Source organism: Kribbella sp. NPDC049584 (assembly GCF_040675555.1).
In the GTDB taxonomy this organism is placed as follows: Bacteria; Actinomycetota; Actinomycetes; order Propionibacteriales; family Kribbellaceae; genus Kribbella.
Genome location: NZ_JBFAPF010000016.1, coordinates 169,449 through 214,634 on the forward strand (window position 1 = coordinate 169,449; position 45,186 = coordinate 214,634).

Consider the following 45,186-nt stretch of genomic DNA (forward strand, 5'->3'; position numbering starts at 1 on the left):
ACCGGACGTCCATCTGCATCTTCACGACACCGTCGACGACGTACCGCAGCTTGCGGGTGGACTTGTCGATGCACAGCGCCACACCGGTCGCGCAGCGCGCGTCGAGCTTCTTGCCGTTCACCACGGGCGCCGGCGGATACAGCTCGGCCTGCGTCGGCACATGCGTGACCTTGGCCAGCTGGTCCAGCGTGTTCTGGTCGACGTACCCGAGCTCGGGGATCCCCTTGGATTTCTGGAACTTCTTCACCGCGGACCGGGTCATCGTGCCGAAGTCGTTGTCGAGGTACTTCTTCTCGAGCAGCTTCAGCTGCACGAGGCGCGCCTCGACCTTGCGGACGTTCGTCCCGCTGGAGCCGTTCTTCCACAGCGCCTTCGGGTAGATCGGCAGCTCGCCACTGACCTCGAACGGCACCGTCTTCACATCGGAGCCGCTAGCCGTCGCGGTCGTTCCGGAACTCAGGAGTGTCGCAACGACTCCGCCCACGATCAACGTGCTCAGTGCCTTGCGAATGATCAGCCCACGCATCGGGCACCCTCCGTCTCGACCTCGTCCCTACACTTGTAGGACGTCCTCACCGGCCATTCGGTTGGCTCAGCGTACCGGAGGAAGCCCAGTTGGTGACCGTGCTCAACTCCGTGGACGTCGGTATCCGGATGGCCTATCGCGAGGCCGGCACCGGACCGCCGGTGGTGTTCCTGCACGGCAATCCCACGTCGTCGTACCTGTGGCGCGACGTCCTGGGCCCGGTGTCCGCGATCGCTCATTGCGTCGCCCCGGACCTGGCCGGGATGGGCAGTTCCGATCCATCGGCGTCCGCTGAGGCCGAGCGGTACCGGTTCATTGACCATCGTCGGTACGTCGACCTGTTCTTCGAGGCGCTCGGGCTGACCAGCGACGTGATCATCGTCGGCCACGACTGGGGCGGCGTGCTCGGAACCGACTGGGCGCGTCGGCATCCGGATGCTGTCCGCGGGATCGCGTACCTCGAGACACTGGTCGCGCCGGTCACCTGGGACAGCCCGAACGCGCCTGCACCGGAGTTGTTCCGCCGGCTGCGCAGTCCGGAGGGTGAAGAGCTGGTCCTGGAACAGAACGTGTTCGTCGAGACGGTCCTCCCCAGCGGCGTCCTGCGCGAGCTCACCGACGACGAGCTCGCGACGTACCGAAAGCCGTTCGCCGTGGCCGGGGAGCGCCGCCGTCCGACCCTGACCTGGGCGCGCGAGATCCCGATCGACGGATCGCCTGCGGACGTGCACGACATCGTGGCGGCCAATGCGGCGTGGATGGCGGAATCGCGGGTACCGAAGTTGTTCATCAACGGCGATCCGGGAGCGCTGCTCACCGGACCGCTGCGCGAGCTGTGCCGCCGCTGGCCGAACCAGCGTGAGGTCACCGTCGCCGGCCTGCACTTCCTGCCGGAGGACTCGGCCTCCGCGATCGCGGAGGCGCTTATCGACTGGATCTCGACCTGCTGAAGGAGACCGCCATCATGGAGATCGTTCTGAGTACTGCGGACATCACCACGGTGCCTGCGGACGCGATCGTGAACGCCGCCCATCACGCCCTGCGCGGCGGTGGTGGCGTCGACGGGGCGATCCACCGGGCGGGTGGGCCGGAGATCCTCGCGGAGCTGATCGAGCGGTATCCGAACGGCACACCCCCGGGTACGGCGGTGTGGACGACGGCCGGTGCGCTACCGGCGTCGTACGTGATTCACGTGGTCGGGCCGAACTACGTGGCCGGGCAACGCGATCCGGCGCTGCTCGAGTCCTGCTACCGCAATGCGTTGCGGATCGCGGACGAGCTCGGTGTGACGACGATGACGCTGCCCGCGGTCTCGGCCGGGATCTACGGGTGGCCGGCCCAGTCCGCGGCGGACATCGCCGTCGGGACGTTGCGTCGTACGCCAACGAATGTTGCCCAGGGCACCTTTTGCCTGGTGGAGCCGCGGCTGTACAAGGCGTTCCGGAACGCGACAGCGGCCGGGGAGTAGCTCCCCGGCCGCTGTCCTGAACGCTCAGCTCACTTGCTGTAGACGACAACCTTGTCGCCGACGTGCACCCGGGCGAACATCCAGGCGATCTTCTTCTTGTCGCGGACGTTGACGCAGCCGTGCGAAGCGCCGTTGTAGCCGCGGGCCTTGAAGTCCGACGAGTAGTGCACGGCCTGACCGCCGCTGAAGAACATCGCGTACGGCATCTTCGAGTGGTACAGCGAAGAGACGTGGTTCTTCGACTTGCGGTAGACCTTGAAGACGCCGCTGCGGGTCGGCGTCTTCATCGCGCCGAACCGGACGTCCATGATCTGGATCGGCTTGCCGTTCACCAGGTACACCAGCTTGCGGGTCTTCTTGTTGATGCAGAGGACCCGGCCCTTGGTCAGGCACCGCCGGTCGATCTTGTACTTGGCGATGAGCTTGCTGGTGGACGAGGCGGCGGCGGCCTTCGTCACCGCCTTCGGCGGCAGACCCGCCGGCGCCGGCGCCGTGGCCGACTTCTGCGCCGACCCCGCAACCTGGGGCGCGGCCTCAGCCGAAGTGGTCGCCGACAGTGCACCGACGCCCACGAACGCAACGGCCGTCAGAGTTGCGCAGACCTTACGCAGAATGCCCATGTTCCCCTTGTCCTTCCCCCAAAAGAGTGCTTCCACAAGACAGACGTCGCCGCATGGCGTCTGGTTGGTAACGAATCAGAACTTCTTCCCCCACCGGCGACCGAGAAATTATGTATCACACCGATGTAGTTGCGGTCGCGCGCTGTGAGCCACCGTGTCCAGTTCGTGCCCTACACGTTTCCCGGCAGCCACTTACGCCACAGGAGTTACTTGCCGATCAGCGCTTGCAGCCGGCGCAGTACCTCCGGAGCTCCGAGCGCGTGGGCCGTCGCGTGCAGGTCGGGACTCCGCGTCGCGCCGGTGATCGCAACGCGCACGAGCTGCGAGGCCTCGCGGATCGAACCGGCGTACGCGTCCGGATCTTTCTTGTACTCCTTGGCGTTCGGCGCGAATCCGTGCTTGGCGGCGAGCGAACGGATCTGGTCGAACCACTCCTGCGGGTCGTCGCGGTGCTCGTACCCGGCGACCAGATCGGCCGCGAACGCCGTCGTGACGTCCGGTGCGACGCCGAGCGGTGCCAGGCGTTCGTCGGTCGGACCGTCGACCGGAACGAACAGCTCGGTGAAGAAGAAGCCGTACGCCGAGCGGAAGTCCGACCACTTGCGCAGGTCCTTGCGTGGGTTCTCGACGCCGTCGCGCTCGACCGCCAGCGCCCGCAGCGCGAGCTCCTTCTCGTTGTCGAGCACGGGCACGAGGTCAGGGTCGTACTCCGTCGCCCACACCCGCACCGCGTCGAGGATCTGCTGACCGCTGAGGGTCGCGATGTAGTCGGCGCTGATGTCTTCGAGCTTCACCAGATCGACCAGCGGACCGGCAACGCCGCACTGAGCCAGATCGATCGGCGTCGTCAGCGCTTCCGCCAACGGCATCTCCGCGAGCCGGCCGTTGGCCAAGCCACGCAGGTAGTACAGGACTGCGTCGGCGGGGTACCCGGCGCCGATGTAGAAGTCGACGCCGGCCTCGAGATCCTTCCGCTTCGACAGCTTCCGCTTCCCGCCCGGGATCTGCTTCATCAGCGGCGCGACGTGCGCGTAGGTGATCGGCTCGAACTCGAGCGCCGCGAACAGCTGCTGGTGCAGCGGAACCGACGAGATCCACTCGTCGCCGCGGATCACCAGGTTCACCCGCATCAGGTGGTCGTCGACCGCGTGCGCAAAGTGGTACGTCGGAAGGCGCGGCGACTGGTCCGACGACTTCAGGATCACCGCGTCGTTGCGATTCGCCTCATGCTCGAGCCGGCCGCGGATCGCGTCGACGAAACTCGTCCGCTGCCCGTCGGCGTCGTCAGGCGCCCGGAAGCGCACGACGTACGGCGCACCCTCGTCGAGCTTCGCCTGCACGTCGGCCGGATCGGCGTTGCGCCACAGGGCGTACTTCCCGTAGTACCCCGTGGGGACCTTTGCGGCCTGCTGGCGGGCGGTGATGTCGGCGAGCTCTTCCTTGGTCGCAAAGCACAGGTATGCCTTGCCCTGCCGGAGCAGGTGCCGCACGAAGGTCAGGTAGATCTGCTCACGCTGCGACTGCACGTACGGCCCGTACGAACCCTGGCGCCGGTCCTCGTCGGAGCTGATGCGGAAGTAGCCGAAGGCGCGGTCGAACTGCTCGAGCGCGCCTTCGACCTCACGAGCCTGGTCGGTGTCTTCGACCCGGACCAGGTACACACCCTTGGAGTCGGTCGCGACGTCCCGATCGATCATCGCCGTGTAGATCCCGCCGATGTGCACGAACCCGGTCGGCGAGGGCCCGAACCGCGTTACCTTCGCCCCATCCGGAAGCTCGCGCGCCGGATACTGCTCCTCCCAGTGCGCGGGCTCCGGAAGGTCGCTCGGGAACAGCCCATCAACAACCGCACGATCCACCATGACTCGGTGTCTTCTCACTTCCGACTAAGCACGATTTGCAGAACCGGTCGAGCGTAACAACCACACCCGCCATCGCGGGTGGCTAGCTCTTGCTCTTGCGGCCCAGCTTCGAGCGCTCGATCTGGGTCAGCGCCACCTTGCGCATCCGGATCGCGTCAGGCGTGACCTCGACGCACTCGTCCTCGCGGCAGAACTCCAGCGACTGCTCCAGCGACAGCTTGCGCGCCGGCACGAGCTTCTCGAACTCGTCGGCGGTGGACGACCGGACGTTGGTCATCTTCTTTTCCTTGGTGATGTTCACGTCCATGTCGTCGGAGCGCGAGTTCTCGCCGACGATCATCCCCTCGTACACCTCGGTCGTCGGCTCGACGAACATCGTGCCGCGCTCCTGCAGGTTGATCATCGCGTACGACGTCGCAGCGCCGGCCCGGTCCGCGACCAGCGAACCGCTCGGGCGGGTCCGCAGCTCGCCGAACCACGGCTCGTACCCCTCGAACACGTGGTGCGCGATGCCGGTCCCGCGGGTGTCGGTGAGGAACTCGGTGCGGAACCCGATCAGGCCACGCGCCGGCACCAGGAACTCCATCCGGACCCAGCCGGTGCCGTGGTTGGTCATCTGCTCCATCCGGCCTTTGCGGACCGCGAGCAGCTGGGTGACGGTGCCGAGGTACTCCTCGGGGCAGTCGATCGTCAGCCGCTCGACCGGCTCGTGCCGCTTGCCGTCGATCTCGCGGGTGACCACCTGCGGCTTGCCGACGGTCAGCTCGTAGCCCTCGCGACGCATCTGCTCGACCAGGATGGCCAGCGCCAGCTCACCACGGCCCTGCACCTCCCAGGCGTCCGGGCGCTCGGTCGGGAGCACCTTGATCGACACGTTGCCGACAAGCTCCTTGTCGAGGCGGTCCTTGACCAGGCGGGCGGTGACCTTGGTGCCCTTCTGGCGGCCGGCCAGCGGGGACGTGTTGGTGCCGATCGTCATCGAGATGGCCGGCTCGTCGACGGTGATCAGCGGCAGCGGCTTCGGGTTCTCCGGGTCGGCGAGGGTGTCGCCGATCATGATCTCCGGGATACCGGCGATCGCGACGATGTCGCCGGGGCCGGCCGAGTCGCCCGGGACCCGCTCGAGGGCCTCGGTGACCAGCAGTTCGGTGATCTTGACGCGCTCGATCGACCCGTCGTGCTTGCACCAGGCGACCTGCGCGCCCTTCTTCAGGGTGCCCTCGTGCACCCGGACCAGCGCGAGCCGGCCGAGGAACGGCGAGGCGTCGAGGTTGGTGACGTGGGCCTGCAGCGGCGCGTCCTCGGTGTACTCCGGCGCGGGCACGTTGTTCAGGATCGTCTCGAACAGCGGCTCGAGGTCCTCGGAGTCCGGCATCCCGCCGTCGGCCGGCTGGGTCAGCGACGCACGGCCGGCCCGCGCGGACGCGTACACGACCGGGAAGTCCAGCGCGCTCTGGTCGGCGTCGTGGTCGAGCAGGTCGAGGAACAGCTCGTAGGTCTCGTCGACGACCTCGGAGATCCGGGCGTCGGGACGGTCGACCTTGTTCACCACCAGGATCACCGGCATCTTCCGCGCGAGCGCCTTGCGCAGCACGAACCGGGTCTGCGGCAGCGGGCCCTCGGAGGCGTCCACCAGCAGCACGATCGCGTCCACCATCGACAACCCGCGCTCGACCTCGCCGCCGAAGTCGGCGTGGCCGGGGGTGTCGATGATGTTGATCGTCATCTGCTCGCCGTTGGCCATCTTGTGCCGCACGGCGGTGTTCTTGGCGAGGATCGTGATGCCCTTCTCACGCTCCAGGTCGCCGGAGTCCATCGCCCGCTCGTCGACGTGCTGGTGGGCACCGAACGCGCCGGACTGCCACAGCATCGCGTCGACGAGGGTCGTCTTCCCGTGGTCGACGTGGGCCACGATCGCGACATTGCGCAGGTCGTTACGGACAGGCATGAGGAAGCGCTCCAAGCAGTCAGGTGGGTTCAGGCGGCGGCTACGGCTGGTTGCTGTCAAAAACCACTTCGGGCCACTCGACACACGGCGCAGCGTCTCCATCCTACCGGTTACCGCGCGTGTCCCACGAACCGGGCAATCCTTTGACATTTGTTGACTGGACGTCCAGTCTATAGTTGGCGCCTGGGGAGGGGCCGTAATCACGGGGGGTCGCCCCGAGGCGTCGGGCACGAGGATGGGGGTTGCCCGGCGCTTCAGGGTTCCGACCAGGAGAGGGATCAGTGCCGCGATCGGCCACCGTCAACCGGGAGATGCGCGAACGCTCCCGCGAACGCATCCTGGCGGCGGCGCTGGAGGTCTTCGCCGCCAACGGCTACGAGGCCGCCTCGATCTCCGACATCACCGCCGCGGCTGGCGTCTCCCGCGGCCTGGTCTCGTACTACTTCGCCACCAAGGAACAGCTCGCCGCCGAGCTGCTGGACCGCTGGCTGGACGGCATCGCCGGCATCCTGACGATCCGGGGAACACCGGATGAACGTCTGGCCGGCATGATCGACGGCGCCCTGATGGCGGCCGCGACCACGCTGCACATCCAGCGGCTCGCGATCAGCCTGATGATGCTGCCGACCACGCACGACGTGTTCGCCCGCGTCGAGCAGGCCAAGTCGGACCGGCTGTCGCTGGTCGAGGACGCGATCCGCGACGTCTTCGCGGCCCGCGGCGCCGCCGATCCCGCCGTCGAGGAAATGTTGCTCAGAGCAACGTTGGAGGGGGTGACGGTCAAGCTCGCGATCTACCGCGAGACCTTCCCGCTCGAGGCGATCCGGCGCCGCCTGTACGCGGGGTACGACCTGCCGGCCCCGGTCGCGCCACTCCCGATCGCGTCGCCCGCGGTCGACCGACTACGCGCCAAGTGACCGCGGGCGGCCCGTCGGTCAGCTGAACGTCGGGGCGTGCGGGCGGACTGCGCCGACGACGTTGTCGCCGCCGGTGAGGTCGAAGTGGAGGTGGTTCTCGATCGTCTCGTTGGTGATGCCGAGGCGCTGGAGAGTTGCGGCCATGACGACCTTGCGGGCGCGCGGCGTACCGTCCTCGAGCTTCAGCGCGATCCCGGTGCCGTCCGCGAGACCGACGGCGTACACACCCTCGGCACCCGCCTTGCAGAACAGGCCTTCAGTGGCTCGCATGAGCTCGGCCTCGTCGCGCGTACTCCCGCTGGCGTACTCCGGGTGCGCGCGGAACGCGTCGGCGATCCGGCCCTCCTGGGTCTCCGGGGCCGCGCCGGCGAACAGCCCGAACGAGCGGGCCAGGCCGGACAGCGTCAACGCGAAGATCGGCGCGCCGCAGCCGTCGACAGCGACGTACGAGACCTTCTCGCCGGCGGTGTCCTCGATCGCGGTCCGGATCTCCTTCTGCAGCGGGTGATCCGGCGACCGGTACGTCTTGAGGTCCCAGTCGTTGAGCTTGCTGGTGAGCAGCATCGCGGCGTGCTTGCCGGAGCAGTTCATCACGACCCGCTCCTTGCCGTGACCAGCCTTGACCCACGCGTCCCGGGTGTCATCGTCCAGCGGGTACGCAACCGGTGTGAGCAGCGCGCTCTCATCGAGGCCGGCCGTCGCGAGGATCTTCCGTACGCCGTCCACGTGGAACTGCTCACCGGAGTGCGACGCGCCTGCCAGGGCGAGGAATTCGTCGGTAAGCGGCAGCCCGTTGCGGAGCATGCCGAGCGCCTGCATGGGCTTGTTGGACGAGCGCGGGAACATCGGCTCGTCCACGACGCCGACGGACCAGTCCACACTGCCGTCGGGACGCGTCACCACGACGGAGCCGCGGTGGTGGCCCTCGACGAAATCGCTACGGACGACGTCGGCCAGGATCACAGGTTCGGTCACGGCTGAACTGTACAGGTGCAAAACGGCGTGTTGCGAATGATTCCCCTCACAACCGTGAGCGCACGTGCAGCCCGACCTCGGGGTCGACGAGAACCTCCTGGCTCGCCTTCACGGTCGGCTGGTCCTCTGCCACCACGTCCAGCACGACATCCGGGTCGACGTTGCGTTTCACGACAGCCAGTGCGATCGGGCCCAGCTCGTGATGCCGAGCCGCCGACCCGATGACCCCGACCTGCTTCTCCCCTGCCAGTACGGCGTCGCCGTGCTGCGGCAGGCGGTCCACCGAACCGTCCAGGTGCAGCCGCACCAACCGGCGCGGCGGCCGACCGAGGTTGTGCACCCGCGCGACCGTCTCCTGCCCGCGGTAGCAGCCCTTGTTCAGGTGTACGCCGACCCCGAGCCAACCGAGCTCGTTCGGAATCGCGCGCTCGTCGGTGTCCAGCCCGAACCGCGGCGCCCCCGCCTCGATCCGCAGCGCCTCGTACGCCCAGACACCCGCGGCCGCACCCTCCAGGCCGGCCAGCTCGGCGCGCGGCAGGAAGACCTCATGTCCGCCCAACGAGTCCTCACCGGCGCGGGTCAGGTGCTCGCCTTCCGCAGTACCTGGCCGCCAGATGATCGCGTACTCGTCACTCACGTCCGTGATCTCCACGCGAGACATGAACACCATCTTCTGCAACCAGTCGACCAGCGCCTGAGCCGCACCAGGCTCGGTGTGCAACCAGAACGTCTGACCGTCGTCGACGCCGTACATCACGTGCTCCACGTGACCAGTCGGCGAGAGCAGCAGCGCGGTCGTCGACGTACCAGGCTTGAGACCTTCGAAGAACTGCGTGGTCAGCGCATGCAGCCACGTCAGCCGGTCGGGACCGGTGATCGTCACCACGTCGCGGTGCGACAGGTCGACGAACGCCTCACCGGCGACGAGGGCCCGCTGTTCGCGGAGATCCGAGCCGTAGTGCGCGGCGACACCGGCGTCGAGTCCGTCGGCCTCGACCGCGCCGGGTCGGTCCAGCAGGGGGCTGCGCTTGCGTGACATGTCACCAGAGTACGTCGCGCGGCGTACGGCGAACGCCTCCCGTCGTGGGATGTGGACAGAGGTTTGGTGCAGCGAGGCTGGAGTCATCAAACGACGGAGGGACAGGGTGATGAGCGACAGGCGATTCCGGTTCGGCGTGGCGGGGAGCCCGACGACCGGTGAGGAGTGGGTGAAGACGGTCCGGCAGGCGGCGGATCTCGGCTACTCGACCGTGCTGATGCCGGACGGCCTCCAGCTCCCCGCGCCGTTCGCTTCGCTGGCGATGGCGGCCGCGGTCGCGGACATCCGCGTCGGCACCTTCGTCGCGGCGGCACCGCTGCGTACGCCGCGGCAGGCTGCCTGGGAGGCGCACACGTTGACTGTGCTCACCGACGGGCGGTTCGAGTTCGGTATCGGGACCGGTCGGCCGGTCGCGGAGCAGCAGACGGCGGAGATCGGGTTGCCGTGGGGAACGGCGCGGGAGCGGCGGGAGCAGGTCATCGCGACCCTCGACCTGCTGCGTGAGCTCGACGGCGAGCGTCGTACGCCGATCATGCTGGCGGCCGGCGGACCGAAGGCGCTCGCCCTAGCGGCCGAGCGGGCAGACATCGTGTCGATCGCCAAAGACGCCACGACACCTCGCTCGGAGGTTGCGGCCGTCGCTCGTGAGTTGCGTGAGCTGGCCGGCTCCCGTGCCGACGACATCGAGCTCGCGATGAACCTGCTCGCCGCCGGCACCCGCCCGCTGCCGCCCTGGACGAAGCGCGCCTCCGGAGTGGATCCCGACGAGCTCGAGGCGATGGACTCACTGATGCTGCTCCGCGGTACTCCGCAGGAGATGGCCGACGAACTCCTGCGCCGCCGCGAACAGATCGGCGCGAGCTACATCAGCGTCAACTCGGGCTACCTCGAGGACTTCGCTCCCGTCATCGAGCTGCTCGACGGGAAGTAGAGCACCCGCGAGTTCGTGCCGCGCGCCGCGGTGCGGATCCCCAGGCCATCACAATCCGCCGCTGACGCGGTCGCGCCGCTCAGGACGCCGCTGGGACGGCGATTGTGATGGCCCGGGGATCCGCAGGCACAGCGCTGCCCGCCGGTCTGTGGCCCGGCGGGCAGCGCGTGGAGGGGTGGAAGTTGGTCTAGTGGTCGGTCTGGCGGGTGTCGCCCGGGCGGCTCTCGGCCTGGCCGGCACCGACGCCGGCCGGGGTCTCGCCGGCTGGGATGTCGCCGGCGTGGGTGTCGCCGGCGGCGAAGGCGACCTCGTCGAAGGGGTCGTTACCCGCGAACACCTGTTGCGCCTGCTCCTTGTCGAACTCGCCGACCCAGTGCCCGACCAGGAGCGTCGCGACCGCGTTGCCGGCGAAGTTCGTCAACGCGCGGGCCTCGGACATGAACCGGTCGATGCCCACGATCAGGCCGACGCCGTCGAGCAGCTCCGGCCGGTGCGACTGCAGACCGCCCGCGAGCGTGGCGAGGCCGGCACCGGTGACACCGGCGGCGCCCTTCGAGGCGACGATCATGAACAGCAGCAGCGAGATCTGCTGACCGATCGAGAACGGCTGGTCCATCGCCTCGGCAATGTACAGCGACGCCATCGTCAGGTAGATCGCCGTACCGTCCAGGTTGAAGGAATAGCCGGTCGGGACGGTGATACCGACCACCGACTTGTCGACGCCGAGGTGTTCCATCTTTCCGATCAGTCGGGGCAGGGCGGTCTCCGACGACGAGCTGGACACGATCAGCAGGAACTCACGACCGAGGTAGCGCAACAGCGAGAAGATCGACAGTCCGGTGACCAGTCGCAGAATGGTGCCTAGGACAACGATCACGAACAGCAGGCAGGTGATGTAGAAGGCCAGCATGATCTTGCCGAGGCTGACGAGCGCATCCCAGCCGGTCGCACCGACGACCGCCGCGATCGCGCCGAACGCACCGACCGGCGCCGTCCACATGATCATCGACAGGATCTTGAAGACCAGCCGCTGGATGTGACCGATACCGGTCAGCACCGGCTGGCCCTTCGCGCCCATCGCCTGCAGCGCGAACCCGACGAGCAGCGCGACCAGTACGGTCTGCAGCACCTGGCCCTCGGTCAGCGAGGACAGCAAGGTCTTCGGGATGATGCCGAGGATGAAGTCCGTCGTACCCTCGTGCGCCCCGGCGGCCTGGGCCTGGCCGGTCTTGCGCAGCTTGTCGGTCAGGTCGAGCCCGGCGCCCGGCTGCACCAGGTTGCCGACCACGAGACCGATGACCAGGGCGACCGTCGACATCACCAGGAAGTAGACGAGCGCGAGGCCGCCGACCTTGCCGACGCTGGCGGCCTGCCGGACCGAGCCGATGCCGAGCACCAGCGTGCAGAAGATGATCGGGCTGATCAGCATCTTGATCAGGTTCACGAACCCGGTGCCGAGCGGTTTCAGCTCGACCGCGAAGTCCGGGAACAGGAACCCGACACCGATGCCGAGCAGGACGGCGACGATGACGGCGATGTAGAGGAAATGGGTCCGGTCGTTACGTACCGGAGTCGGTCTGGGTTCGGTCGGGCTCGACATGGTGGGACTCCCTGTATCGGCCTGGCGGAGGGGTATTTTGCGGCCTGGTGAGTAACTGTGACGTGACGCACAGGAGAAGTGCTCATTTCGTTCATATCGTTCGCAGTGTGGATCAGGGGCAGACTGTCCGCATGCGACACCGTCCGTGGGAGCTGCGCCGCCAGGTTCTCTGGCTGCAGACCGTCACGGTCACCGTCCTGATCGCGATGGTCTGGATCGTGATGGTCAGCCGGTCCCGGGCCCAGGCCCTGCGGGACGCGGCGGCCACCGGCCTGGCCGCGCCGAGCTGGTGGGAGCTGGCCCGGCTCGACCTGCGCTCGATGCTCGGCATCGCGAGCCTCATGCTCGGGGTCGCGATCGCCGGCAACGCGCTCGTCACCTGGCGGGTACGCCGCGCGACCCGCGGCATGGGCACGCAGTCCCTGGCGCGGATGCTCGACTTCTACGAAGGCGTGCTGCACGCGGCGCGTGAAGGCTTGATCCTGCTGGACCTCGACGGGCGGGTCCAGCTCGCGAACGACGAGGCGCTGCAGCTGCTGGGATTACGCTCCGTTGCTCCGGGCACGCCACTGGAGGAGCTGCATCTCGGCGCCCCCCTGGCCGACCTGCTCGCGACCGGGCGTACGGCGTACGACGAGCTCCACCTCGGTGCGCAAGGAGTTGTCGTCGTGAACCAGCAGCCGTCGGGCCGCGGGCGGATCGTCACGCTGCGGGATCACACCGAGTTGCAGCGGCTGCTCGGCGAGCTGGACGCCGTACGGAGTCTGGCGGAATCGCTGCAGGCGCAGAACCATGAGGCGTCGAACCGGCTGCACACCGTCGTCAGCCTGATCGAGATCGGGAAGCCGGAGCGGGCCCGGGAGTTCGCGGTGTCGGAGCTGCAGTTCGCGCAGGCGATGACCGATCGTGTCGTCGGCACAGTCGGGGATCCGGTGCTGGCCTCGTTGCTGTTGGCAAAGTTGGCGCAGGCGCAAGAACGCGGTGTGGTCCTTTCGCTCGACCTTGGGCAGGAGCAGCTGAACACGCGACTGCCGGCGCAGGACGTGGTGACAGTGGTCGGAAACCTGCTGGACAACGCGATCGAGGCCGCGCGCGGCGGGCCGGCGCCGCGAAAGGTGGAGTTCCGGGCCGCCGCATTGCCGGGCGCGATCGATCTGATCGTGACGAATACCGGCGCAGAGCTGGGATCAGTGGAGTTGGCGCACATGTTCGAGCGCGGGTGGTCGACCAAGGCGGAGCCCGGGCACGGGTTGGGGCTCGTGCTGGTGCGGAGCACGGTCGAGCGGTGGCAGGGTTCTCTGATGGTCGATCCGGATTCCGAGCTGGACGAAGTACCCGCGCTGACCGTGCGGGTGCGGTTGCCGCGGGCGGTGGACGCAAGTGCCTGACCCACTCCGCGTCCTCGTCGTCGAGGACGATCCTGTGGCCGCGGAAGCCCATCGCACGTACGTCGATCGGCTGCCGGGCTTCGCCTGCGTGGGAGTCGCCGGTACGGCGGGACGCGCACTCCAGGTGCTCGCGCGCGGCGACGTCGACCTCGTCCTGCTCGACATGCACCTGCCCGACGGCCACGGTCTCGATGTGGTCCGGCGAATGCGGGCCCTAGGCAACCAAACGGATGTCGTCGCGGTCACCTCCGCTCGCGAGGTCGCTGCCGTCCAGGCTGCCGCGCGGATCGGCGTGGTCCAGTACGTGCTGAAGCCGTTCGCCTTCGAGACGTTGCGGGACCGGTTGTCGGCGTACGCACGGCAACGCCGAGCCGCTGAGGCGGGGCAGGTCGTCGCGGATCAGGACGAGGTCGACCGTTTGTTGCATCCAGCAACGGTCTCGTCGGTGCCGAAGGGTTTGGCCGGCTCGGTCCTGGACCGCGTCGTCCAACTACTCGCCGACCGCGAAGGCTGGACGGCCGAGGAGATCGCCACGTCGCTGGGCACGTCCCGCATCACCGCCCGCCGCTACCTCGAACACCTGGCAGACCAGGGCCAGGCCCTACGAACCCAACGCTACGACGGCCGCAGCGGCCGCCCCAAAGTCGAATACTCCTGGGTCGCCGAAAGCTAAGCCACTCGCCGGGGCAGCTTGCTCGGGCAGCTTGCTCGGGCTGGTTGCTCGGGCTGGTTGCTCGAGCTGGTTGCTCGAGCTGGTTCGTGGCGGGACTTGCTGGGGTGCTTGCGCCGACTGGATGGGGGCTGCTTGCTCGGGCTGGTTTGCCGGGGCTACTGGCTGGCGTGCTTGCTCGGGCCTGTGGGGCTGCTTGCTCGAGCTGGTTCGTGGCGCGACTTGCTGGGGTACTTGCGCCGACTGGATGCCAGGGCTGCATGCTCGGGCTGGTTGCCGGGCTACTAGCTGGCGTGCTTCCTCGACTGGTTGCCGGGGCTGCTTGCTCGGGTCAGGCGCGGACGAGGGTGGCCCAGAGGTGGGGTTGGAGTGCCTGGCCCTCGGCGGCCATGTCGTACGCCCAGAGCAGTTCGCCGTTGACCAGGCCGTACAGGCGGTGGCCGGCGGTGACCTCTTTCGCGGTGACGGTGCGCGCCACGACGTCCGTCTGCAGTTCGATCTTGGCGCCGTCGATGTCGCCGTACCAGATCTCGGCGATACCCGTCGGGTGCGCCAGGATCACCTCGACCTTGTTGTCCGGCTGCGGCCGCCAGAACCCGGTCTCCACCGCGAGTGGGCGCTCCTTGGTGCCGTCCTCGCCGACGACGAACGTCTGGCTGACGTAGTGCAGGTACGGCTTGCCGTTGTGGCTGAAGTCGATCTGCTGCCCGAACTCGAACTTCTCGATCGTCGGGTAGTCGCCGTGCCCGCGCCCCTCCCACCGACCGAGCAGCCACGCGAGCGGCATCAGGTCCGGGTGCAGGTCCTGCGGAATCTCGAACGCCATCGAATCACTCAGCCCGCGTTGCGGCCGCGATACAGCCGGTAGACGACAAACGCCGAGAACCAGCCCATGAACACACAGACCAGCACCAGCAACGAGGTGAAAACGACATGCAGCACGGATCCCACTCTAGAGGATCCCTCCCACGCGCCCGGCCTCCCACGACGTGACCTCCCGCACCCGCGCTCCGTTTGGCTTCGGTTAGCGTGGCGGGATGTCCCGCACGCTGGTGATCAAACTGACTGCAGGCGCCGAGGAACCCGAACGCGCCAACCAGGCCTTCACCGTCGCCGCCTCAGCCGTCGCGGCCGGCGCCACGGTCTCACTCTGGCTGACCGGCGAGGCAGTCTGGTTCGCCGTACCGGGCCGCGCCGAAGCCTTCAAACTCCCCCACGCCGCCCCCCTCGCGGACCTGCTCACCGCAGTACTAGAAGGCGGTCAACTCACCGTCTGCACCCAATGCGCCAAACGCCGCAACCTCACCCAACCCGACCTCCGCCCCGGCACCCGCCTAGCCGGCGCCCCCACCTTCACCGAAGAAATCCTCACCGAATCCACCCAAGCAATCGTCTACTAAACCGCCACCCGCCCCGCGCCCGTTGGGCTCTGCGGGGCAGCAACGGCGGGGTCAACTACCGCTCAGAAACCAACAGCCAACGTCAACCGCCGCCCGCAGACCGACCGGTGGTGTGAACTGCCGGTTGGAGGCCGACCGCTGGGATCGATCGCGGCTCGGAGAGCAGCCCCGGGGCGACTACCGCTCGGACACCGACCGCGCGAGTCAACCACCGACCGGAGACCAACAACCGGCGTCGAGGCCAGCCTCAGACCGATCGGTGGTGTCAACGGCTGGTTGGAGGCCGACGGCTGGGAGCGGGCGTGGCTCGGAGACCAGCCCTGGGGCGACTGCCGCTCGGACACCCGCTGCCCGCGCTAACTACCGGGCGGAGACCAACAGCCGCATCAACTGCCGCTCGGACGCCCACTGGCCCGCGTGAACTGCCGGTTGGAGGTGGTGGGCTGCGGTGCTGGCTGCGGGAGGTTGTCGAGGGAATGGAGCGGTCCTCCGCCGGGTGGTGGTTGGCGGGGGACCGTGGTGGTGGTTGGGGGTTAGCGTTCGCGGCCGCCGTCGTCTCGGCCTCGGTCGCCTCGGTTGCGGTCCTGGCCGCGTTGCTGGGCCGGGGTGCCAGGGCGTTCGCTGGTTGCTACGCCGCCACCTTCGCGACTGGTTGCACCGGCGGCCGGGGCGTGGCCCTGCTGGGTGGTGCGCGTCAGCGTGTCACGTTCGCCCGCTGGGATCGCGCTCCCCGGCTGGGCTGGCGGGCTCTTCGCCCGTTGTTCGTCGAGCACCGGCTCCTCGGCGGGCGGTCGCCATTGGCTCTCAGCTTGGCTTGCTTGACCACCCTGGCTCTGGCCTTGCTCATCGGAACCGAGCGCCGCGCTCTGGTCGACGCCCGACTGGGCAGCGTTGCCGACCTGCTGTGCATTCAGCTGCTGCCCGGCCTGGCCGGCGTTCTGCTCGCCCATCCCTTGCTCGGACGTCTGCACCTGCTGCCCTTGCGTGGGTCCCTGAACCTGCTGCGGCTCCGGCGCCGCAACCTCCGGGTCCTGCCCCGACAGCTGCTCGTCCGCACCGGCCGTCTGCTGCGTCAGATCGTCCTGCTGCTGACCCTCGGCACCGATCGTCTGATTCCGTACGGCGCCGTCCTGGTCGACAAACTCGCCGCCCTGCTCCAGACCCGCATCCCGCTGGCTCTCAGCACCAATCGTCTGATCCCGCAGTGCACCATCCCGGTCGACAAACTCGCCGCCCTGCTCCAGACCTGCATCCCGCTGGCTCTCAGCACCAATCGTCTGACTCCGTACGGCGCCATCCTGGTCGACGAACTCGCCGCCCTGCTCCAGACCCGCGTCCTGCTGGCTCTCAGCACCGATCGTCTGGTTCCGTACGGCGCCATCCTGGTCGACAAACTCGCCGGTTTGGTCGAGGTCCGGGGACTGCTGCTGGCCCTCGGAACCGATTGTTGAGTCGCGGAGTGCGCCGTCCTCGTCGAGGAGTTGGGCATTCTCCTGCTGGACGCGGGTGTCGTCTACGTCGAGGCCGGTCTGGTCGGCTGCGGCCGGGTTGAGCTGGTCCTGGTCGGCGACGGCGGGGTCGGCCTGCTGGAGGTTTTCGGATTGGGGTGCCGGGTCCTGCAGGTCGCCGTCGGCTGCGAGGTCCTGTTGCGGGAGGGCGTCGGTGCGCTCGTCGTTCAGCTCGTCATCGAGTGCGTTGGCGGCCTCGGCGGCGCCGACGGCTGCGGGCACGGCATCGGCAGCATCGAGGCCGTCCTCGCGCTGTTGGTCGCGGCGGCGGTCCTCCTCCTGTTTGCGCCTTGCCTCGTCGTCGCGCGCCTGTTGCGCCTGGCGATCCTCGACGGCGTCGTCCACGCCGTCGCCGTCGCGGTCGTTGGCGGCCTCGTTCTGCTGGTCGATCTCGTCACGACGCTCGGTCGCGTCGTCACGGCGATCCCGGTCGAGGTCGGTCCGGTTCTGGTAGTCGTCGGGGATGCCGTCCCGGTCGCGGTCGTTGTTCAGCTGGGCGTCCTGCTGATCGAGCCGTTGCTGGGCGTCGTCCACCTCGGCCTGCAGCGCCTGCCGTTGCTGCTCCAGGCCGCGGTTGTCCGCCGCCAACTCCTCGGCCGCCCGGACCTCGGCGGCAGTGCGCTCGTAGTCCCGGGTGCGGTCACGCGGGTCCTGATCCCGCGTCGCGTCGTACTGATCCCGGTCCCAGCCGCGCCGTCTGAGTGCCTCCTCGACCACGGCGCGCGTTCCTTGCCGACGGCCCCAGTTGTCCCTGATGGCGCCGGTCATCCGCCTCCACTGGGCCCAGATTTCACGGCCCTTGGCGAAGAGGATCTGGAGGTAGTGTTCCGCGCTTTCTTCCTCGGCCATCAGGCCACCTCGCTGGCATAGACGGAGTACCCGAATCCGGCGGCAGTGTCGTCCGGGCCAGGCTGGGACGCGTACAGGTGGATCTCGGCTCCCGGGCGCAGCCAGACGGCCAGGTGCCGGCGGCGGCCGCGCCACTCCGGCGGAACACGCAGATCACTCCCCGGCCCGACAAAGACCGGCGGTCCCCAGTAGCGGCGGGCGAGCTCGAGCTGACCCGGCCAGTGGTCGTCCAGACCTTCCTCGGCCAGTGGGAGCTCCCCGGAAGCGATGTCGTACGCCGACCAGCCGCTCCGCGGGCTCTCCGGCAGCACAGCGTCCGGCAGCACGAGCATCACCGTCTCGCGCTGGGTCACCAGGCCCCAGGTGTACCGATCGGGGTCGATATTGCCCGGAGCCCACGGACGCCAGCCGGTGGCGGCGGTAACGCGGTTCACCAGGGCACGGATCGCGTCCATGCCGGTGTCCGGCGGGCCCCAGACCGTTCGCCAGTCCGCGACCTCGGCCAGATCCGCCATCGCGCGCTCGTCATCCTCGGACGACCGCTCCTGCGTCTTCACTCCGCCTCACTCCTTTCGCCCCGTCCGCCAAGAGGGATCGGTCCGCCCAGAAATCACTCCAGCCAGCGATCAGTTCGCACAGAGTATGCCCCGATCGGTATCACCATCCGCCGTACAGACGCAGACCTGTGGATAACTCCTCCCCGCCGATCTCGTTCGCGACCAGTAATACGCCGTTCGCGAGCAGTAACCGGTGTACGCCGTACAGACGTCCCCGGCGGGGTTGTAGTGGAAACATGAAGCTGCCGACGCTGCCGACCGAGAAGTCGTTCCAGTCGTCCCTGCACCACCCGAGGGTTGCGACCGTCATCGGGCGCTGGCTCGGCACCGCGGTCGTGATCTGCTTCCTGACCGGGCTGTACAGCCATTTCCAGCAGGACACCCCGAGCTGGCTGCCCATCCCGAGCCGTCCCGCCACGCTGTACCGCGTGACGCAGGGCGTGCACGTAGTGAGCGGGACCATCGCGGTCCCGTTGCTGCTGGCAAAGTTGTGGACGGTCTACCCGAAACTGTTCGCGAAGCTTCCGTGGCCGCCGAGTCGCAAGGCACTCGAGACGATGCTCGAGCGGGCATCGATCCTGGTGCTGGTGTCGGCAATGGCTCTCGAGCTGTTCATCGGGTTCCTCAACACACTGCAGTGGTATCCGTGGCCGTTCCCGTTCCGCCAGACGCACTACGCGCTCGCCTGGATCATCGTCGGCGCACTCCTCGTGCATATAGCTGTCAAACTCCCGCTGATCCGCGCGAACTGGCGTCGCATCGCCGAGATCGTGCCGAACTCGTTGCCTCCGGCAATCTCTGGGCTCACCCGCCGCGGCCTGTTCAAGACAGTCACCGGCGCCGCGGCCTTGGTCGGCCTCACCTCGATCGGCCAGTCCGTGCCGGCGCTCGGCCCGATCGCCGTGCTCGCGCCACGCAAGCCGAACGTCGGACCGCAAGGACTCCCCGTCAACCGTACGGCGGACGCGGCCGGAGTGACCGGCATCGACGACAACTGGCGGTTCACGGTCAAAGGACCACAAGAGCTCTCGTACACCCTCGAGGAGTTGCAGCGGCTACCGCAGAGTCGCTCGGCGCTGCCGATCGCGTGTGTCGAGGGGTGGAGCCAAGGCGGCCGGTGGGAGGGCGTGCGGATCCGGGATCTGCTCGAGCTGTGTGGAGCGCCGTCGCACTCACGGGTGCGGGTGGTGTCGATGGAGAAGGGCGGGTTCTATGCGACGAGCGAGCTGCCGGAGCAGTTCGCAGCTGACCCGCTGACACTGCTGGCGCTTCGCCTCAATGGCACGGAGCTGGCGCTGGACCACGGATTTCCGGCGAGGATCATTGCGCCCAACCGGCCCGGCGTACTTCAAACCAAGTGGGTTCATCGGCTGGAGGTCGTCGCATGAAGACCCGAATGGGATTGGCAGGCACCGGCGTCCTGCTTGGCCTCTGGGGCGTTTGGAAGCTGGCCACCACCGTCGACCTGCACGGTTTGGTCCGGTTGCCGCTTTGGCTGGGTGGTGCGGTGCTGGCGGACGACTTTTTCTTGGTGCCGTTGACCGTCACCGCCGGATGGCTGGTGACGCGGTGGGCGAGCAGGCCGGACGGGCATCGGACCGTGGGCGCGATCCGGACGACGTTGCTGTACGTCGGCATCACCAGCCTGATCGCGGTGCCGCTGTTGCTGCGACAGGGCAAGGGCGTGAACCCGACGATCCTGCCCCGCGACTACCTCCGGGACTGGTTATTGCTGGAGGCAACGATTGTCGCGGCTGGGATCGTCGGCTACGTCATCGCTTCACGTTCAGCAGGGAACGCGCTTCGTCCGGCGACATCGGCGGTCGTTGCGCGAGCGTGGCGAGGGCTGCGGCGCGTTCGACGAGCTCCGCGTTGTGAGTGACTGGCTGGCCCTTCGCCAGCGTGAGCGTGTCCTCCATACCGACACGGAGGTTGCCGCCCTTCGACAGAGCAGCCAAGGCGACCGTGATCGCCGTACGGCCGATGCCCGTGGCGGACCAGGACGTGGCCGCGTCCGGCAAGGCGTTGACGGCCGCGACGAGGGCGTCCGCCGTACCAGGCATGCCGCCGGGAACGCCCATGACCAGGTCGCAGTGCACGCGTTCGCCGTACGGCAGGCCGTACTTGCCGAGGAGGCGGTGCAGCGCGGCGACATGGCCTAGGTCGAAAAGCTCGAACTCGGGCACGATCTCCCGCTCCTGGGTGAGCTGGTACAGCTGGGTGACGAACGGCCACGGGTTCATGAACACGTCGTCGCCGAAGTTGACCGTCCCCATGGTCAGCGAGCAGGAGTCGGGCGCGGCGTCGAGCACGCGCAGGCGGTGATCGTACGGATCGGTGACCGCGCCGCCGGTGGAGAGCTGCACGATCAGCGCGGTGTTCTCCCGGACCGCGGCGACGGTCTCGGTCAGCCGGCCGAGGTCGAGGGTCGGCTTGTGCTCCCCGTCGCGGATGTGGATGTGGATCATCGCCGCTCCCGCGGCCTCGCACCGCTTCGCGGTCTCGACCAGCTCGTCGAGCGTGGTCGGCAACGCCGGGCAGTCCGCCTTCGCGGTCTCGGCACCGGTGGGAGCAACAGTGATCAGAGTCGACGCCATGGACGAATCCTGCCAGATCGGTCAGGAAAGCGGATATTCGCCGGTCCCGAGGTCCGATCACCGGACGATCTCCGGCGCGAGAGGATGGCCTCATGAGAGCCGTAGTACAAAGAGTCAGCCGGGCATCGGTCGAGGTGGACGGCGAAGTGGTCGGGGCCATCGACGAGCCCGGACTGCTCGTCCTGCTGGGCGTGACCCACGACGACACCACCGAGAAGGCGGCCGCGCTGGCCGCGAAGATCTGGACCCTCCGCATCCTCCACGGCGAACGCTCCGCCGCCGACGAGCACGCCCCGATCCTCGCCATCAGCCAGTTCACCCTGTACGCCGATACCCGCAAGGGCCGCCGCCCGTCCTGGAACAACGCCGCCCCGGGCCCGGTGTCGGAACCGCTCTACAACACGTTCTGCGAGTCCATGGAAGCCCTCGGCGCCAAGGTGGAACGCGGCCGCTTCGGCGCCCACATGGACGTCTCCCTCACCAACGACGGCCCGGTAACGCTCATCCTCGACGCATAACAGAACCGGCCCCCGGATCCGTGCGGGATCCGGGGGCCGGGGTGTTCTGGGTCGGTGAGGTTCGACTCAGACAGCGTCTGCTGGGGTCAGCTGACGACGCCGGCGGCCGAGTGGCCGACGATGACCTTGGTGTTCAGGCTGTAGACGTTGATCACCAGCGCGTCCACCTCGATGTAGCGCTTCTGCCGCAGGACCTTGTTGAAGGTCAGGCTCGCGATACCCGGGATGTTCAGCGTCTTGTTCTCACCGGTCGGGACGGCGTAGGTCTTGCCGCCGACCTTGATCGAGGCGATCGTCGAGGACGAGCTCACGCCGCCCTTGCCGTCCTTGGTCTTCCACGCGGAGGCGGAGGACTCGATCGCACCGATGGACAGGCTGCCGACCTTCACGCCCGCGACGTGCGAGGTGAAGTTGATGTACGACTTGTTGGTGCCGATGGCGCCGTTCTTGGTGGTGTAGACGCCACCCACGTAGGCAACCTTCGGGATGTTCAGCTCGCCGACCGCGACCCGGACCGTCTTGCCCTCAGTGCCCTGGCAGGTGGTCTGAAGGGACGTGGCGTCGGAGACGACCAGCTTGTCGGCCGTGGCCTTGGTGCCGTACGCCGAGCCGATCACCAGCGCCGTCGCCGGCTTGGAGATCTCCGCGCGGGTCTTGAGCACCGCGACGTCGACGCCCTGCGGGATGTACTGGTTCTTCACCGTCGCGTGCAGCACGACCGCCTGCGCGTACGAGTAGATGCCGGAAGCGGTCTTCACGCCGCCGACCCGGTTCAGCACGATGTAACCGAGACCCGGAACCGCGATCTTGGTGTTCCACTTCGGCTTGAGCAGCGACGGCACCGAGATCGCGCCGATCTTCACGCCCGCGAACGTGGTGTCGCCCGTGTACGACAGCTGGCCCTTGTAGTACTTCGCCGTCGTCGTGGTCTTCACGCCGGTCAGCGTGAGCAGGTTGCCGACGCGGATGTCGGCGGCCGTCGCGGTGCTGGTGACGCCCGTCCCGCTCTTGTTGTTGAACGCGTGCGTGTCGGTCTTCACCGAGCGTGCGATCGCCTGGTTGTTCACGTTCGCCGTGGACAGGTCGTTCTTGTCGTGCTTGGTGGCGTCAGTGGTGCAACCAAACTTGCTGATGACCTGCGGACCGCTGTTCGCCAGGCCGGATTCGACGTCGGTGCCGTACGAGTAACCGCTGTATCCGAAAACCGGCGAGGCGGACGCCGAACCCGAGGTCAGCGCGATCGTAGAAGCCACGCCGACGACCGCCGCAACTCCGACGGCAGCGAGCTTCTTGTATCCGATGCGGGGTCGCATTGACCCCTCCTCCCTGAGTGATGACGTGACCCGAAGCGCGGGTCAGGACACAGACACAACTCAGCCGATTGCGGTAGGTGACGAGCCGACCGCGCTCTGAGACCTAACCGTTACATTGCCGCTCGCCCCGCGAGATTCCCCCGCCGACCCGTAACTCGGCAGCGATGACCCGAAATCCCTGCCCCGTAAGCAATCCCGGGCATGCCGAAGGGCCCGGACGCGCAAGGTCCGGGCCCTTCGTGCTTACTTCAGGGTGGGCCACCGATGGGTGGTGGTGGCACCTTGTGTAACGACCGACTGCTCAGACGGTGACGGCCACTTCCGCGACCTCGCCGTACTGCGCGACCACCTGGCGGTCGACCGGGTCGGCCTTCGGGGCCAGCGTCCGCAGCGTCCAGCTGCCGGGCGCCGCGAAGAACCGGAAGTGCCCGGTGGCCGACGTCGGCACCTCGGCGGTGAACTCACCGGTCGAGTCCAGCAGCCGCACGTACGCGCCGCCGACCGGCTCCTCGCCGCGCAGCACCTGGCCCTGGATCACGGCTTCCTTGTCGACGTCGACACCCTTGAGGTCGAGGCCGCCCTTCGTTGCTCCGCACATGTGTCAGGCCTTTCCGGGTTCGTCGCCGAGGGCAACGGGTACGCCGACCAGCGAGCCCCACTCGGTCCAGGAACCGTCGTAGTTCTTCACGTTCTCCTGGCCGAGGATCTCGTGCAGCACGAACCAGGTGTGCGCCGAGCGCTCGCCGATCCGGCAGTACGCGATCGTGTCCTTGCCGAAGTCCACGCCGGCGTCGGCGTACAGCTGCTTCAGCTCGTCGTCGGCGCGGAACGTGCCGTCGTCGTTGGCCGCCTTGCTCCACGGGATGTTCGCCGCGGTCGGGATGTGACCCGCGCGCTGCGCCTGCTCCTGAGGCAGGTGGGCCGGGGCGAGCAGCCGGCCGGCGTACTCGTCGGGGCTGCGGACGTCGACCAGGTTCTTCACGCCGATGGCCTCGTTGACCTCGTCGCGGAACGCGCGGATGTCCAGGTTCGGGGCCTTCGCGGCGTACTCGGTCGCGTCGCGCTTGACGACCTCGTCGGTCAGCTCGCGGCTGTCGAGCTCCCAGCGCTTGCGGCCGCCGTCGAGCAGGCGGACGTCCTCGTGGCCGTAGAGCTTGAAGTACCAGTACGCGTACGCGGCGAACCAGTTGTTGTTGCCGCCGTACAGCACGACCGTGTCGTCGTTCTTGACGCCGCGCTCGGACAGCAGCGCGCTGAACTGCTCCTGGTTGACGAAGTCCCGGCGGACCGCGTCCTGCAGATCGTCCTTCCAGTCCAGCTTGATGGCTCCGGCGATGTGGCCGGCGTCGTACGCCGAGACGTCTTCGTCGACCTCGATCAGGACGACACCGGCGTCGTTCTTGTGCTCCTCGACCCAGTCGGCCGAGACGAGCGCGGATTCCCTGCTCATGTGTGCTGCCTCTCAGTTGGTAGCGGTGGTTGGCGTACGAATGCGGTGGATCAGCAGATAGGCCTCGCAGCCGAGGCAGAGCCCGACGGCCGCGTTCACGAACGCGGCGACCAGGGCGAATCCGGTGGCGACCACGCCCAGCACGGTGACGCCGGTCAGGTACCCGATCAGACCGGCGACCGCGAAGACGAGGCCGACCAGCTGGGCGAACCGCGGCGGCGCCGCGTCCTCCAGTTCCTGCGGCGGGCCGATCCGGGGCCGGACCAGCCGCTTGAACAGCTGCCCGTACGGCGAGGCCTGCACGCCGAACGCGACCGAGATCGCGAACACCACGGCCTGCACGGCCAGCGGCCACGGGGTGTTCAGTACGAGCGTCAACGCCAGGACGACCGTGGTCACCCCGGCCGCGAACCGCAGTCCGCGGGGATCAACCTTCTGTGCCGCCGATGATTCGGACATGACGACTCCTGCGAGGAGGAGGGCTGTCGAGCCGGACCCGCCCGGGTGTGCGGGGAGGCGACGTACGCGGAACCGTGCTCAGCGACCGGTTCCGCAGCGCTCGGGACGCCGCCTGGTCAGCGGCGTCGACACAGCGATGAGCGCACCCGGCAGTTGTCCACTGCCCTGCGCTTCGTCAGCCATGTCGTGTAAACCACGGATCGAGCGTACGGAACCCGGGCGGACCTGCCGACCGTGGTCCCATTACTTGAGACAACTGATCACATGGTGATATCAGACGCGGACGACGTTGGTGCCCGCTACCTTGTCGTGCAGCGCCTGCTTCTTGTCGTCCCAGAGCGGCCAGAGGTAGTTGATCAGCGCGATGAAGCCGGCCAGCGTGCCGACCAGCGGGACCAGGCCGACCGCGCTGAGCGCGATCTCGAAGCCGTACCGCTTGGCGACCGCCGCGCCGGGCGGATTGCCGGGGACGTCCCGCAGACGGACCGCGATCCCGAGCAGCATTTTGCCCGGGGTGGCGCCCTTCTTGGTCAGGAACAGGTACTCGTAGGCGAACGACACCACGAGACCGATCAGGACCGCCGGGATCATCCACTTGTAGACCTCGGGCGGCAGCGAGGTCGTGGTCGTCGGGGTGCCGGCCTCGGCCGCGTCCATGGTGGTCTTGAGGTAGTCCCACAGGACCTGTGAGTACTTGTAGTAGAAGTAGCCGGTCAGCGGCAGTCCGATGATGCCGACGATGATCGAGTCGATGATCCGCGCGAACACCCGCCGCCACCAGCCCGAGAGCAGCTGACCATCCGGGGTGGTGTTCGGACGCTTGCCCGGGTAGCCGTAACCCTGCTGCTGCGGGTGCCCGTACTGCGGCTGCCCGTACTGCGGCTGCCCGTACTGCGGCTGCCCGTACTGCTGCGGTCCGGCGTACTGGCCGTACTGCGGCTGCTGAGGCTGCTGCGGCGGGGCGTACTGGCCGTACTGCGGTTGAGCCGGACGGGTCGGCTCGCTCGGAGCCGCGCCACCGCCGTACACCTGACCGTGCTGAGCGGCCTGGCCGTACTGCGATGCGGCGCCGAACTGCCCTTGGTACGGCGATGGGCCCTGTTGCGCGCGGCGCTGGTCCGTCCAGGTGTTGCCGTCCCAGTACCGCTGCTGGGTCGGGTCCGCGGGGTCGTCGTACCAACCGGCTGGAGAGCTCACCTGGAGAGTCTTGCTTACACGCAGGGGCATGCGCCATTCGGTGGCACGTACCGGACGGTCGTCAGCTCGCCTGGCGGTCGATCGCGGTCGCCAGCGCGGCGATCACGTCGGGCTTGCGCGGTGCTCCGCTGGCGCGCTTGACCACGGCTCCGGTGCTGTCGAGCACCAGCGTGGTCGGCGTACGCAGGATGTCGAGGCGGCGTACCAGCTCCAGGTGGGACTCCGCGTCCAGCTCGACGTGCCGCACTCCGTCGACCATGCCCTCGACCTCGGCCAGCGTCCGCCGGGTCGCTCGGCACGGCGCACAGAACGCCGACGAGAACTGCAGCAGGGTCGCCCGCTCGCCGAGCTCCCCACCGACCTCCGAGGCCGTCACCCGCTCCACGTCGTCCTCGCTCTTCCCACGGAACCGCCCGTCAACCCAGGCCTTGAGCGCACTGAGCAGCACGCCGACGGCCACGGCCGCGACGAGCACCCACACACCAAGACTCACAGTTATCCACGGTACGACCCCTCATCCACCTTTCAACCACCCGTTTCACCCACTGAGAACAGCACGCGGGTCAACGGTCAACTGGTGGCTGGAGTGCCCGGTCGGCCAGGGCAAGGTGTCGTCCCCGTCGCCCGGGTACCGCGGCACCACGTGAACGTGCAGGTGGTCGAGGCTCCGGCCGGAGCCCGGCCCACTCGCATTCAACAGGCAGACACCGGTCGCACCCAGCCCCGCCATCATCCGCTGAGCTATGCGCTGCGCCAGGTTCATAACCTGCGCCAGATCGGCGGGCCGGGCGTCCAGCACGCCTGCAGCGGTGTGACGGCGCGGGACAACCAGGGTGTGGCCCGGTGCGATTTCCTCGCCCGGAAGAGGGAAGAACGCGACGGCGGCGTCCTCTTTCACGAGCAGGTCGGGTGAGTCGGTGGAGATGAGGTCGCAGAACACGCAGGCGTTCATCCGGTGATTCTGTCTTAATTGGCGTGTGGAGACTGGGTTGGTCGTGCGGTCCGGGGTGGTGATTCCTGAGGGCGAGCTGGCGTGGCGGTTCTCGCGGTCGAGTGGACCGGGTGGGCAGTCGGTGAACACCACCGACAGCCGGGTCGAGCTGAGCTTCGACGTGGCGGGCACGTCGGCGTTGAGCGACGTACTGAAAGCGCGGGCGCTCGAGCGGCTCCAGTCGCGGCTGGTGGACGGGGTCGTGACGATCGCGGCCTCGGAGTACAAGTCGCAGTGGCGTAACCGGGAGGCTGCCCGGGAGCGGCTGGTCACGCTGATGCGTGAAGCGATCGCGCCGCCGCCCCGGAAGAGGCGGCCCACCAAACCGAGCAAAGCGTCGGTGCGCCGGCGCCTGGACGACAAGAAGCGCCGGGGTCAGACCAAGCGCCTGCGAGGTCGGCCGGACGACTAGGGCCTGTCTGGTGATCCAGCGCCGTAGCGAGGAGGTGCTCGGTGCGGTGCATCGGCGCGCGGGGGCGAAGGGGTCGATGCGGAGCATCGTTCCGTTTGCACCCGTGCGGCGAGGTGCCGTGCCGAGTGCCCCGCAGTAGGCGCTGGATCACCAGACAGGCCCTAAGGCGGCCCTCTGGCTGGTTACGCTTCCGACGTGCAGGAAACGGGGAGCGGGGGGTCGGAACAAGAGGAGCCGGAAGACCTCCCGGAGTTCCAGGACCTGAAGGTGCACTGCCAGACCACGCGCTGAGTAGCGTCCCCGGCTCCATCGCCACGCGGCGAATCTACCTCTCGGGGAGCTCTCCCCGGCCGGGTCGGTCAGCCGCCCGCGAAGGGTGGCAGCGCGTCGACCAGAGCGCCCTGGCGCAGCGGCGTGGCCGGGTCGGCGCGCTCGCCGTCCAGCAGGAAGGTGCAGATCGACAGCACCCGCGCCAGCTCCGGCCGGTCGGTCGAGACGGCGGTGACCAGGTCGCGGATGGACCCTGCCTCGGCGGTCGCCGAGGACGCTCCCGCGGCTGAACGCGCGGCAGCGAAGTACCTGATGGTGACTTCCGGCATCTGGTCGGCGCCTCACTAATCGGTTAAGTCTTCGGCTATTATGTCAGCTTGCTGTTATGCCCAGTGTGTCTCAGGCCCCCGGCAACGACGCCGTCGGGGCCTGACGTGCACGAGGACCGGATCGCATCCTCGGGATCCGATGATCAGCACAAGGAGACGGCGTGAGCACGTTGCTTCTGCTGACGAACGCGCTGCAGGCCTCCACCGAGGTCCTGCCCTCGCTCGCTCTGCTCCCGCACCAGATCCGCATCCTGCCGCCCGAGGTCGCCGCGCTGGTCGACGCGCCTGACGCGGACGCCGTGCTGCTGGACGCCCGCCGCGACCTGGTCGCCGTTCGGAGCGCCTCCCGGCTGATCCGCACCACCGGCATCGACGTACCGCTCATCCTGGTCGTGACCGAGGGCGGTCTGACCGCCGTCAACGCCGACTGGGGCGCGGACGACGTACTGCTCGACACCGCGGGTCCGGCCGAGATCGAAGCCCGGTTGCGCCTCGTCATCGGCCGGCTTGCCGCGACCCGGAACGACGAGCCCGAGTCCACGCTGATCCGCAGCGGCGACGTCGTGATCGACGAGGCGTCGTACACGGCGAAGCTCAACGGGCGGGCGCTCGACCTGACCTACAAGGAATTCGAGCTGTTCAAGTTCCTGGCGCAGCACCCGGGCCGCGTGTTCACCCGTGAGCAGCTGCTGCAGGAGGTCTGGGGCTACGACTACTTCGGCGGCACGCGGACCGTCGACGTACACGTACGCCGCCTGCGCGCGAAGCTCGGCCCCGAGCACGAGTCGCTCATCGGGACCGTGCGGAACGTCGGCTACCGCTTCGTCGTACCGCCGACCACCCGTGAGCCCGCCGACGCGAAGGTCTGAGCCCGGCTCAGAAGAAGAACTTCAGCAGCGTAAAAGCGAGCCCGGCCGCCGCGCACAGCGCCGCCTTCCAGGACCCGAGGCCCTGCCGGAACCCCGCCACGAACGTCCCGACTGTGACCGGCACCAGCATCACCAGCAACGTGACGCCGGCCGCGTGAACGCCGACGTGCGATTGCAGCGTCAGCAACCAGCCGACGACGAACGCGAAAGCCAATCCGAGCCAGCTACCGGTCCGGACCGATCCATCACCTGCATCGCTGCGGTGCCCACGATGCGACGCGCGAGGGGCCCGTCGATGTGAGGTCGGAGCAACGTGCGCCATTCACTCACCTTCCGTAAGTGCCTGAGCACGCAAGGTACCAGGAAGGTTGGTGAGGACGAAAAACCGGTACGTCGCAGCGGGCGCGCGACGTACCGGCTTTCGCTCAGCCTTCGACCAGGCTCAGGAGCCGATCGAGATCCGGTCGGTGGCGACCGGGGTGTACGGGTCGTGCGCGGTCAGGTAGTTGGCGAACGCGTCGATGTCGAGCCCGCCGAACACCTTGTTCGTCGCGGTGGTGAAGGCCGGGAAGCCGTCGCCGCCGTCGGAGAGGAAGTTGTTCGTGACGATGCGGTACGACGTACCGTCCACCAGCGGCTGCCCGCCGATCTTGATCGAGCCGGCCACGAGCTTCGAGCCCGCCGCGGCCGCCGGGTTCCAGGTGTAGGTGATGCCCGCGACCTGGAGGACCTTGTACTTCGACGCGTCCGGACCGTTCAGCCCGGAGAACTGCTGCTCGAGCAGCGTCTTGATCTGCGCCCCGGTCATGTCCATCGAGACCAGGAAGTTGTTGAACGGTTGCACAGTGAACGCCTGCCCGAAGGTGACCTCACCGTTGTTCGACGCGAGGTCCGCGCGGATGCCGCCCGGGTTCATGAACGCGGCGACCGGGGTCTTCCCGCCGGACACGACGGACGGGTCGGCCAGCTGTGCGTCGGCGATCAGGTTGCCCAGCGGCGATTCGAGCGAGTCGTCGGGCGTCCGCACCACCGATGGGGTGGTGATGTGGCCGATCACCTTGGTCTCGATCGGCGCGACCAGCTTCTTGTACTTCGCGATAAGGTCAGCCGTCTTGCGGTCCTGCACGACGTCCTGGGTGACGATCTGGTTGTTCGCCAGCGTGTTCACCCGGTCCACGTCGCCGGTTGCGTTGTCGATGCTCAGCCGGACGTCGGTGACGAGCCGGCCGAACGACGAGGCGCTGGTGACGAGCCGCGGCTTACCGGCCTTGTCCGGCAGGGAGCAGTTGTACGCCTGATGGGTGTGGCCGGAGAGGATCGCGTCGATCTCCGGGTCCAGGCCGGCGTTGATGTCGACGATCGGGCCGGAGATGCCCGGGCAGCTGTTGTACGCCTTCGAATCGGCCGGGAAGCCGCCCTCGTGCAGCAGCACGACGATCGACTTCACACCCTTCTTCTTCAGCACCGGGACCAGCGCGTTCGCGGTCTCGACCTCGTCCTTGAAGGTCAAGCCGTCGACACCGGACTTGGTGACGATGTTCGGCGTGTTCTCCAGCGTCATGCCGATGAAGCCGACCTTCTGGCCGTCCGCGAACGTCTTGATCGTGTACGGCGCGAACAGGGTCTTCTGGGTGTTGGTGAAGAACACGTTCGCCGAGAGGTACTTGAACTTGGCGCCGGTGAACGGGTGCGCCGGGTCCGGGCAGGAGTTCTGGTTGTTCTGCCCGTCACCGTCGGGCAGGCAGCCGCCGGTCTGCATCCGGAGCAGCTCATGCCAGCCCTCGTCGAACTCGTGGTTGCCCACCGACGCAGCCTCGAGTCCCATCCCGTTCAGCGCTTCGATCGTCGGCTCGTCGTGGAACGCGGCCGACAGCAGCGGCGAGGCGCCGATCAGATCCCCGGCGGCGACCGTGACCGAGTCCTGGCCCTTCGCCTTGGCGGCGGCCCGCAGATCCTTCAGATACGTCGCGAGGTACGCCGCGCCGCCTGCCGGGACGCCGTTGATGTTGCCGCCCGAACCCGTCGCCGGCTCCAGGTTGCCGTGGAAGTCGTTGATCGCGAGCAGCTGGATCTGGGTGTGCGTCGGCTTCGGCTTCTTCGCCTGTACGGCGGTCTGCGACTCCTTGGCCGTCTGCGTCGCGGCCGCCTGGCTCACGGATCCCCCCGCGGCCAAGGCGAGCACAGCGGCCGTTCCGGCGGCGAGCACTCCGACCGCCCGTCGTCCCCCCGGCCGCGCTTTGTCTCGTCCTGTCAGAGCCATGTCTACTCCGTTGTCTTGGTTGTGAATTCGCTGAAGTTACCTGAGCAGCAAACCCTGTTGCCAGAACCTGAGAAGGAACTCAGCTGAAACCTTTTACTGTGTTCTGGTGACTCTCGAAGCCGTTCCCTCACCGTTGCCCTCGGCCACCGCCGTCGCCGTCACGGAACTCGCCCGCGCGGCAGCACACAGCGACGGCGTGAACCCATTGTCCGAACGCACCCTCCTGCACCTCGACGGCGAGCATCCGAACGACCTCCACGTCCTCGCGTACGAAGGCGACCCGGGCACCATCGAGGTCACCGGCCTGCAGAGCGCCCGCAACCTCGTCGGGTACGCCGCTCTGGCCCCCGACGGCTCGGCCGAACTGGTCGTTGCCCCGCACTTCCGGCGACAGGGCTTCGGTACGGCGCTTCTGCGCATGCTGCTCGACCACGGCGGTTCCCGCACTCGCGTCTGGGCCCACGGACGCCTACCTGGCTCGGACGAGCTGGCCCAGCGGCTCGGTCTCAAGGTGACCCGCGAGCTCTACTTCCTCCGCCGTACCAGGGCTCCACTGCCGGACCCGGTGTGGCCGGACGGGATCGCAGTACGCACGTTCGTGCCCGGACAGGACGACGCCGCTTGGCTGTCGGTCAATGCGGCCGCCTTCGCCGACCACCCGGAGCAGGGCAGTTGGACCGCCGACGACCTGGCCGAACGCATCCGGCAGCCGTGGTTCGACCCCAACGGCTTCTTCCTGGCCGTCGACTCAACCACCGACGCCCTGGCCGGCTTCCACTGGACAAAGGTCGAGGACGGCATCGGCGAGGTCTACGTAGTAGGCGTCTCCCCCACGCACCAGGGTTCCGGCCTAGGGAAAGCCCTAACCCTCCAAGGCCTCCACCACCTACAAGAGGACCGGCACCTCGACTCGATAGTCCTCTACGTAGACGGCACCAACACCCCAGCCCGATCCCTCTACACCTCCCTAAACTTCACCACCGCCGCCCTAGACGTCCAATACGCCCCCGCCTGAGTCTCCTGTGAACGACCTCACACCGAAGTCAGCCGCTCACTTCGCGTCATAACCCCCGCCTCCACCCGTCCCACCACCAACCAGGAGCCGTCCGAGCCTCTAACCCCCCAGCCGGGCGGCTCCTGGCCCCCACGGGTTATCCACAACTGCACCTTTTGACATCGAACCCCGAGCCCAACCCCCGTTACGATCATTTCGACTACGGAGGGCAGACACTCGTGACACACCGCAACACCCCCACCCAAACACTCCTGGCCTGCCTCACCGCCGCCACACTCCTAACCGCCTGCAGCCAAGGCAGCCCGGAGGCCGGCCGCCCCAACACGGCCCCTCCCTCGGCGAGCAGTTCGACGACGACAGCGACGACAGCGATACCGACAACGACGCCGTCCTCTCCCAACGGACTTCCGACCGAGGTTCCGACCCGCCCGGCCGCCGCCTCAGGTCTCCAGCTCGCGGCCGCGGAGGCATTCCTCGGTCATTACGTCGACCTGCTCAACTACGCCTACTCCACTGGTGACACAGCGCCCATGTTGGCTGCGAGTGACAAGGGCTGCGTCGGCTGCGGCGGAACTGCGAAGTACCTCAAGGTGACCAACGGCCGCAACGGTGGCCTCGCCGGAGATTACGCGGACCATCTCGTTGCCGTCACGGATCTGTTCCGCGGTACCGGCGGACATGTTGGCGGGACCGTATCGATTCGCTCCGGAAATTACACCGAGCGCACGAGTCCATCTGCGGCTCCTGCGCAGAAGAAGGCACACACCGAGAGCTGGCAGTTCACCCTCGCACCGGCGAACGGAAACTGGGTGATGTACGAATTGCAGGTCGCGGAATGACGGTCCGCCGCCGGTCGATCGCGATCTCTGTTCTCGTCGCCGTGCAGAGCGCAACCGGTGCGGCGGTGGTAGTCGGTGTTCCTCTCCCGGCCGCAGCAACCGGTGTCGAGTCGACTCGCATAACGAATTCGGCCTACACGGACTCGGGGAAACCTGACAAATCGAAGAAGAAGGCGAAGCTGAAACTGGTCAAGTCAGGGGGCGAAGTCACCCTGACCACCGAACAATCGGGCCGGCAGGCGACCAAATCAACGACACCGTCGAAGAAGGCGACGAAACTGTCGGTGCCGAAGCCCACTTCGAAGATCCACACGCCAGCTGACAAGCGGGATGTCATGCCACTGCGCCTGAACGTTGGAATCTGCGGTCGTGTGCAATCGGACGGGAGTGTCCCGGGGCCGGTTCGGTGCCAGCTTGTGATCACGGATGATCAGAAGCCTTCGCGACGGCGCGTGCCGAGGGTCGTCACTCCGCGGCCGCAGGACGTCAGATGGGAGCAAGTTCTCTCAGAGACCAAGAATGTGTTGTTCCCCGGGCTTGTAGTGAAGGTCAATCCCAAAGACCGGACGTTGGTGAATCTGGACACCATCGTCTACACCGACGACAGCAAGGTCTCGACGACGACCGTGACGCTGCTCGGCTTCCCCGTCGTCGTTGAGGCAACGCCCATCAACTACACCTGGCGCTTCGGCGACGGTTCGCCCCCACTCACCACGAGCACTCCCGGCAAGCCATACCCGTCCAAGGAGATTACGCATAAATACATGAAGCGCGGCGATGTCAGCCTCACGCTCACAACGACCTACGCGGCCCGGTTCAACGTAGCCGGCACAGGGTGGCAGTACGTCGACGGCACTGTGCCCATCACCGGTCCAGCCACGCCGCTTCTGGTTCGGGAAGCTGTTCCTGTGCTCGTTGACCCTGGTCGCTGAGTTGTTCAAATGCCGGTTCGAGTCGTGAGCTGGGCCCGGGCAAGCGTGGCAGTGTGTGCGGGCGTCGTCACAGTGTTGGGCGGGTGTTCAGCACGCGGTGGTCAGGCTAGGGGGCCGGAGGGTGTGCCGGACTCAAGTGTCACCAGCTCGTCTGCGAGTCCGGAGGTGAGCGCGTCTCAGGTCCCGGAGGTCGGCGCTGCGCCGCTGCGGCCGGTGAAGGCAGTTGGGTTGAGTCTGGCGACCGGGTCGGCGTTCGTCGGGTATTACATCGAGTTGCTGAACTATTCGTACGCGACTGGCGATACCGTCCCGCTCCTGGCCGAGAGTGACAAGGGTTGTGTGGGCTGCAAGGGCATTGCGGAGTACACGCGGAAGATCAACGTGAAGAACGGCGGCCTGGAGGGCGACTATGCCGACCACCTGGTCGCCGTCACAAAGATCTATCGAGGCCAGAGTGGACGGTTGGGCGGGTCGGCCGCGATGAAATCCGGCACATATGTCGAGCGCAGTTCGCCTGGGGCATCGCCCGTTCCGCAGGAAAGCTCTACCGGGATGATGCAATTCACGTTGTCTCCGAGCGGCGGCGACTGGGTGATGTACGAGATGGAGATCAAGGAAGACGAGGCGGGCTAATACAGCGCGTTTCTGAGGTGGTTGGTTAGGTGGGTGTGGGCTTCTTGGATTTTGCCGGGGACGGTTAGGAGGTTGGCGTAGCCGTGGCAGAGGGTGGGGTGGGGGACGTGGGTGATCTGGTTGCCGGCGGCTTGGAGGGCTGCGGCGTATTCGAGGCCTTCGTCTCGGAGGGGGTCGAAGCCGGCTGTGGTGAGGTAGGTGGGTGGGAGGCCGGTCAGGTCGTCTGCGCGGATGGGGGAGACGATCGGGTCGGGGCGGATGGTGGGGTCGGGGGTGTAGTGGTCGCGGTACCAGATGATGTCGTTCTCGCTGAGGATGAAGCCTTCGGAGAAGAGGTCCCGGCTGGGGCGGCGGGCTACCAGGTCGACTGACGGGTAGAGCAGGACCTGGAGGGCGGGGTGCGGGAGGCCTCGGCGTACGGTCTGCTGGGCTACTACGGCGGCCAGGTTGCCTCCTGCGCTGTCGCCGCCGATGGCGACCAGGTCCGGATCGACGCCCAGGTCCTGGGCGTGCTCGACGGCCCAGGTGAAGGCGGCGATCGCGTCCTCCGCGGCTGACGGTGCGGGGGCTTCGGGGGCGAGGCGGTAGTCGACGGACAGTACGCGGATCCCGGCGTCGGCGGCGATCGCGCGGCACAGGCCGTCGTGGGTGTTGAGGTCGCCCACAACCCACCCGCCCCCATGCAAGAACACCAACAACCCCCGCCCCACCTCACCAGAACCGAAACCAGAACCGAAACCAGAGCCCGAGCCGGATCCAGGGCCGGAGCCGGAGCCGGTGCGCGAGCTAGAGCTGGTCGTGGGGCCTGGTTTTGGGATGTAGAGGCGGGCTTCTAGTTGGCCGGCGGAGCCGCGGATGGTTAGGTCGGTTACTCGTTGTAGTTCGGCGGGGGTGCCGGGGATCAGTTTGCAGAGGTTGCGGAAGTGGGCGCGGGCGGTGGCCGCGTCGGTTTTTGTTGTGTGAGGCAACAGGTTGTCGAGGCGGAGGAGCAGCTGGAGGTCGGGGTCGAGGACGTTGCCGTCGATCTGGATCGGTGCGCCGGCGAGGCGGCGCCGGACCGCCGCGGGGAGGGCGTACAGCGGGGTCAGCGCATTGGCTTGTACGGCGTTCACCGTGTCTCGCAGTACCGAATCCAGTCGTGAGTTCACAAGGAGTGACGCTAGCAACCGCAGCCCTCGGAAGCGGTCCAGAGGCAAGGAAAACGTCACAGCTGCCAAAACGCGGACGGCTACCCCTCGTTAACCAAAGGATGCGATGCTGGACGGCGTGGCTGGAGACTTGCTGGCATCCCACAACCGGGAGTACGACGTCGAGCCGCCGTACGACATCAGTGCGGCCGGCGATCTTCCAGTTGACCGGTTCTCCGATCGGGAGCTGAGCTGGCTCGCGTTCAACCAGCGTGTCCTGGAGCTGGCCGAGAACGACCGTATCCCGCTGCTCGAGCGGGCCAAGTTCCTCGCGATCTTCGCCAGCAACCTGGACGAGTTCTACATGGTCCGGATCGCCGGCCTGAAGCGCCGTATCGCGGCCGGCGTCGCGGTGCGGGCGGCCAGTGGCCTGCTCCCCCGCGAGGTCCTCGACCGCAGCCTGGCCAGGAGCCGCGAGCTGATGGACCGCCAGGCCGAGACCTGGCGCAAGTCGGTGCAGCCGGCTCTGGTCGATCAGGGCATCGAGATTCTCCGCTGGGACGAGCTGCAGCACAGCGAACGCGAAGAGATGACCCGCTTCTTCCGGGAGCGCGTGTTCCCGGTGCTGACGCCGCTGGCGGTCGACCCGTCGCACCCCTTCCCGTACATCTCCGGCCTGAGCCTCAACCTGGCGGTCGTGGTCCGCAACCCTGACACCGGCGGCGAGCACTTCGCCCGGGTCAAGGTGCCGCCGCTGCTGCCGCGGTTCGTGAAGGTCGACGAGGGCCGCTTCGTCCCGCTCGAAGACGTCATCGCGACCCACCTGGGCCAGCTCTTCCCGGGCATGGAGGTCACCCAGCACCACACCTTCCGGGTGACTCGCAACGAGGACCTCGAGGTCGAAGAGGACGACGCGGAGAACCTGCTGGCCGCGCTCGAGAAGGAGCTGCTGCGTCGCCGGTTCGGTCCGCCGGTCCGACTCGAGGTCGAGGAGTCGATCGACCCGCAGGTGCGTGCGCTGCTGCTGTCCGAGCTGGGCGTCACCGAGTCCGAGGTGTTCGAGCTTCCCGGCCCGCTGGACCTGCGCGGTCTGTTCACGATCGCCAGTCTGGACCGGGCCGAGCTGAAGTACCCCGGGTTCGTGCCGTCGACGCATCCACACCTGGCCGAGGTCGAGACCTCCAACCCGGCCGACATGTTCCACGCCCTCAAGCAGCGCGACGTGCTGGTCCACCACCCGTACGACTCGTTCTCCACAAGCGTCCAGCGCTTCATCGAGCAAGCGGCCGCCGATCCGCACGTGCTGGCGATCAAGCAGACCCTGTACCGGACCAGTGGTGACTCGCCGATCGTCGACGCCCTGATCGACGCGGCCGAGGCCGGCAAGCAGGTCCTGGTGCTGGTGGAGATCCAGGCGCGCTTCGACGAGCAGGCGAACATCAAGTGGGCCCGTCAGCTGGAGCACGCCGGCTGTCACGTCGTGTACGGCGTGATCGGCCTGAAGACGCACTGCAAGCTGTCGATGGTCGTCCGCGACGAGCCCGACGGCCTGCGCCGCTACGCGCACATCGGGACCGGCAACTACCACCCGAAGACCGCCCGGCTCTACGAGGACCTCGGCCTGCTCACCAGCGACAAGGTGGTCACCGAGGATGTCGCACTGCTCTTCAACCACCTGTCCGGCTTCGGCCGCAGCGCCGGGTACCGGCGGATCCTGGTCGCGCCCCAGTCGGTACGCCGGGGGCTTGTCGAGCGGATCGACCGCGAGGTGCAGCATCACCTGGCCGGCCGCCCCGCACGGATCCGCATCAAGGTGAACAGCCTGGTCGACGAGGCGCTGTGCGACGCGCTGTACCGGGCGTCACAGGCCGGCGTACCGGTCGACCTGTGGATCCGCGGCATCTGCACGCTGCGTCCCGGCATACCGGGTCTCTCGGAGAACATCCGCGTCCGCAGCATCCTGGGCCGGTTCCTCGAGCACAGCCGCGTGTTCCTGTTCGAGAACGGCGGTGAGCCGGAGGTGTGGATCGGCTCGGCCGACCTGATGCACCGCAACCTGGACCGCCGCGTCGAGGTGCTCGTCCAGCTGAAGGAGCCCGACCACGTCATCGAGCTGGGCGAGATGTTCGACCTGGCGATGGACGACACCACCGGCTCCTGGTGGTTGCAGCCGGACGACAGCTGGGAGCCACGGCTGATCGGATCGGACGGGCAGCCGCTGCGTGACCTGCAGGAGCGCCTGATCGCGACACGCGGGCGCCGCCGTGCGATCGACCCCATCAGCTAGCTGGCGGAGCACATTTCCTAAGGTGAAGGCATGAGCAACCCGGCGACCGTTATCGCCGCGGGTGGTGTCGTCTGGCGGGAGCGCCGCGGCACCCGTGAGGTGCTGTTGGTGCACCGTCCCAGGTACGACGACTGGTCCCTGCCGAAGGGCAAGCTGACCACGCATGAGCACGTGTTGCTCGCAGCGCGCAGGGAGATCGAGGAAGAGACCGGAGTCCGGGTCGTGCTCGGTCCTCCCCTCGGCCTGCAGCGGTACGCCGTCCGCAAGAACGGCGGGACCGCCGAGAAGCTGGTCCATTACTGGGCCGCCGTACCGGTGAACGACGGCGACTTCGAGCCGAACGACGAAGTCGACGAGATCAGCTGGCTCCCGGTCGACAAGGCCCGCAACAAGCTCAGCTACCCGCGTGACGTGGACATCCTCGACGCACTGGAGCATGCTGTGCCCGTGGTGGCCACGGTGGTGGTCGTGCGGCACGCGGAGGCGGTGAAGCGGAAGGACTGGGACGGCAAGGACACGGTCCGCCCGCTCACCAGCAACGGTGAGGCGGTTGCGGAGCGGCTGGTCGACGTACTGGCTGCTCTGGGCGCCAACCGGATCATCAGCAGCGACGCGGATCGCTGTGCCGCCACAGTGACGCCGTACGCCGCTTCCATCGGCCGGCACATCCACCTCTGGCCGGAGATCTCGGAGCGCGGGTACGACGCCGATCCGGACGGACTGCGCGGCCTGGCGGAGCGGGTGTGGCGGTCGGGCAAGGTGACCGTCGTCTGCTCGCACCGGCCGGTGCTCCCGGCGCTGGCCCGCGAGCTGGGCCTCAAGGTGGGCAAGTTCTCCACAGGGTCGTTCCTGGTCGCGCACCGGCTCGCTGACGGCCGCCTGGTTCACGAACGCTTCGGTGCGCCGTAGCTGCGCGACACGGCTCGGTGACGATCCAGGCACAGCCGACGGGGCGGCCGGGTGACACTGGAGGTGACGGGTATGTTCCTACCCGAGGAACCGGCGTCCCACCGGGTGCCGGTCTGAGGAGAGGTTCGGGGCGCACCATGACGATGATGCGAGAACTGACACTGATCGGGATCCGGATGGAATCGCCCAACCGGGCCCCGGTAATGATGCTGCGCGAGACCGAGGGCTACCGCTACCTGCCGATCTCGATCGGCTCGGTCGAAGCAACCGCGATCGCGTACGAGGAGCAGGGCCTGCGTCCGTCGCGACCGCTCACGCACGACCTGATGCGCGACCTGATCGAGGCGTTCGGCGTCCATATCGAGGCAGTCGAGATCGTCGAGCTGCGCGACGCCGTCTTCTACGCCGAACTCGTGCTCGCCAACGGCGTCCGCGTCTCCGCCAGACCGAGCGACTCGGTCGCGCTCGCCGTCCGCCTCGGTACGCCGATCCGCTGCACCGAACAGGTGCTCCGCGAGGCCGGCATCGCCACCCCCGAAGAGGAACAGGCCGAACTCGAACGCTTCCGTCAGTTCCTCGACAGCGTCGCCCCGGAGGACTTCTCCAGCTGACCCTCCACCGTGCGCTACGATCCGAGCGCGCACTGGTGGCAGGGGTGACCTCCGGGCGCTTTCACCTGGGGGACTCAGCCATGCGCAGAACCGTCGCCACCGCGACCGTCGCCGTACTTCTCGCCGCGCTCCAGACCACCACCGCACAGGCCGCGCCACCGCCGCCAACCGATGTGCAGGTCAGCTGGTCGGACGCGGCGACCAGCCTGATGCGGGTGGGGTGGACGGATGCCGGTGCCTCCAACAAGGTGCGCATCGAGTACCAGGACGGATCAGTTCCGACGGACTGGCTCCCTACCCCGGGCAACGACTTCAACCATCGCTGGGCGGTGCAGTGGGGGAAGATCGCGCGGGTCGCCGTGGTAACGACCGACGCGACCGGCGACAGTGCGGCGGCCTACTCACCCTGGTTCGACACGACCATCCCCGGAGCTCCCACCGTGACCGCCGCGGTTCCGCAGGCGGACGGGTCACTCCGGCTCACGTGGAGCAACCCTCCGGCTCCGAAAGACACCACGCCGGGCGATCCGCTGGACCTGCCGGTCGGGCAGGTCGGCGAGGTCGGAGTGAAGATCTGGACCCAGCCCGCCGACAAGCAGGAGTGGTTCCCGCACCCGCTCGGCACTACGACCGCGGTCGTGCCGCCGCGCCCGCGTCCCCAGTCGACCCGCGTCATAGCGACGAACGAGTGGGGTGGGTCGTCCCCCGACGACGTCTACTACACGGACATGAAGTTCGCCTTGAAGGCCGGACCGGCGTACGGCGTCTTCGGCAAGCAGATGACGATCTCCGGTATCGCGGGCGCGCTGCTGTGCGACAACCCGGGCAACTGCGGCGCCGGCCGGCTGTTCGGTGGCGCGGGGATTCCGGTCACGATGCAGACCAGGGCGAACGCGTCCAAGCCATGGGAGTACGCCGGGCGCTACACCTCGATCGACCTGTACGGGTTCGAGGCACAACCGGTCGCGGCCGGCGGTCGCGAGTACCGCTTCTACGCCCCGGCCTGGAAGGGCTACTCGATGGTGACGGCGATGTCGATCTCGGGCTCGAAGTACATCCCGACGCTGGCGAACTTCGCCGTTGCCGGGTTCAACGTGACGACCGCACAGGTCGGGCAGATGGTCAAGCTGACCGTGGACGTGAAGCCGGGCGGGACCGTGAAGGGCGCGCTGCAGCGCTGGGACGGCAAGTACTGGCGCAGCGTGCTGACCGTGCCGGTTGCTAAAGGTAAGGCAACGATGTACGTCCGGGCTGCCGGACGCGGCACGACGACGTACTACCGTGTTGCCGTCCCGGGGATGACGTATTACGGGCTGCCGATCCAGACGACGGGCAGTCGATCGTTCACGCTGAGGGTGCGCTGAGCGTTACCGGAACGAGAGCAAACAGCCGTTTACATCGACAGAGTGTGACGGCTCTTAACTCAGTTCACCTAATAGCCGCCTGTCGGCATGCCAGGCGTCGCACAGGCTACCGGAACCGTTCACCGCTCGTTCACCAGTGACGGGCCGGTCGGTCACCTGCTCTCCCTACCGTCTGTGGAAGTTCAAGAAGTCTGATTCCCGCAGAAGGGCAACATTCTCGTGTCCGTCAATCGCCTGCTCCGCGTCGGCTCCGTCGCCGTGGCATCCCTCGGCGTCCTCGCTCTGAGCGCCTGTGGCAGTGACCCCGAGCCGGCCGGCTCCTCGAGCCCCGGTTCCTCGACGTCGTCCGCCGGTGCAGACTGCCCGCAGGGCACCCTGAACGCTGAGGGCTCCTCGGCGCAGAAGAACGCCATCGACGAGGTCATCAGCAAGTACAACGAGAAGTGCGCCGACGTCACGGTGAACTACAACCCGACCGGTTCCGGTGCGGGTATCAAGCAGTTCAACGCGAACCAGGTCGACTTCGCCGGCTCCGACTCGGCGCTGAAGCCCGACGAGATGACCGCGGCCACGAAGCGCTGCGGCGGCAACCCGGCCATCGACCTGCCGATGGTGATCGGCCCGATCGCGATCGCGATCAACGTCGACGGCGTCGACAAGTTCGTCCTCGACGGCCCGACCGCCGCGAAGATCTTCCAGGGCGCGATCAAGACCTGGAACGACCCGGCCATCGCCAAGCTGAACCCGGGCGTGACCTTCCCGTCGGCTCCGATCTCGGTCTTCTTCCGCTCCGACGAGTCCGGCACCACCGAGAACTTCACCAAGTACCTGAAGGCCGCGGGCGGTGGCGCGTGGACCGGTGAGCCGGCCAAGAAGTGGACCGGCACGGGCGCCGGCAAGGAGAAGTCCGCCGGTGTCGCCGAGGGCGTCAAGAGCACCAAGAACTCGATCACCTACGTCGAGTGGTCGTACGCCGTCGACAACAAGCTGACCATCGCCCAGGTCGACACCGGCTCGGGCACCCCGGTCGAGCTGTCCGCCGAGTCCGCCGGTAAGGCCCTGGCCGCCGCGAAGCCGGCCGGCACCGGGTCCGACCTGGCGCTGAAGCTGGACTACGCGACCAAGGCCCCGGGTGCGTACCCGATCATCCTGGCCACCTACGAGATCGCCTGCACCAAGGGTCTCCCGGCCGAGAAGACCGCGCTGGTGAAGAGCTTCCTGAGCTACTTCGCGAGCAAGGACGGCCAGGCTTCGCTGACCGACCTGAACTACGCGCCGCTCCCGGCCGAGATCCAGACCAAGGTCGACGCCGCCATCCAGGCGATCAGCTGATCTCGAAGCAGCACTGATGCGAGCCCCGGCCGGTCCGATGATCCATCGGAGGACGGCCGGGGCTCGCCTCGTCAGACCCAGACGTGACAGATCACGACCCAGGCGCTTGGAGCACGATCGATGAGTAGTCCAGACGGCACGGCACCGCCCGACCGGCCGGACGGCAAGGCCGCCGGACAGGAAGAACCCAGGATCGAGGACCTGGTCCACGAGGACGCGGGGCCGGCCCCGCGGTTCGAGGACCTGGCCGAGGAGCACGCCGAGCACGAGGCGGAGCTCCCGGCCGAAGTGATGACCGAGTCCGGCCCCGAGACCGCGGTCACCGGCGCCGCCACCGGCACAGCCGTCGCGACCGAGCCCGGCAAGAAGATGGAGCTCGGCCCGGTCGGTCATCTCGGTGACCGCCTGTTCAGCACCTTCGCCCGCGGCTCCGGCGCCCTGGTGGTGCTGATCGTCGCGTTCGTCGGGATCTTCCTGCTGGCGCTGGCGATCCCGGCGCTGGCCGACGACAAGAGCAGCTTCCTGTTCTCCCGGATCTGGGAGCCCGGCGGCGACCAGCCCCGGTTCGGTATCGCGGCGATGTTCTACACCACCGTGGTCAGCTCGATCATCGCGATGCTGATCGCGGTTCCGATCGCGATCGGCGTCGCGCTCTTCATCACCTACTACTCCCCCAAGCGACTGGCCCAGCCGGTCGCGTACGCCGTCGACCTGCTGGCCGCGGTGCCGTCGATCATCTACGGCCTGTGGGGCATCATGTTCTTCGCCCCGATCCTGCTGCCGGTGATCAACGGCCTGTCCGACGCACTCGGCTGGATGCCGCTGTTCGCGAAACCGGCCGGCGACAACGTCGGCGTGGTCTTCACGGCCTCCGTCGTACTGGCGATCATGATCCTGCCGGTGGTGACCGCGATCAGCCGGGAGATCTTCGCGCAGACCCCGATCGCGCATCGTGAGGGCGCGCTGGCACTCGGCGCGACCAAGTGGGAGATGATCCGGATGTCGGTCCTGCCGTACGGGCGTTCCGGCGTGGTGAGCGCGTCGATGCTCGGCCTCGGCCGGGCGCTCGGCGAGACCGTCGCCGTACTGATCATCCTGTCGGTGCCCAACGGCAACGACCCGTGGAACTCGTCGATCTTCGCCGGTGGCGAGACGTTCGCGTCGAAGATCGCCAACAACGCCGCCGAGTTCGACTCGCCGGAGAAGACCGGCGCCTACATCGCGGCCGGCCTGGTCCTGTTCGTCGTCACGTTCCTGGTCAACTCCGCGGCCCGGATCATCGTCGACCGCAGCGCCCCCGGCGGTAGGCGCCCCCGGCGCAACCGCAGCGCCGGTGCAGCCCAAGGAGCTTCGTCATGACCGCCATCACCGAGAACAAGCCGGCGTACGACGGTCAGGCGCTGGATCTGACCGGGAAGTCCGGGGCCCGTGCCTTCAAGAACACGCTGGCCACCGTACTGATCGTGCTGGCCTTCGTGATCGCGATGATCCCGCTGCTGTGGATCCTCGGGACCGTCATCAGCAAGGGCTACCACCTGCTGCTGAACGCGGACTGGTGGAGCCAGTCCCAGCGCGGTATCACCGTCCGGCGCGAAGGCGGCGGCGCGTACCACGCGATCATGGGCACGCTGATCATGTCGCTGATCACCGCCGTGATCGCGGTGCCGATCGCCGTCCTCGGCGCGGTCTACCTGGTCGAGTACGGCAAGGGCACCAAGGCCGCGCGGGTCGTGAGCTTCATGATCGACATCCTCACCGGTGTCCCGTCGATCGTCGCCGCACTGTTCATCTACGCGGTCTGGATCACGATCTTCGGCTTCAACCGGGTCGGCTTCGCGGTGTCGCTGTCGCTGGTGCTGCTGATGCTCCCGGTCGTCCTGCGGTCCACCGAGGAGATGCTCAAGCTGGTCCCGGACGAGCTGCGAGAAGCGTCGTACGCGCTCGGGGTGCCGAAGTGGAAGACGATCATGAAGGTGGTCGTGCCGACCGCGTTCGGCGGCATCGTCACCGGCGTCATGCTCGGTCTGGCCCGCGTGATGGGCGAGACCGCGCCGCTGCTGATCCTGGTCGGCTACTCGAAGAACATCAACCTGAACCCGTTCAACGGATTCATGGGCGCGCTGCCGACGATGATCAACCAGGACCGGACCGAGCTGGCGCTGCAGCCGGCCGCGGACCGGGTCTGGGCGGCCGCGCTGACGCTGATCCTGCTGGTCCTTGTCCTCAACGTGCTGGCCCGGCTCGTCGCCCGGTTCAGCGCCATCAAGTCGAAATAGTCACGAGAGGTTCTGAGTCGATATGGCTAAGCGCATCGAGGTCAGCGGCCTCAACGTCTACTACGGCGATTTCAAGGCCGTCGAGGACGTGTCGATGACGGTCGAGCCCCGCTCGGTCACCGCGTTCATCGGTCCGTCCGGCTGCGGCAAGTCCACCTTCCTGCGGACCCTGAACCGCATGCACGAGGTGATCCCCGGCGCCCGGGTCGAGGGCAAGGTGCTGCTGGACCAGCAGGACCTGTACGGCTCCGGGGTCGACCCGGTCGCCGTCCGCCGCGTGGTCGGCATGGTGTTCCAGCGGCCGAACCCGTTCCCGACGATGTCGATCTTCGACAACGTCGCGTCCGGCCTGAAGCTGAACGGCGTCAAGGACCGCAAGAAGCTGACCGAGGTGGTCGAGCGGTCCCTGCACGGCGCGAACCTGTGGAACGAGGTCAAGGACCGCCTCGACAAGCCGGGTGCCGGCCTGTCCGGCGGTCAGCAGCAGCGGCTGTGCATCGCCCGCGCGATCGCGGTCGAGCCCGAGGTGATCCTGATGGACGAGCCGTGCTCGGCCCTGGACCCGATCTCGACGCTCGCGATCGAGGACCTGATCGAGAAGCTGAAGGACCAGTTCACGGTCGTCATCGTCACGCACAACATGCAGCAGGCGGCCCGGGTCTCCGACCAGACCGCGTTCTTCAACCTGGCCGCGACCGGTAAGCCGGGCCGGCTGATCGAGATGGCCCCGACCAAGCAGATCTTCTCCAACCCGTCGGAGAAGGCCACCGAGGACTACATCACCGGTCGCTTCGGCTGATCCGCCGTACGACGGTTTCCTGCCGGGGGCCCCGCCGGGGGTGGGGGGGGGGGGCCCCCCGGGGGGGGGGGGGTCCGCCCCCCACTGGGGGTTAAGGAAAGAGAAACACAGAAAAACAAAAACAAAAAAAAAAAAAGAC

Annotated in this window: 46 protein-coding genes (1 of these 46 cut by a window edge); 24 read left to right on the forward strand and 22 right to left on the reverse strand. The window is 67.7% G+C overall.

Going from position 1 to position 45,186, the window contains the following annotated elements; genetic code table 11:
• Positions 1-526: the 5' portion of a L,D-transpeptidase family protein gene (locus tag AB0J62_RS38815; protein ID WP_363882289.1), read on the reverse strand. 266 nt of this gene lie to the left of the window's left edge; 526 of the gene's 792 nt are visible here — the first part of the coding sequence; it begins with the start codon at positions 524-526; its stop codon lies beyond the left edge, outside the window.
• Positions 527-618: 92 nt separating this feature from the next.
• On the opposite strand from AB0J62_RS38815, the gene AB0J62_RS38820 reads away from it, so the two are divergent.
• Together AB0J62_RS38820 and AB0J62_RS38825 are read left to right on the forward strand one after the other, a co-directional pair.
• Positions 619-1,476 carry a haloalkane dehalogenase gene (locus AB0J62_RS38820; protein WP_363882291.1) on the forward strand — a complete coding sequence of 286 codons (858 nt, stop codon included), beginning with the start codon at positions 619-621 and terminating at the stop codon, positions 1,474-1,476.
• A 14-nt stretch (positions 1,477-1,490) separates the two neighbouring features.
• Positions 1,491-1,994 carry a macro domain-containing protein gene (locus tag AB0J62_RS38825; protein WP_363882293.1) on the forward strand — a complete coding sequence of 168 codons (504 nt, stop codon included), beginning with the start codon at positions 1,491-1,493 and terminating at the stop codon, positions 1,992-1,994.
• A gap of 29 nt (positions 1,995-2,023) precedes the next feature.
• Here the strand turns inward: AB0J62_RS38825 and AB0J62_RS38830 are convergent, their stop codons facing one another.
• The 3 genes from AB0J62_RS38830 to typA all read right to left on the reverse strand — a co-directional run bounded on the left by AB0J62_RS38830 (position 2,024) and on the right by typA (position 6,424).
• Positions 2,024-2,614, reverse strand: a complete 591-nt coding sequence (locus AB0J62_RS38830) for a L,D-transpeptidase family protein (RefSeq protein WP_363882295.1) — start codon at positions 2,612-2,614, stop codon at positions 2,024-2,026.
• 206 nt (positions 2,615-2,820) lie between these two features.
• Positions 2,821-4,476 carry a glutamate--tRNA ligase family protein gene (locus tag AB0J62_RS38835; RefSeq protein ID WP_363882297.1) on the reverse strand — a complete coding sequence of 552 codons (1,656 nt, stop codon included), beginning with the start codon at positions 4,474-4,476 and terminating at the stop codon, positions 2,821-2,823.
• A gap of 82 nt (positions 4,477-4,558) precedes the next feature.
• Positions 4,559-6,424 carry a translational GTPase TypA gene (gene typA, locus AB0J62_RS38840; RefSeq protein ID WP_363882299.1) on the reverse strand — a complete coding sequence of 622 codons (1,866 nt, stop codon included), beginning with the start codon at positions 6,422-6,424 and terminating at the stop codon, positions 4,559-4,561.
• Between the two features lie 281 nt (positions 6,425-6,705).
• Between typA and AB0J62_RS38845 the strand changes: the two genes are divergently transcribed.
• Positions 6,706-7,341, forward strand: coding sequence for a helix-turn-helix domain-containing protein (locus AB0J62_RS38845; protein WP_363882301.1), 636 nt, complete (start codon positions 6,706-6,708; stop codon positions 7,339-7,341).
• An 18-nt stretch (positions 7,342-7,359) separates the two neighbouring features.
• On the opposite strand, the gene AB0J62_RS38850 is transcribed toward AB0J62_RS38845, so the two are convergent.
• Both AB0J62_RS38850 and AB0J62_RS38855 read right to left on the reverse strand, forming a co-directional pair.
• On the reverse strand, positions 7,360-8,316 hold the full coding sequence (locus AB0J62_RS38850) for an asparaginase (RefSeq protein ID WP_363882303.1): 957 nt from the start codon (positions 8,314-8,316) through the stop codon (positions 7,360-7,362).
• Between the two features lie 46 nt (positions 8,317-8,362).
• The gene (locus AB0J62_RS38855; protein ID WP_363882305.1) at positions 8,363-9,355 is read right to left on the reverse strand and encodes a glycine cleavage T C-terminal barrel domain-containing protein; all 993 of its coding nucleotides are present in this window, start codon (positions 9,353-9,355) and stop codon (positions 8,363-8,365) included.
• Between the two features lie 109 nt (positions 9,356-9,464).
• On the opposite strand from AB0J62_RS38855, the gene AB0J62_RS38860 reads away from it, so the two are divergent.
• The gene (locus tag AB0J62_RS38860) at positions 9,465-10,286 is read left to right on the forward strand and encodes an LLM class flavin-dependent oxidoreductase (protein WP_363882307.1); all 822 of its coding nucleotides are present in this window, start codon (positions 9,465-9,467) and stop codon (positions 10,284-10,286) included.
• 187 nt (positions 10,287-10,473) lie between these two features.
• On the opposite strand, the gene AB0J62_RS38865 is transcribed toward AB0J62_RS38860, so the two are convergent.
• Positions 10,474-11,886 carry a cation:dicarboxylase symporter family transporter gene (locus AB0J62_RS38865; RefSeq protein WP_363882309.1) on the reverse strand — a complete coding sequence of 471 codons (1,413 nt, stop codon included), beginning with the start codon at positions 11,884-11,886 and terminating at the stop codon, positions 10,474-10,476.
• A gap of 131 nt (positions 11,887-12,017) precedes the next feature.
• On the opposite strand from AB0J62_RS38865, the gene AB0J62_RS38870 reads away from it, so the two are divergent.
• Positions 12,018-13,274, forward strand: a complete 1,257-nt coding sequence (locus tag AB0J62_RS38870) for an ATP-binding protein (RefSeq protein WP_363882310.1) — start codon at positions 12,018-12,020, stop codon at positions 13,272-13,274.
• Complete coding sequence (locus AB0J62_RS38875; protein WP_363882313.1) at positions 13,267-13,947, forward strand: response regulator; 681 nt, start codon at positions 13,267-13,269, stop codon at positions 13,945-13,947. Before AB0J62_RS38870 ends, AB0J62_RS38875 begins: the two co-directional genes overlap by 8 nt.
• A 328-nt stretch (positions 13,948-14,275) precedes the next feature.
• Here the strand turns inward: AB0J62_RS38875 and AB0J62_RS38880 are convergent, their stop codons facing one another.
• Positions 14,276-14,770: an FABP family protein gene (locus tag AB0J62_RS38880; protein ID WP_363882316.1), complete on the reverse strand. Its 495-nt coding sequence runs from the start codon at positions 14,768-14,770 to the stop codon at positions 14,276-14,278.
• 211 nt (positions 14,771-14,981) lie between these two features.
• On the opposite strand from AB0J62_RS38880, the gene AB0J62_RS38885 reads away from it, so the two are divergent.
• Entirely contained in the window at positions 14,982-15,344 is a 363-nt protein-coding gene (locus AB0J62_RS38885; protein ID WP_363882319.1) for a DsrE family protein, read from the forward strand.
• A 533-nt stretch (positions 15,345-15,877) separates the two neighbouring features.
• On the opposite strand, the gene AB0J62_RS38890 is transcribed toward AB0J62_RS38885, so the two are convergent.
• Together AB0J62_RS38890 and AB0J62_RS38895 are read right to left on the reverse strand one after the other, a co-directional pair.
• Positions 15,878-17,701 (reverse strand): hypothetical protein, encoded by a 1,824-nt coding sequence (locus AB0J62_RS38890; protein ID WP_363882323.1) that lies wholly within the window; start codon positions 17,699-17,701, stop codon positions 15,878-15,880.
• The gene (locus AB0J62_RS38895; RefSeq protein WP_238159955.1) at positions 17,701-18,258 is read right to left on the reverse strand and encodes a hypothetical protein; all 558 of its coding nucleotides are present in this window, start codon (positions 18,256-18,258) and stop codon (positions 17,701-17,703) included. Before AB0J62_RS38895 ends, AB0J62_RS38890 begins: the two co-directional genes overlap by 1 nt.
• A 236-nt stretch (positions 18,259-18,494) precedes the next feature.
• Here AB0J62_RS38895 and AB0J62_RS38900 point away from each other — a divergent pair, with 236 nt between their 5' ends.
• Together AB0J62_RS38900 and AB0J62_RS38905 are read left to right on the forward strand one after the other, a co-directional pair.
• Positions 18,495-19,646 (forward strand): molybdopterin-dependent oxidoreductase, encoded by a 1,152-nt coding sequence (locus tag AB0J62_RS38900; RefSeq protein ID WP_363882327.1) that lies wholly within the window; start codon positions 18,495-18,497, stop codon positions 19,644-19,646.
• Entirely contained in the window at positions 19,643-20,140 is a 498-nt protein-coding gene (locus tag AB0J62_RS38905) for a hypothetical protein (RefSeq protein WP_363882330.1), read from the forward strand. Before AB0J62_RS38900 ends, AB0J62_RS38905 begins: the two co-directional genes overlap by 4 nt.
• Here the strand turns inward: AB0J62_RS38905 and AB0J62_RS38910 are convergent.
• Positions 20,031-20,855, reverse strand: a complete 825-nt coding sequence (locus AB0J62_RS38910) for a 3-keto-5-aminohexanoate cleavage protein (protein WP_363882333.1) — start codon at positions 20,853-20,855, stop codon at positions 20,031-20,033. The genes AB0J62_RS38905 and AB0J62_RS38910 overlap by 110 nt on opposite strands.
• 92 nt (positions 20,856-20,947) lie before the next feature.
• Between AB0J62_RS38910 and dtd the strand changes: the two genes are divergently transcribed.
• The gene (gene dtd, locus AB0J62_RS38915; protein ID WP_363882336.1) at positions 20,948-21,373 is read left to right on the forward strand and encodes a D-aminoacyl-tRNA deacylase; all 426 of its coding nucleotides are present in this window, start codon (positions 20,948-20,950) and stop codon (positions 21,371-21,373) included.
• Between the two features lie 86 nt (positions 21,374-21,459).
• Here the strand turns inward: dtd and AB0J62_RS38920 are convergent, their stop codons facing one another.
• From AB0J62_RS38920 to AB0J62_RS38950, 7 genes are all read right to left on the reverse strand, one after another.
• Positions 21,460-22,686, reverse strand: a complete 1,227-nt coding sequence (locus tag AB0J62_RS38920; protein ID WP_363882339.1) for a choice-of-anchor P family protein — start codon at positions 22,684-22,686, stop codon at positions 21,460-21,462.
• Between the two features lie 301 nt (positions 22,687-22,987).
• A complete protein-coding gene (locus AB0J62_RS38925) occupies positions 22,988-23,284 on the reverse strand; it encodes a DUF1416 domain-containing protein (RefSeq protein ID WP_134105618.1) in 297 nt (98 codons plus the stop codon).
• A gap of 3 nt (positions 23,285-23,287) precedes the next feature.
• Positions 23,288-24,136, reverse strand: coding sequence for a sulfurtransferase (locus AB0J62_RS38930; protein WP_363882343.1), 849 nt, complete (start codon positions 24,134-24,136; stop codon positions 23,288-23,290).
• Positions 24,137-24,148: 12 nt separating this feature from the next.
• The gene (locus tag AB0J62_RS38935) at positions 24,149-24,595 is read right to left on the reverse strand and encodes a DUF4395 domain-containing protein (RefSeq protein WP_363882346.1); all 447 of its coding nucleotides are present in this window, start codon (positions 24,593-24,595) and stop codon (positions 24,149-24,151) included.
• A 273-nt stretch (positions 24,596-24,868) separates the two neighbouring features.
• A complete protein-coding gene (locus tag AB0J62_RS38940) occupies positions 24,869-25,792 on the reverse strand; it encodes an RDD family protein (RefSeq protein ID WP_363882349.1) in 924 nt (307 codons plus the stop codon).
• Between the two features lie 61 nt (positions 25,793-25,853).
• Positions 25,854-26,285, reverse strand: a complete 432-nt coding sequence (locus AB0J62_RS38945) for a thioredoxin family protein (protein WP_363882352.1) — start codon at positions 26,283-26,285, stop codon at positions 25,854-25,856.
• Positions 26,286-26,330: 45 nt separating this feature from the next.
• Entirely contained in the window at positions 26,331-26,744 is a 414-nt protein-coding gene (locus AB0J62_RS38950; protein ID WP_363882355.1) for an HIT domain-containing protein, read from the reverse strand.
• Between the two features lie 25 nt (positions 26,745-26,769).
• Here AB0J62_RS38950 and arfB point away from each other — a divergent pair, with 25 nt between their 5' ends.
• The gene (arfB, locus tag AB0J62_RS38955; RefSeq protein ID WP_363882358.1) at positions 26,770-27,195 is read left to right on the forward strand and encodes an alternative ribosome rescue aminoacyl-tRNA hydrolase ArfB; all 426 of its coding nucleotides are present in this window, start codon (positions 26,770-26,772) and stop codon (positions 27,193-27,195) included.
• A 359-nt stretch (positions 27,196-27,554) separates the two neighbouring features.
• Here the strand turns inward: arfB and AB0J62_RS38960 are convergent, their stop codons facing one another.
• Positions 27,555-27,794 carry a MoaD/ThiS family protein gene (locus AB0J62_RS38960; RefSeq protein ID WP_363882361.1) on the reverse strand — a complete coding sequence of 80 codons (240 nt, stop codon included), beginning with the start codon at positions 27,792-27,794 and terminating at the stop codon, positions 27,555-27,557.
• 161 nt (positions 27,795-27,955) lie between these two features.
• Here AB0J62_RS38960 and AB0J62_RS38965 point away from each other — a divergent pair, with 161 nt between their 5' ends.
• The gene (locus tag AB0J62_RS38965) at positions 27,956-28,663 is read left to right on the forward strand and encodes a response regulator transcription factor (protein ID WP_363882364.1); all 708 of its coding nucleotides are present in this window, start codon (positions 27,956-27,958) and stop codon (positions 28,661-28,663) included.
• 7 nt (positions 28,664-28,670) lie between these two features.
• Here the strand turns inward: AB0J62_RS38965 and AB0J62_RS38970 are convergent, their stop codons facing one another.
• Entirely contained in the window at positions 28,671-28,877 is a 207-nt protein-coding gene (locus AB0J62_RS38970; protein WP_363882367.1) for a hypothetical protein, read from the reverse strand.
• Positions 28,878-29,105: 228 nt separating this feature from the next.
• A complete protein-coding gene (locus AB0J62_RS38975; RefSeq protein ID WP_363882370.1) occupies positions 29,106-30,923 on the reverse strand; it encodes a bifunctional metallophosphatase/5'-nucleotidase in 1,818 nt (605 codons plus the stop codon).
• Between the two features lie 106 nt (positions 30,924-31,029).
• On the opposite strand from AB0J62_RS38975, the gene mshD reads away from it, so the two are divergent.
• The 4 genes from mshD to AB0J62_RS38995 all read left to right on the forward strand — a co-directional run bounded on the left by mshD (position 31,030) and on the right by AB0J62_RS38995 (position 34,342).
• The gene (mshD, locus tag AB0J62_RS38980) at positions 31,030-31,938 is read left to right on the forward strand and encodes a mycothiol synthase (RefSeq protein ID WP_363882373.1); all 909 of its coding nucleotides are present in this window, start codon (positions 31,030-31,032) and stop codon (positions 31,936-31,938) included.
• A gap of 218 nt (positions 31,939-32,156) precedes the next feature.
• Positions 32,157-32,777 (forward strand): DUF6318 family protein, encoded by a 621-nt coding sequence (locus tag AB0J62_RS38985; RefSeq protein WP_363882376.1) that lies wholly within the window; start codon positions 32,157-32,159, stop codon positions 32,775-32,777.
• Positions 32,774-33,709 carry a PKD domain-containing protein gene (locus AB0J62_RS38990; RefSeq protein ID WP_363882379.1) on the forward strand — a complete coding sequence of 312 codons (936 nt, stop codon included), beginning with the start codon at positions 32,774-32,776 and terminating at the stop codon, positions 33,707-33,709. The genes AB0J62_RS38985 and AB0J62_RS38990 overlap by 4 nt, the downstream gene beginning before the upstream one ends.
• Positions 33,710-33,874: 165 nt before the next feature.
• Positions 33,875-34,342, forward strand: a complete 468-nt coding sequence (locus AB0J62_RS38995) for a DUF6318 family protein (protein WP_363882382.1) — start codon at positions 33,875-33,877, stop codon at positions 34,340-34,342.
• Here AB0J62_RS38995 and AB0J62_RS39000 read toward each other — a convergent pair.
• Positions 34,339-35,490: an alpha/beta hydrolase gene (locus AB0J62_RS39000; RefSeq protein ID WP_363882385.1), complete on the reverse strand. Its 1,152-nt coding sequence runs from the start codon at positions 35,488-35,490 to the stop codon at positions 34,339-34,341. The two genes, AB0J62_RS38995 and AB0J62_RS39000, sit on opposite strands and share 4 nt — an antisense overlap.
• A gap of 106 nt (positions 35,491-35,596) precedes the next feature.
• Between AB0J62_RS39000 and AB0J62_RS39005 the strand changes: the two genes are divergently transcribed.
• From AB0J62_RS39005 to pstB, 8 genes are all read left to right on the forward strand, one after another.
• Positions 35,597-37,756, forward strand: coding sequence for an RNA degradosome polyphosphate kinase (locus tag AB0J62_RS39005; protein ID WP_363882388.1), 2,160 nt, complete (start codon positions 35,597-35,599; stop codon positions 37,754-37,756).
• Between the two features lie 30 nt (positions 37,757-37,786).
• Positions 37,787-38,665 (forward strand): NUDIX domain-containing protein, encoded by an 879-nt coding sequence (locus AB0J62_RS39010; protein WP_363882391.1) that lies wholly within the window; start codon positions 37,787-37,789, stop codon positions 38,663-38,665.
• A gap of 146 nt (positions 38,666-38,811) precedes the next feature.
• The gene (locus AB0J62_RS39015) at positions 38,812-39,276 is read left to right on the forward strand and encodes a bifunctional nuclease family protein (RefSeq protein WP_363882394.1); all 465 of its coding nucleotides are present in this window, start codon (positions 38,812-38,814) and stop codon (positions 39,274-39,276) included.
• Positions 39,277-39,356: 80 nt separating this feature from the next.
• Positions 39,357-40,640, forward strand: coding sequence for a hypothetical protein (locus tag AB0J62_RS39020; RefSeq protein WP_363882397.1), 1,284 nt, complete (start codon positions 39,357-39,359; stop codon positions 40,638-40,640).
• Between the two features lie 219 nt (positions 40,641-40,859).
• Positions 40,860-41,972: a phosphate ABC transporter substrate-binding protein PstS gene (pstS, locus tag AB0J62_RS39025; RefSeq protein ID WP_363882400.1), complete on the forward strand. Its 1,113-nt coding sequence runs from the start codon at positions 40,860-40,862 to the stop codon at positions 41,970-41,972.
• Between the two features lie 120 nt (positions 41,973-42,092).
• The gene (gene pstC / locus AB0J62_RS39030) at positions 42,093-43,331 is read left to right on the forward strand and encodes a phosphate ABC transporter permease subunit PstC (RefSeq protein ID WP_363882403.1); all 1,239 of its coding nucleotides are present in this window, start codon (positions 42,093-42,095) and stop codon (positions 43,329-43,331) included.
• On the forward strand, positions 43,328-44,248 hold the full coding sequence (pstA, locus tag AB0J62_RS39035; protein WP_363882406.1) for a phosphate ABC transporter permease PstA: 921 nt from the start codon (positions 43,328-43,330) through the stop codon (positions 44,246-44,248). The genes pstC and pstA overlap by 4 nt, the downstream gene beginning before the upstream one ends.
• Before the next feature lie 22 nt (positions 44,249-44,270).
• Positions 44,271-45,047 carry a phosphate ABC transporter ATP-binding protein PstB gene (gene pstB, locus AB0J62_RS39040; RefSeq protein WP_350849764.1) on the forward strand — a complete coding sequence of 259 codons (777 nt, stop codon included), beginning with the start codon at positions 44,271-44,273 and terminating at the stop codon, positions 45,045-45,047.
• The last annotated feature ends 139 nt before the right edge of the window (positions 45,048-45,186 follow it).

Excerpts from the sequence above, each read along its gene's own strand:
- AB0J62_RS38975 (WP_363882370.1), bottom strand. The coding sequence starts at position 30,923 with ATGGCTCTGACAGGACGAGACAAAGCGCGGCCGGGGGGACGACGGGCG.
- AB0J62_RS38825 (WP_363882293.1), top strand. The coding sequence starts at position 1,491 with ATGGAGATCGTTCTGAGTACTGCGGACATCACCACGGTGCCTGCGGAC.
- pstB (WP_350849764.1), top strand. The coding sequence starts at position 44,271 with ATGGCTAAGCGCATCGAGGTCAGCGGCCTCAACGTCTACTACGGCGAT.
- AB0J62_RS38905 (WP_363882330.1), top strand. The coding sequence starts at position 19,643 with ATGAAGACCCGAATGGGATTGGCAGGCACCGGCGTCCTGCTTGGCCTC.
- AB0J62_RS39005 (WP_363882388.1), top strand. The coding sequence starts at position 35,597 with ATGCTGGACGGCGTGGCTGGAGACTTGCTGGCATCCCACAACCGGGAG.
- AB0J62_RS38860 (WP_363882307.1), top strand. The coding sequence starts at position 9,465 with ATGAGCGACAGGCGATTCCGGTTCGGCGTGGCGGGGAGCCCGACGACC.
- AB0J62_RS38925 (WP_134105618.1), bottom strand. The coding sequence starts at position 23,284 with ATGTGCGGAGCAACGAAGGGCGGCCTCGACCTCAAGGGTGTCGACGTC.
- AB0J62_RS38910 (WP_363882333.1), bottom strand. The coding sequence starts at position 20,855 with ATGGCGTCGACTCTGATCACTGTTGCTCCCACCGGTGCCGAGACCGCG.
- AB0J62_RS38870 (WP_363882310.1), top strand. The coding sequence starts at position 12,018 with ATGCGACACCGTCCGTGGGAGCTGCGCCGCCAGGTTCTCTGGCTGCAG.
- pstA (WP_363882406.1), top strand. The coding sequence starts at position 43,328 with ATGACCGCCATCACCGAGAACAAGCCGGCGTACGACGGTCAGGCGCTG.
- AB0J62_RS39020 (WP_363882397.1), top strand. The coding sequence starts at position 39,357 with ATGCGCAGAACCGTCGCCACCGCGACCGTCGCCGTACTTCTCGCCGCG.
- AB0J62_RS38885 (WP_363882319.1), top strand. The coding sequence starts at position 14,982 with ATGTCCCGCACGCTGGTGATCAAACTGACTGCAGGCGCCGAGGAACCC.
- AB0J62_RS39010 (WP_363882391.1), top strand. The coding sequence starts at position 37,787 with ATGAGCAACCCGGCGACCGTTATCGCCGCGGGTGGTGTCGTCTGGCGG.
- pstC (WP_363882403.1), top strand. The coding sequence starts at position 42,093 with ATGAGTAGTCCAGACGGCACGGCACCGCCCGACCGGCCGGACGGCAAG.
- AB0J62_RS38950 (WP_363882355.1), bottom strand. The coding sequence starts at position 26,744 with ATGAACGCCTGCGTGTTCTGCGACCTCATCTCCACCGACTCACCCGAC.
- AB0J62_RS38865 (WP_363882309.1), bottom strand. The coding sequence starts at position 11,886 with ATGTCGAGCCCGACCGAACCCAGACCGACTCCGGTACGTAACGACCGG.
- AB0J62_RS39015 (WP_363882394.1), top strand. The coding sequence starts at position 38,812 with ATGCGAGAACTGACACTGATCGGGATCCGGATGGAATCGCCCAACCGG.
- AB0J62_RS38830 (WP_363882295.1), bottom strand. The coding sequence starts at position 2,614 with ATGGGCATTCTGCGTAAGGTCTGCGCAACTCTGACGGCCGTTGCGTTC.
- AB0J62_RS38880 (WP_363882316.1), bottom strand. The coding sequence starts at position 14,770 with ATGGCGTTCGAGATTCCGCAGGACCTGCACCCGGACCTGATGCCGCTC.
- AB0J62_RS38920 (WP_363882339.1), bottom strand. The coding sequence starts at position 22,686 with ATGCGACCCCGCATCGGATACAAGAAGCTCGCTGCCGTCGGAGTTGCG.
- AB0J62_RS38990 (WP_363882379.1), top strand. The coding sequence starts at position 32,774 with ATGACGGTCCGCCGCCGGTCGATCGCGATCTCTGTTCTCGTCGCCGTG.
- dtd (WP_363882336.1), top strand. The coding sequence starts at position 20,948 with ATGAGAGCCGTAGTACAAAGAGTCAGCCGGGCATCGGTCGAGGTGGAC.
- AB0J62_RS38900 (WP_363882327.1), top strand. The coding sequence starts at position 18,495 with ATGAAGCTGCCGACGCTGCCGACCGAGAAGTCGTTCCAGTCGTCCCTG.
- AB0J62_RS38835 (WP_363882297.1), bottom strand. The coding sequence starts at position 4,476 with ATGGTGGATCGTGCGGTTGTTGATGGGCTGTTCCCGAGCGACCTTCCG.
- AB0J62_RS38855 (WP_363882305.1), bottom strand. The coding sequence starts at position 9,355 with ATGTCACGCAAGCGCAGCCCCCTGCTGGACCGACCCGGCGCGGTCGAG.
- AB0J62_RS38930 (WP_363882343.1), bottom strand. The coding sequence starts at position 24,136 with ATGAGCAGGGAATCCGCGCTCGTCTCGGCCGACTGGGTCGAGGAGCAC.
- AB0J62_RS38935 (WP_363882346.1), bottom strand. The coding sequence starts at position 24,595 with ATGTCCGAATCATCGGCGGCACAGAAGGTTGATCCCCGCGGACTGCGG.
- typA (WP_363882299.1), bottom strand. The coding sequence starts at position 6,424 with ATGCCTGTCCGTAACGACCTGCGCAATGTCGCGATCGTGGCCCACGTC.
- AB0J62_RS38960 (WP_363882361.1), bottom strand. The coding sequence starts at position 27,794 with ATGCCGGAAGTCACCATCAGGTACTTCGCTGCCGCGCGTTCAGCCGCG.
- AB0J62_RS38890 (WP_363882323.1), bottom strand. The coding sequence starts at position 17,701 with ATGGCCGAGGAAGAAAGCGCGGAACACTACCTCCAGATCCTCTTCGCC.